Genomic DNA, 57,671 nt, shown 5'->3' with positions numbered 1-57,671 from the left:
GGCACCGGCCTTGCTGCAACGGGTAAGATCGAAATAGTTGATCAGTTCGTCCATACTCATGATTTCCTGATCGTTACCTGGATTCCATCCTAACAGGGCCAGGAAGTTAACAACCGCTTCCGGCAGGTAACCGCTTTCACGGTATCCTGAAGAGATATCACCGGTTTTAGGGTCATGCCATTCCAACGGGAATACAGGGAATCCCAGACGGTCACCGTCACGCTTGCTCAGTTTACCGTTTCCTTCCGGTTTCAATAACAAAGCCAGGTGGGCAAACTGCGGCATCGTATCTGCCCAACCCAGATAACGGTACAGCAATACATGAAGGGGAGCGCTCGGCAACCACTCTTCGCCACGGATCACATGAGTGACTTCCATCAAGTGGTCATCGACAATGTTTGCCAGGTGGTATGTAGGCAACTGGTCAGCCGATTTATATAATACCTTATCATCCAGGATAGAAGAGTTGATTACCACTTCACCACGGATAATATCATTCACATGAATATCTTCGTTCGGCTCGATCTTGATACGGACAACATACTGGTTTCCGGCATCGATCAACGCCTTTGTCTCTTCAGCAGAAAGTGTCAGGGAGTTACGCATCTGCAAACGGGTGGAAGCATCATACTGGAAATTGGCAATTTCCTGACGTTTGGCATCCAGTTCAGCCGGTGTATCAAATGCAATATAAGCCAGACCGTCATTCAGCAACTGGTCGACATATTGCCTGTAAATAGCTTTTCGCTCGCTCTGACGGTACGGACCGTATTCGCCACCAAAGTTCACACCTTCGTCGAATTTGATACCCAACCAGGTAAGCGCTTCAATAATATAAGCCTCCGCTCCCGGAACAAACCGTTGAGAGTCGGTATCTTCAATACGTAAGATCAAATCTCCGCCATTCTGTTTGGCAAATAAATAGTTGTATAAAGCTGTACGAACACCTCCGATATGCAGCGCCCCTGTCGGGCTGGGTGCAAAACGGACTCTAACTTTCCTTTGAGTCATAATTATTTCATTCTATAATAATGCGGCAAAAGTAGTCCTTTTTTTTCTCTTACTAAACTTTTTTATGTACATTTCGCCCTCAAATGAGAATCTTATGAAACTAAAAAACTATAGCATACACCCAGCCGTATATTTCATCGTGGCATCTTTGCTGATCGCCTACTTTTTTCCTCGCGAGGGAAAGTTCCGTTACCAGTTCTATGAAGGTAAACCCTGGAGGTACGGATTACTGACGGCTCCAAGCGATTTTCCTATCTACAAGACTGATGCAGAAGTCGATGCCGAGAAAGACAGCGTTTTGAAAAACTTCGAACCGTATTTCCGTATGGATGCGACTGTCGAGAACACGGAAGTCGACAAATTACGGGCCGCCTATACCGATGGCCTGAACCGGAAAGCGACACCTGCCTATATGCATTATATCGAAAATAGTTTGATCAGCCTATATAAAAACGGGATTATCTCATCACAGGAACAGGAAAAACTGAAAAAGGATAACTATGAGCGTGTCAATCTGTTGGAGAACAACATCGCCCACTCCCGGTATGCCAGTGACTTTTTCACCATAAAAACAGCTTATGAGTTTATCATAAACAATTGTCCGCCGCGGCTAGACAAATCGGTCCTGCAATCCTGCGATATAAATAACTATCTGAAGGAAAATATATCGTATGATGAAGCGATGTCAGAGAAAGTGAAAGACGATATGCTCCGGAGCGTATCCCTGGCGAACGGTATGGTACAGGCCGGAGAACGTATTGTAGACAGGGGGGAGATTATTGATAACCATACCTATAATGTACTGCGTTCGTTGAAGATTGTGCACGAGACCAAGTCGGGCGGTGCACAACGCCAAAGCATTATTCTCGGAGGGCAGTTTGTATTGGTCTGCGGCATCATCTTCTGTTTCTGGTTATACCTGTGGTCTTTCCGGTTAAAGATATTGCACAACAGGCGGAATGCGCTTTTCCTTATTCTATGCATATTTGTCAGTTGCATATTAACGGAGTTATGCGTCACTTATGCGCTGTTCAATGTTTATATCCTGCCTTATGCGATCGTGCCTATTGTTGTCCGGACCTTCTTCGATTCGCGTACAGCCCTATTTACGCATCTGGTCATCGTGCTGATCTGTTCGCTGATGGTACCTTTCCCGCATGAGTTCCTGCTGTTACAGATCATTGCCGGAATGGTGGTTACATTCAGTTTGAGAGACCTCTCGGAACGTTCGCAACTGATTCGCTGCGCATTCCTGATCTTTATGTCCTATACGTTATGTTATATAAGCCTTGCCCTGTATCAGGAGGCGGACTTCAACAAGATCAACTGGTTGATGCTTCTATACTTCGGTATCAATTTCATCCTGCTGATGTTTACTTACATCCTGGTTTATATGCTGGAAAAAACATTCGGATATGTATCGAGCATCACGCTGGTGGAACTATCCAATATCAATACGCCTATTCTTAAAAAGTTGTCGGAAACATCTCCCGGAACACTCCAGCATTCCTTGCAGGTCTCTATCCTGGCATCGGAAGCCGCTGCAAAAATCGGAGCAAATGCCCAACTGGTCCGTACAGGAGCCATGTATCATGATATTGGGAAGATGGCAAACCCGGCTTTCTTCACGGAAAACCAAAGCAGCGTGAATCCGCACGGCCAACTGACTTTCGACCAGAGTGCCAAAGTGATCATAAATCATGTCACCGATGGAGTCAGGATTGCAGAAAAGGCATTGTTACCCAAGGCTGTAGTCGATTTCATCCGTACACATCACGGATTAGGGAAGGCTAAATATTTCTATAATTCATTCAAAAACCAATATCCGGATAAAGAGATCGACGAAAAGGCGTTTACTTATCCGGGACCGAACCCGTTCTCGAAAGAGACTGCCGTGCTGATGATGGCAGACTCCGTTGAAGCCGCCTCCCGCAGCCTGAAAGAGCATACGGAAGAAAGCATCAGACAGTTGGTGGATAAAATTATTGACGGACAGATAGCAGACGGATTACTGAAAAGTGCCCCGCTGACGTTCCGGGATGTAGAGACGATCAAAAGCGTGTTTGTCGACAAGCTGAAAACAATGTTCCACACCCGTATCAGTTATCCCGACCTGAAGAAATAGTTTCGAGCAATCCTCCACAGGCGTCTTCCAACAAATCGAGTACCAACTCAAAACCGGAGGCGCCCCCATAATACGGGTCAGGGACATGATCATACAACTTATTACGGGAATATTCCGTCATCTGATGTATTTTAGCTACTGATTCCAGATCGGGAGCTTTCCGTTTCAGGTCATCTATATTCCGGTCGTCCATTCCGATGATCAGATCAAAATCATAAAAGTCAGTCGTACGAACCGGACGGGAAATAGAATCCAGCATATATCCCCGGCGGGAGGCATGCGCCCTCATCCGCTGGTCGGCACGTTCTCCCTCATGGTATCCCATGATACCTGCCGAATCGACTTCTATATAATTGTCAAGGCCGGCATCTTTTACCAGCTTCTTCATCACAGCCTCCGCCGACGGAGAACGGCAAATATTCCCCAGACAAACAAACAATATCTTATACTCTTTCTTCTCTCCCATAATTTTCAATTCTCAATTTTCAATATTCAATTATCAAGCCGGATCCACATCATAATGCACCAGCAATTGCCTGAATGGCAAATAGCGTTGCATCTCTGAATGGACAACCTCCAGTATTTCCCTGACAGGGGCAATGGCGGCGGCTATCTCTATTTTCAACACAATCTTCTTGATATGCAAAGTCTGCACACGTGTTACCGGAGGGGTGACAGGTCCCAGTACCCGCTCTCCGAGACGGGCATGCAGTTTCTCGGCATAGATCACCGACAGTTCCTGCAAAACCGACTCATTGCGGCTCCGGAGCACCAACACGATCAACCGGTAATAAGGAGGATACCGGAACATGCTACGCTCGCTCAACTGCAAACGAACCATTTCCTTATAAGCAAAATGCTGCACCATCCGTATCAGAGGATGTTCCGGCTGGGAAGTTTGCAAAACAACCGTACCACGTTTATCCCTTCTCCCTGCTCGTCCGCTTACCTGCACCATCAGTTGGAAAGCACGTTCGTGAGCCCGGAAATCGGGATAGTTCATCAGGTTATCGGCATTCAGGATTCCAACAACACTGACATTTCCGAAATCCAATCCTTTCGATAACATCTGCGTTCCGATAAGGATTTGCGTCTTTCCTTTCTCAAAGTCGGAAATGATGCGTTCGTAAGCCGTACGGGTACGTGCCGTATCGAAATCCAACCGCTCGACCTTCGCCGAAGGGAACAGGGAAGCTATTTCCTCCTCCACCTTCTCTGTCCCAAAACCCATCATCTTCAACTCCGTACTCTGGCATTCCGGACAATGAGGCGGTAACTGGATGGTATATCCGCAATAATGGCAAACCAATTGGTTATGATATTTATGATAGGTCAGGCTGACATCACAGTTCACACAATGAGGCACCCAGCCACAACTCTTACATTCGATCAGCGGGGCAAACCCACGCCTGTTCTGGAACAAGATAGCCTGTTCACCGCGTGCCAGGGACGCATTTACTTTCTCGACCAATAACGGGGAGAAAAGTGTATCCTTCATGATCTTTTTCCGCTTCAGTTCCTTTATATCGGCAGTTATAATCTCCGGCATCAGGCAGTCACCGTAACGGGTAACCAACTCTACCAGTCCATACTTACCAGTCGTTGCATTGAAATAAGAATCGATCGAAGGGGTAGCAGATCCCAGCAGCGTCTTTGCCCCATGCATTCCCGCCAACACGATTGCAGCATTGCGGGCATGGTAACGAGGGGCCGGATCTTGCTGCTTATACGTATTTTCATGTTCCTCATCCACAATGATCAGTCCCAGGTCCTTGAATGGCAGGAAGAGAGAAGAACGTACACCCAGCACTACCATCGGTTCGTTCCCATGCAGGAGTTTGTTCCATACTTCCACACGCTCGTTATCCGAGAATTTCGAATGATATACCAAGAGCTTATTACCGAACAGTTTAGCCAGCCGTTCGGTGATCTGCGTCGTAATAGCTATTTCAGGAAGCATATATAGAACCTGCCGTCCCAGCTTCAGAACCTCGTCTATCAGCCGTACATAAATTTCCGTCTTACCGCTGGAAGTAACTCCGTGAAGCAGGCAAACATCTTTAGAAGTAAAGGTATCATGTATCTCGCTATACGCTTTCTCCTGTGCCGGACTAAGCGAACTGAGAGGTTGCAAACGGCATACCGGAACCTGCAAACGCCCCACTTCTTTTTCATAGCTTTCAAGGACTCCCCGTTTCAGCAACCCGTCCAATATCGTTGATGAACAACCACTGCGTTCCAGTAATTCTTTTTTGGATACTTCCACGGTTAATGCCGGATTTAATGCGTGGCTCAGATCAAGGAAGCAAACCAGCAAAAGTTCCTGCTTCTTGGCCCGCTTAAAATCAGCAAAGGCTTCCTGCAAGCGTTCTTCGGTTGCATATTCCTGAGACAGACGGATAAATGTCTGCATCTTCGGAACAAACCCGCGTTTCATCTCTTCGCTGACCTCCACTGCCCCACGGGCCATCAGGGAAGCAACTACGGGAACGACATTGCGCAGGCCTGTTTTCTTTTCCAACTCCGAAACTGTTAACTTGAGCACTCCTTTAAAAGCATCCAGCACAGCCTGCTCATTAGGACGCAAAGGACCGTCCGCCTCAAAATCGGCATTATAGGTGACAGCCGTCTCGCTTTCCAGTTTCAGCCCGGAAGGTAAAGCCGCTTTATAGACATCTCCCAGTTTACACATATAATAAGAGGCGATCCATTTCCAAAAACGAAGTTGCGGCCTCCTTAGTACTGGGCTGGCATCCAGCAGGGCATAAATCTCCTTCGTCTCAAAGTCCGTATTCGGCCTGCGTTCATGTACTTCCATCACAATGGCAGTATAGTAACGTTTCTTGCCGAAATGAACAATGACCCGGCAACCGGGAGTTACGGCTGCCTCCAGATCCGTCGGAATACTATATGTATAGCTATTCTCCAACGGCAGGGGTAGTATGACATCTGCATATTTCATTTCCGAGGTCAAAAGTAACAAAAAAGGCCGGACTGTTAAAGCCCGGCCCCTCATATCTTCTGTCTGTTATCAGAACAGGATAGCGGCTGTCACCGACCATCCGCGGTTCTTGGCATTCAGATCATATTTTTCCGCACTGTAATTATCAGTCAGTCCCAGGCCATAGTTTATACCGACCTGCAAATGGCTGATCAGTTCCACACCTGCACCAAAATTAAGACCGGCACTAAAGTTTTTCGCTTTCACCTGTCCTACTACACTTCCGGGAATCTCCCAGAATTTATCGCCACCTACACGGAAACCGATATACGGACCGGCAGCCAGATATCCTTTAATGATAGGCAATCCGAATTTCCATTTCAAATTCACCGGGACATCGATATAATCTGTTTTCACATTCGTGGAAGTTCCTGTCTCCGATTTCACATCCATCCCTTTCTGTGAATAGAGGATAGCCGCATCCAACCCTACTCCAATCAGAGGAATCGTAGTCTCGATCATCGGACCGATCTGGAAACCAGTCACATTATCCGCTTTCAGAATATCTGAATTCAAATGAACGGACGATATATTCAAACCGCCTTTTACCCCAAACTTCAACTGGGATTTAGCGGGAACAGCAATAAATGCCATCAAAATAATCAAAACTAAACCTGTAACCTTTTTCATATTGCCTGTTTTTTATAAATACTATCTGCAAATAAACGCACTTTTCCAATAATAAACAAGAATAAACATGAAAGGGTTTACTTACATAATAAATAAAGAAAGCATAAACTCAATGTAATTTTCATTCACATCAGAGCTTATGCTTCCCTAAAAAATGATCTAATTTATTTTATCATTCACTTTCATTCCAGCCTGGATTCTGTATCAATGCAGGGTTCAAAGCGATCTCATCCGTGGGGACACAATATAAATAGTACTTATCTAACCAACCGTAACCGGAAGATACAGGATCCGGATAACGATAAATAAATCCGGCACCGGTGCGTGGCGCCGTTTCATTTTCACCGACAGTCTGATATTTAACGATATAATCTGCATTTCCGGATAAATCTGTACATGTTTCATCTATCCACATACCTTTCTGTTGACGGTTCACATACCATTTCGCACATTTCCAACGACGAACATCGTAGAAACCAAAGCCTTCACCCATCAATTCCACCATACGTTCACGACGGATTTCCCATAGTACCGGTTCTATTGATTTTCCGGAATCGTCGGTACCTCGCTTCGGATCGAAACTATCATTAATATCAGCTACTCTCATAACAGCCACTCCAACACGTTCGCGCAGCTTGTTAATCGTACGATCTGCAATTTGCTGATCAAATTCACCCAATTCATACTTACATTCTGCATAGTTCAACAAAATTTCCTCTATTTTAAAAATAGGCAAGTCTGTACTATTCAAATTTGCCGATTGGTTTCTATCCCAGTTATTATAACATTTCCAGAAATAATAACCACTGTTACAAGTCTGAAAAGCCCCATTCGTTCGGGTCGCATTGCTCAGGTGAGGAGCTTCATTCATAGGAGCATCTCCCCAGTTCTGTGTTGGCAAACGTTTCATACCACGATTCAGATCACCTCCGAAAGGCAATGTCGCAGTTGAAACAGATTGTCCGTGATTAGCACCAAAAATATCGATAAATTCACGATCTTCCGGATTATTCGTAAAGAACCAGTTTTTATCGGCAGGAATACCTTCCTCCTGATAACCTCCCAATTCCGGATGGGCCGTTGCCTCAGTTTTTGACAAGACTCTGAAAGGCGGCATTACAACGTGCCATAAACGCGGATCACGATTACGGAACACTGCATGGATATTTCTATTTTCCGGTCCGAACTGATATTGCGCAGAATTGGAAATAGTTTTCCCATCCTGACACAAATACATATCCACCGTATGCTGCGGCATCTCATAATTATGTGCAGCAATATGCTCATAATCACTAAAACGATGAGGATTGACTTCGCCAACAATACGCTTAAAGAAAATAACACCCGGTACACCTGCCAAATCGCGAGTTGTCCACAATTCTCCATAGCCCGCTCCAGGAACAGGTTCACCTTTGTCATTTTTAGCAACACCCTGATAAAGGGTCGGATAATCAGCCATCAACAATTCGGAATATTTGATACAAGCCTGTAAATACTTCTCAGCATCTCCCAAACCATGATATTTTCTCCATGTCCCTTCACGTAAACCAAAGCGGGAGAGCAGCACGCGGATACAATCACGAGTCACTGGATTATCCCCGTCTTTATCCGAACTGCCTATATTTTCCTCCGCCCATATCAATCGTTCCAGGATATTTGAAGCAACCTCATCCCTCGGAGTACGTGCCATAAAACGTTCTTCCGAACTATCTGTAATAATTTCATCGACCCAAGGCACATCTCCAAAACGACTTATCAGTTCCATATACCAATATGAATGAAAGAATAAACCTACTGATTTCCAATGACTGACTTCTTCTGTAGAAAGTACACCGTCTTCCAGATGTGAAAGCATAATATTGATACGGCGAATAAATTGAAAGTCCCAACCGTTACCGGATGCAGAAGGAGAAACACCCTGAAACGCATAACTATTATATCCGCCCTTCTGCCCCAGATAACCGGCCCAAAAATCTCCACGATAAATAGAATTCGCTCCATATCCATTCACTGCAGTCTGGATATTTGTATTATTAAACATCTCATAACAAGGATACATAAAGTACCGATAGTTATCATAAGATAGAAATGAGTTTTCCTCTGTCAGATCCGTCTGTGGATATTTTTCCAGGAAATCATCGTTGCACGCTGTAAAGACAATCCCAATTATTGTCAATAATCCTATAATCAGTTTTTTCATTGTATTCGTAGTTTTATTAATTAGAAAGTAACATTTAAACCAAACGATATTGTACGGTAAGCCGGATAACTCCAACTCAACGTTTCAGGATCGAAACCTTTAGGCAAAGAAGAAAATGTCAATAAATTCTCCACATTCGCGAATAACTTCAACTGCTGTACCAGAATCGGAGTAAGCCATTGTTTTGGGAACATATAGGATAAAGAAATATTCTTCACACGTAAATAAGCTCCACTCTGCATATATTTATCAGAGATACGTGAGTTAGATCCTACGGAATTGGCTACTGTATAATCATAAATACGCGGCAGTTTAGCATCCGGATTTACAGGATTATAATTTCCGTTAGCGGCATCAATCGGCGACCAATAATCAGTCTGATTATAATAAACAGGTTGATAAATAGCATCTGTAGGACCTTGTGCTCCAAATGGGAAGATGGCAGAACCACCTAACCAAACATCACGTTTACCAACACCTTGCAGCATAATATTCAAGTCAAATCCGGCATAATTTACACCGATATTCGCACCTAACTGATAACGCGCACTACTATTTCCCAGAATCTTACGGTCACCCGGATCTTCTATAGTTCCGGCACCGGCAGTAATCATATTCTCCGTACCGTCTGCATCACTCAGGTTTTTATACTTGATATCCCCCGGGCGCAAACGACTAGTATATCCGTCGATACCCGTCACGCCTTCTTTCAATTTCCAGCTAACAGCATCCTGAAAATCGTCAATTGTATAAAATCCATCGGACTCATATCCCCATATCTCACCGATATACATGCCTTCACGATAACGTTTCCCATCCTGAGCATCGTTTCTGTCATAGAACAATCCGGACGTATTCTTATATTTTGTCACTTTTGTACGGGCATCAGCAATATTAAACCCAACAGAGTAACCAACTTTACCGATCCGATCTCTCCAGGAAATAGCTAATTCCCAACCATTTGTGCGAATATCAGCTGTGTTCTGATAAGGAGCGCTCGCCCCTACTATTGCCGGTAGCTGTTCACCCGGAGCCAACATTCCGGTTGTATTACGCTGGTACCAATCAAACGATCCCCGCAGACGGCTGCTCAAAAATGCCCAGTCAAGACCAATATCTGTTGTCGCTACGTCCTCCCACGTAAAATTAGTACGTACCAGAGACGGAACGCCAATTATATTCACAGCGACATCGTTATCCAGCCATATATTCTTAGTTTCCAATGTCATTGACGGGGTATACAGATAAGGCTTAATATTTTGATTGCCTATTACCCCCCATGATGCACGGACCTTTAGTTCATCTAGCCAATTCTGTGTAGCTTCCATAAAAGATTCACGCCCTAACTGCCATCCTAAAGAAACCGAAGGGAAGAAACCGAAGCGGGATTCTTTCGGAAATTTGGAAGAGCCATCATAACGCCCGTTCACTTCCACCAGATATTTATTATCATAATTGTAATTCAGACGAAAGAATGCACCCCGAATCGTATATTCCGAATATTTATCAATCAGTTTTGTCAATGTTTTATCAGTCGTCCCCCCTAATGAAGGGACTTCCGGTACAGCCTGATTATAAACAATGGCTTGTACTTCTTCATAATAACTTGACTCCTGATTAAAACCCGCCATCACTTTAAAGTTATGCTTCTTAAATGATTTCGAATAATTTGCATATATATTAAAGGCGTTGTAGTCAGTGAAGTAATGCTTCTTTTCGTTACTATCCTGATTGACATTCCAACGTGGTGTTTCCTGAAGATCAATAAACATCGTTTTTGCATCATAGAAATCATACAAGACATCGTTCTTATCAAAAGTATATTCAAAAACGGCTTCCAGATCTGCAATCGGCTTGAAAATAGATTTCAGGAAAATACGTGGATTAGTAGTAACTGTATTCTTGTTATTATTATATAATATACTATTCAAAGGAGTATTAAAAGGCAGGTTCTCTTTATCCGGAACTCCATAAATATCACCCGATGTTCCATTCGGGTGATAAGAAATTAAACGGGTTGTATATAAATTACCGCCCGAAGGCATAGATTTCGTTCCTTTTGAATACTTAATATCAACAACTTGTGTAAACCAGTTTGTCACATCAGCCGACATAAAGGCTCCCACGTTCAGACGCTCGTATTTATCGGCAGAAGTAACAAGCGGCCCATCCTGCGACGTATATCCTCCAGAGAAACGATAACGAACTTTATCCGTACCGCCGGAAGCCGATAAGTTATGATTCATAACAAAACTTGATTCCATAAAAGCTTTATACGGATCCTTTTCGTTCAGATAATACACATTTCCGTCATCACCTTTATACAGACCATCGTTCACGATATTGAAAGCACCCGGATTAGCTTTATATTCCTGAAGATATTGTTTCCACTTGGCTACATTCTGTTTTCCAGCCCAATAAGAGTCACTGAAACCTGCTTCCAAATACATCTTAAAATAATCATCTAGAGAAGCCTGTTGCGGCAAGTTTATCGCTGTTTCAAAACCTATATTATTATTATAATTCAAACTAAACTTCTCACCTTTCTTGGGTTGCTTAGTTGTAATAATAATAACACCACCTGCGGCACGCGCTCCGTAAATAGCAGTTGAAGCAGCATCTTTCAATACAGAGATAGCGTCGATATCATTCGGATTAATCATATTTAGATCACCTTCTACGTTATCAATCAGTACCAAAGGACGAATCACTTCACCGGATCCTAAAGAAAAAGCGTCTCGGATCTGCATTTTCTTGTCCGTTCCACCAGGTTCGTGATTTCCTGAAATAAAAAGTCCCGGGACTGCTCCTTGTAAAGCCTGTGTAGTATTAGCAAGTGGACGGTCACCCAGCACTTCATTCATTTTTACCTGTGAAATAGCTCCTGTCAGATTTTCTTTTTTCTGCACACCAAAACCAACTACCACAACTTCATCCAAAGCTTGTGCATCCTCTTTCAGTTCGATATTGACAGAAGATGATGCGACCTTAATCGTTTGCTTTTCATACCCGACATAGGAAACTTCAATCACTCTGGACGTTCCTTGAAATTCGAGTGTCAGTTTACCTTCCATATCGGTAATACCTCCATTTGTTGTTCCTTTTTCAACAACACTGGCGCCAATAACCGGCCCCAAAGCATCGAAAACAGTTACCGTTACCCGCTTATCCTGATGTTGTTGGGATACACCGGATGTTCCAGGTTTCATAGTGTTTGCTTTGTAAATGATAATTCGCTTATCATTTACAACAAAATCAGCATGCTGATTTTTCAAAGCTGCTTTCAAAATAGTTTCTACTGAGTTTTTCTCTAGATCGACAACGACACGTTCATTCAAATTCAGATCTTTATCACGAATCAAAAAAGAATAATCAAACTTCTTTTCGATCAGATCAAACAAATCCTGTAATGTCGTACTTTGTTTCTGCACGGATAAATAACAGGATTCTAACTCCGTAGCAGAAATTGATTCTGCGACTATCGGCAAGCCCGTAAACATACAGATAGCCACAAAATACTTTCCACTTCTTTTCAAATTGGTTAATTTCATGAATTTCAGATTTAATAAATTACTATTCAGTCTAACAAATTATATTCTTCATTGTATCAATCATTTATCACAGATCACAAACACATTTCCATTCTGATCCCATCTATATTGTTTTTCCACATCTATTTCACGCAAAACATCATATATCGTATGCTCGGAAGTAAAGCTTCCTGTAAAGGCTTCCTCACGCAAAGACTTACTTTCTATTACAATCTTTACATTATATCTTCTCTCCAAATCTTTCGCCAATATACCAAACGGTACTTTTGTAAATTTCATTTTCCCATTTACCCATTCACAAACATCATCTGCATTTACAGGTATCTTCTCCAGTTCTTCATTAACCTTATTATAGCTTAATTTCTCATTCGGTTGTAACTCAATAACTTTCTGATTCGAACCATTTAACGAAACGTCTACTCTACCTGTTCGTAATACAACATTTACCAGATTTTCATCCTCGTATGTTCTAACATTAAATGTAGTCCCCAATACTTTTACATTGAGGCTCTCCGATTTTACAACAAACGGTTTCAAAGAATCCGGCGTTACTTCAAAATAAGCTTCTCCTTTCAAATAAACTTCGCGGAACTTATCTGAAAAATCTTTATTATAGGAAAGAGATGATCCGGCATTCAACCATATTACAGATCCATCGGACAGAGACACTTTAGATCGTGCCCCCAACGGAGCAGATGTTTCAAAACAAATATTCTCCTGATTTTGCTCATGTATTGATATACCCGCATAATAAGATAAGCCACCTATGGCTAACATCACAATAACAGTAGCAACTATTTGTAACCAGGAATGAGCAAAAGAAATTCTTTTTGAAGAAATACGAGGTTCTTTATCCATTAATTCTCCAAAATGTTTTTGAAAGTTAGCCTCAACCCGGGAAGAGAAATAGGGTACATAAGAAATGGCCCACCAGTCTGACATTTCCGAAAAAAGCCGCCGGTTCTTTTTATCAGTCTGCAACCAATGATAAAGTTCTTTTTCTTCAAAATCTGTCAGATCACCCAAAAAATGACCCAATATAATTTTTTCTATATGTTCTGTATTCATCATATTTTCTAAATAAATCCATATCTACATAAATATATACGCAGTTTTTTTATAAACCGTTTATGTAAAAGTGAATTATTTTTGAAAAATATCGAACAATAAACAAACAACTGGGTATAAATCGCCTAATAGCACTCTTAATTTTGATAATCCTTGTTTAATCTGTACACGGACTGTACTGGAAGAAATATTTTTCATTCGGGCTATTTCCTCATATGTTTTATTATAATACAGATGCTGGATAAAAATCTCCCGGCATTTCTCAGGGAGCTGATCAATAGCCTTACTGATTTGATTCGCTAACTCTTTATTTTCCAAACATGCCAAAGGAGAAGAATCCAAATAGACTAATTGTTCATAAATCTCAACTGTATAATCTTTTATATCAGAAACAGCAATTTCGTCCAAACGCTTCTTTCTGTAATAACTTAAACACTGATTTTGAACGGCACGTACCAAATAAGCTTTGATCGGATAAAATAATGACGAACGGTTATTCCATACATTCAAAAATACGTCATTTACAATTTCTTCTGCCATTTCCGGTTTATATACATATTTAACGGCTACAGCACATAAATAGACATAATAAGTTGAATACAATAATTCAAAAGCTTTTGTATCCCCATTATTTACACGTTGTATGACCTCTTTTTCTATATTCACGGACCTCTTCTTAATCGAATCAGACAACAAACATAAATATTTTATCTCTATATTTTATTTTTTGATTAACTTTTTATCCGGACAAAAGAAAGCATGGACCACCGACGGAGCTCATCCCGTCAACCGAACCATGCTTCTTTTCCTAATTATTATGGCAAAATAATTAAAAACAGACCTTAAAAGGACAGCAAACAGGAAATGGAATAAGAATAGAAAGACATCGGATGTCTTGTTTTTCTCTTCCGGCCTTTCCTCGAAGCCGTCGAAATAATATGCCTTGCAGGTCTTCTGACTTACTTCCGGAGTGAACGCCTTCCCAACTTTTCAATTAAAAAGTCAGTGGCAAAGTTTGCTCACCCGTTATGAAGCTCACAGCAGCGGGACTGTCCGGGATTCACACCCGGTTCCCTTTTAATCCTTACCCGCGGATACAGGCTCGGAACAATGCATAGCGCAAATATAGAGATATTTTTACATCTTATGGTAGCAGATCCTATAAATTTTATTTATTATGTTTACGATATTCATCTATTGCGTCTTTCGCCGGAGCTTTAATCAATTTTTGTTCACGAACTGCACGGGATTGATTGAAATAATCATCCAATAACTGAATATCAAATTCATCTATCATCCGGTCTGCTGAAATCGAATCATGTTCACTGGTGATCATCACTGCCCCTATACGTCCGGGATCAGAGATAGAAACAAGATCACCGTACTTTCTTTTCAAAGCGGTCAATTTCTCCCAGTTATTATCGAGATGTACCAATTTACGGTCAAGGTTGACTGTAGCCACAGCATAATTATAATAGTTCGTACTTGAGGCGACCATCTCTCCCAATGGGTTACGTATCTCCGACGGAGCATTCAGAAAACCATAGGCACAAACAAAATAAGCCTGACAGGAATAAGCCCATTTGCTTTGTTCCAAACCTCCGTGATACATTGATGGAAACAAAATTATGTCCGGTTTTTGCTGAGCATACCGTTCCCTCAACTCATCAAAATTAAGATCGAAACAAACAGCACAAGCAACAGTCCCGAAATCACATAGCAGGAGTTCTGCTTCATCAGAAGGCATGATCTCATTCATTTCCTGGATAGTAGGAAAATTCTTATTATATATACCGGCTACTTTTCCACGTCGGTCAAGCAGTATACATGAATTCCACCAGCTTCCGTTTTCTTCCCTTTTGGTTCCAAAAGCAATATAACAGTGATTATCTTTTGCTACCGAAGCCAGGTAATCCTTTACCTGATCTTTCCTTACTTTATAATATTCAAACTGCTCTGCCGTAGTTAATCCGGAAGGACGATCGCATGCTTCCGTTAATAATATCAGATCCGGCTTATGTAATAACACTTTTGACAACTGCCTTTGCCAGTAATCGATCATCTGATCGACCATTTGCTGATAACTCATCTGATTATTTACGGAAACCGCAACCCCTCCACCTCCGATAGTGACTATTTTCACCGGATTCTTTGCCCGGGCTGCCAACACGACTGTAAAAACAGTTATAAAAATCAGGTAAACAGAATGTTTCATCTTCTTTCAGGTTATTTATGTTCCTCAATCACTGCAGGTGTACCATCTAAGGAAAACAGAATTTTCCAACCGGCAACGGACGCCCCCAGTCTGCCATTTTCTTTAATCAATAGTGCCTCATCGGGTGTTATTTCCGGAGAACCGGCATCATCGACAAACAACACATGCAGGAAATAATCTTTCATCTGCTTGACAGCCGGTGAAACTTCCAACCGCCAGGCACCAGTTTGTATCTGGGGTTTCGGCCAGCAATTCTTATTTAAAGGGTAATTGATGCCATTCACCCAGGCCTCTTTACCTTCTCCACCTATCAGTTCCAACCGGGCATTTTCAGGATAAAGGGTAAAACTTGTCAATCGCCCTCCTCCGTTCTCTGCTACCATTCGATTCTCAACTACTTCCGGTTCATGAACCGTATGAAGCAAGAAACGTTTTTCAAAATCCTTCCTGGTACTTTCTACGCGATCGAAAACGACTATTACAGGACGGAATGTTGTATTTCTCCGCAGGTAAATAATCTCCCGCTGTGCAAGGCTGACCCTTTCCCGGTCATAGGCTTTAGTTGCATCTCCAACAGCATAAGTATATTCATCTGTCTCCCGGCACAATGTGATTCCATCCAAATGAGCATGGCCGCCGGGCAGGATATCAGTCAGCTTCGTCGGTTCCTCTTCCCGGTAAGGTTGTCCCCCGTCATTGGATACCGAACGGCCATATACCTTATATTCCTGTTCTGGATCAAATACAATAATCCCGTTATGGGCAATTGTACGGGTAAAATAATTACACCAGTGCGTACTTCCGTATCCGCCGTTTTCACAACCTTCATCATACATTCCGGAATCAATTGCCAGGGGTGACTTATAGTGGATCGTGAACGTATTTTCATCCCGGTGATGATGATTCGCCGAATAGAAAGGGACAGAACGGAACTGAAGCAAAGTTGTCTCTTCATCCCAACGATCCCGTGCTATAACAACTCCGGCATTTCCAAAATCCCGACTCAAAGGTAACGGTATTGTTTTATCATCCGGTGCAACCGGCCTAACGCTCTTATCGGCATACAAGATTCGGGCGAACGGATCTTTTGTCGGTTTGGCCAGCCAAGCTGCATAGGGATTTTTATAGATTCCGGCAGAAATATACAATAGTTCCTGTTCATCCTGCAAGTCGGTATCAACCGAGTAAGCGTCCCCCGTATTCGCGAACAAACCGTCTCCCTGCCGTCCGTATATCCAGAAAAGAGGTATTTCTGCCTGCCAGGGGAAATACACACATTCATTCGTAGCACTTGACATGACACTGTGCGTTCGTCCCGATAAATAAGGAGCACTGTAATTCCATCCCATATGATAGCCGCCTTTCTCTGTGATCCATCCTTGTACAGGAAAATACCCCCGAACCCAATGTTCACGTATCTCCAGTAATTTTTCTCTCAGCTCCGGTTTATCCGTAACCAAAGCCAGCAATCCGGTCAGCAAAGAAAAATTACCCCAGCGTGAATGTCCGCCAACATAATCCGCATAAGCCGAGAAATGCCAGTTCGTGTCCAAATGATCCAGTATTGCCTTTTCAATAGCCAGTTTCTCCCGGACAGTCAGAAAATGGTACAACCAATCATAGGCTACAGCCAGCGACATTAATCGTCCGCGGTATTCATCGTCATTTCCGACAGGACCGTCGTCCACCATCACCTGTACCCATTCTTTTACCCATCGGATATAGTTTTCATCTTCCGTCACCACAGCTACAAACGCCATATTACGCCCGATATCCCAATGTTTGAGATACCTTCCCCTACCCAACACCTCCGGAGAGAATTGTAAGGTCTGTTCTTTAAGATAAGACAATAATTCACTCCACTCCTGCCTGAACTCACCACGAACACGTTCACGGATAACCGGTAAATCCGTATCACGAAAATATAACCTGGGATGTCCCGGGTAAACTTTCACCCGGGAGGTATCCGAATGGATTATTACCGACGGTATTTCTTTTTGCCCGATCGTATACCCCCATTGTCCATACGCATCCGTAAAAGGGAAAACGGAAAATATTCCTATCATCCCCTTTATTCCGGTCCTTATATATCGATGTACCTTGCTCTTCATTCTTGTTTGAATTTAGAATTATTACAACCTCCTTGCCTCCTGTTTGAATCTGAACCGCCGGACAAAATAATCAAGTCCTGTGATATGGCTGGAAGGGAACCAGCAAAGCAGAAACAAAGCAGCCATTTCGATCAGATTCTTATTTACGACCCAATAACTTCCCTCTACATGAACATTTACTCCCAAGCTTGCAAACGGGGGATAAGCCAGATAATAGAATAACAGTAGTACGATCCCGAATATCTTACAATATCTGGAACATATTCCCAGAAACAATCCCAACCCCAGCAGAATCAGCCCCCATTCATTCATCAAATCCACACAACGCAGTACGGTTTCCGACTCAGTCATGCTTTTAAACAAGGGAGCAAACGGACCTGTCGTATTTTGTAAATAGGCTTTGGCAGTCCAGCCCGGAGTATAAAATTTGATCAATCCTTCATACAAAAAATGCCAGCCGATCAATACACGTAACAACGTAAGAGCCCATAACTGGCCTGTTGAATATTTTATTTCTTTTTCCATGATATATCGATTGATAATAAGTTTATTCGATTATGACTTTCTCATTCACTTTATCCCAATGAACAGGTCGCCGGTGTTCATAAGCCAGATTTGCCAGATTAAAAGTGACCGCCTCTTCGAACCCGACATCGATCCCACAACTGGTAGTTCCGAATCCTCGAATAGCATCGATCCATTCTTTCAGATGCAGGAAAGTGGCGTCAATGACTTTCCCGTCGATATAGGTCGGACCATAACCACTTTTCAGGTAAGTCTTGGCCGTGGCCGAAGATATTGCGTCCACATCAGCACACGGTTCGTAATAATACATGGGATCGTCTGAGCTTATCGCATGTTCTTTGTATCGCTCCGAGTAAGTATCCTTATACATCATAATCGCATTATCTATATCCATTGTCACCTCCGAGCCCAAAATATGGGACTGACGATAAATTCCACTTTTCAGCGTACTGTCATATGTCATGGTGAGTCCCCTTTCCGGATAGGTAAAGATTGCACTGAACAAATCCGGCATATCTCCGTGTCCTTTATAATAATATTGTCCGCCTAAAGCTACGACAGTATCCGGTATCCCTAGTTCCAACACCTGATTAACACAATCATATTTATGGGTAAAATCATTTCCGGTAACTCCGGTCCCGTAATCACTATATCGCTGCCAGTTAAAATATCGCTTCGGGTCAAACTCAACCCAGGGAGCTTTACCCAGAAATTCTTCCCAATTAATTGTATCCGGATTACCCAAATGGTCAAATTCCCTTGTCCGTATCCAGGCACCATTCAGATCATTCTTGTTGGTATATGTCTGCACCAATGAAACGACTCCTAATGCACCTTTTCTATACAGTTCATTAGCTATCTTGAAACTCATTTGCTGACGATTTTCGTGTCCTAACTGGAAAATAACACCTGTCGATTTAATCACTTCCCTTAACTCCAAAGCCTCCTCAATGGTGTGTGTCATCGGTTTTTCCAGATAGACATGCTTTCCCGCTTTTGCAGCATCTATAGCAATCCGGGCATGCGTATGGTCAGGAGTAGCAATAATTACAGCATCTATTTCATCACTGGCTATCATCTCCCGGTAAGTAGGAAATACTTTAGCCGGCCTATGTTCTCTTTTATCACCTCCCCGCCGTACTTTATTCAATGATATCTCATATCCTCTTTTCGCATGAGCATCGAAAGTATCACAAACTCCGGCAAAATCGACGTACAAGTCCTCCTCATCCAACAGATCCTGAAGCCTTTTGGTATACTTACCATTAATCGTATTATCTTCCACATACTTCGAAGAGACAAAACCCAGAGAATTCAACAGCTGATCACCACGCCAACCATTACCGATCACACCAAACCGAACAACATTACTGTTATTTCCCGTAGGAGGTCTTAACTTATCTTCCGGAGCAGACAGATGGTCTATTTTCAAGGTAGAGAGATAATCGTTCTGTATCCTTTCCAGTTCTGTTGTAATATTACCTTTTGCTCCAACTGCAAAATAACCCAAAAAGGGAACCGCAGCCATACCTTTCAAAAAATCTCTTCGATTAGTTTTCATGGTCTCATTCTATTTTCTAAATTAGATAATCTTTATTATTTTCCGGCCATAGTGATTCCGGATAAACTATGTTCCGGTCCCCTCACAACGGGACCGGCGACATAGCTTCCCCAATATATCAGCGTATCACCCTAATAGATTTATTATAAGCCTCAGTTAGTCTGCCAGCCCGGATTCTGCTTCAAATTCGGATTTAATACGATCTGAGATTCCGGGATCGGATTCAGATAATCTCTCTTCAGATCAAACCTGTATCCGTCAGGAAGCGACCCTTTGAACGGATCGAGATATCCCTTTTCATCAACCGGATAAAAATCCGTGAACTGATTAGCCTTAGCACCTTTTGGTCTTTTACCAACAATCAGCTCCTCCGCGGCAGCCCAACGGGCTATATCATCCCACCGGAAACCTTCGGAAGCCAGTTCCACACGCCGTTCTCTCCTGATTTCATTGATAACAGGAGAAAGGGAAGGAAAGTCCCATTCCGGGTCAGATACAATTTCCGATATAATTAAATTAGGCATCCCTACCCGGTCACGGAGTTTTTTAACGGATATATCAATGTCATTCTGTGTAAGTTCACCAAGTTCTGCTTTGGCTTCCGCATAGTTCAGTAACACTTCCGCATAACGATATACGACAGAAGGAGTTTCTTCATAATTCAAACTATGATATTCCATTCTCGGATCATATCCTTTACGCAATACATAACCGGAAGGTGCATTAAACTTCGTATTCGTATTGACCTGGTCATATACGTCTTTCCAGTAAGTCGTACTTGTCTCGTCAATCATCCAGGGAGCCTCCGGCGTAAATATAGTCTGTTTAAACCGGGGGTCACGATCCTGCATTTCATCCATCAATGTATTATCTCCTTGATACAAAGGACTTACTTTGATCGGTTTCCCATCTTTACACAGATAAGCATCCGCCAGATCTTTCGTTATCGATTTATCATTAGGATATTCCAACTGATAGTTCTTATTGTTATTGATATTTAAAGCCGTCGAGAACTTTTTCCACAACAGAACCTCCGGATTGGACGAATAATCCCGTTGAGCGAACAAATCATTATAATCCTTCTCCGGGTTCCCTGTCGAATAGATTTCAAATAATCCTGAATTCATAACCAGGGTAGCTGCTTCAACCGCTTTTCTCAGATATTTCTCCGGATTGGATTCCTGTGCCTTGAAGTCGTCATTCGCATGATATTTCTCCCAGGTTCCTTCATACAGGGCTACTCTGGATTGAACTGCCAACGCCATCCATTTATTGATGCGTGACACACCATCGGTTTTCAGGTCAGACATCAGGAAAGCCGCAGAATCAAGATCCTGAATAATACGGTCGGCAACCTGATTGCGAGGTGTACGGGGTTCATACAATTCCGGGGAATCCGTATTCAACGTCTTTGTTATTACCGGCACATCCCCGAATGTCTGTAACAACTGGAAATAAATCAACGCACGGAAGAAATAAGCCTCTCCCACATACTGTTTGTAGCTATTGAAATCGCTTTCACATTTATGGTAATTATCAAAAAAGTAATTTACAGATCTTACTTCCGAAAAATCCCAACGGACACGCCCTTCATAACCGACCGTACGACTTCCCATCAAACGGGGATCTATCAGGCTGCCGATGATCATATTATCACTATTGAAATCATCACCTCCACCCCGATATTTGGTTCCCAGTACCGGTCCATAATACACAGGCAATAATGCATTCGTATAAAACTGGTTCACATAAATCTCCATATCAGACGGTTGCTTGAAAAAATCGGCAGAAGAGACCTCGTCCAAAGGACGTTTCTCCAACAAATCATCATTACATGCCGTAAAAGCCAAAGCAACCAGCAAAGAGAAAAATATAATTGTCAATTTATTCTGTTTCATAACTCTGTAGATTTAAAAGGTTAGATTAATTCCGAATGAATAGTTTCTCGATATCGGATAGATGGCACCTGCATTTTCTTTATTTCCTCCTCCCAAAGTCGGATCGGATGCAACCGTTGTCTCCGGCTCCAGAGAATCGGGTAACTTTGTTATTGTCAGCAGATTTTCTCCGGATACATAGATACGTATTCGCTGCAAGAACAATTTTCTGGAAATATGTTTCGGAACCGTATAACCTAATTGAAGATTCTTCAGACGTAAATAACTGGCATTAAGCACATATCTTGACTGAGGCAAACGGTTTTTCTCCAACTCATATGTAAAATAAGGCTTCGGAAAATAAGCATCGGTATTAGGTCCCAATGCACTTTGCTCATCAGCCGGACGCCAATAGTCCAAAGCCGGACTGTTACTGAACAATGCAGATTCTGATCCGGGCGTTCCGCCTATCACAACTCCGTAAAACCGGTTCAAGCTTACATTTGCCAGATAATCCCGTTTACCGATGCCTTGCCAAAACATATTGAAATCAAAATCTTTCCATGTCAAACCGGCCGTAATACCATAATTGAAACGGGGGGTATGGTTACCGATCACTTTCAGGTCGCCATGATCATTCAATGTCCTTGCACCGTCATCCAGAATATTATTACCGTCCAGGTCTTTATATTTCATATCACCAGGCCCCCAGGTATTGTAATATTTGGACTGGTCGGGCATCGGTTCACCTTCCGATTGTATGATACCGTCTGTTACAAATCCCCATATCTCTCCTACTTTTTTACCTTCATACCAGTCATCGATACGTCCGCTGTCATTTTTGTATTTAAGGATCGTAGAACGGCTGTCTCCCAAGCTGAAAGCGACATTATAAGACAAGTCCGAAGTGATATGGTCACGCCAACTTACTGTCAGTTCAAAACCTTTGGTAGACAACTTGGCATTATTACTGTAAGGAATACTTGTTCCCAATACGGCAGGAACACTTTCAGCCGGTCCGAACATATCGCTGGTCACCCTGTTATACCAATCAAAAACAACTCCAAGACGATTATTGAGGAAACCCATATCTGCACCAATGTTCAATGTAGTCACAGTCTCCCAGGTCAAGTCATTTGGAACAATACCGGGAACTGTTGCATATATAGGCAACGAGTTTCCGATTATATGCGGTAAATCCCTATTAACAGGAACTGTGGAAAGATACAGATAGTTAGCGACATTCTGGTTGCCCAATGAACCGTATGAAGCACGTAACTTCAAAGAATTCATATAAGGTTCCACCGGATTCCAGAAATCTTCTTTCGAAATATTATATCCGACTGAAACGGAAGGGAAAAAGCCCCATCTCGAATTCTTTGCAAAACGGGAAGAGCCATTATAACGTGCACTGAATTCAAACAGATATTTCTCTTTATAATTATAATTAACACGTCCGAAATAACCTTCTGTCGCCCAATGCGTGATTTCATCCGACAAGGTCACATTACCTAATGCCGTATTGATCGAAGGTACTTCTTCCGTGATCAATTGCATCTTTGAACCGTACAAACCACGGAAATAACTCGTTTCCCTTTCGTATCCGAATAATACTTTGAAATAATGGTCTTTCCATGTCTTCTCATACGAAGTGATCCCGTTGGCAAGCGTATAATAGGAATAAGCCAGTTGTTCCACAGAACCACTTTCCGGAGCACCGATATTTCCGATCGAACCATTCGGGTTCTGAACCTGAACCGGCTTGGGGTTCTGTATATTGGAACTGCCACCATAATTATAGTTATATGAAATACTGGTCTTCCATCCTGCTATCGGTTCGATCTCACCACGAAGCGTCAATCCCAAATCATGATTTTCCTTACGTTCACGTCCGTTACTCTGCAAAGCACGGACCAACGGGTTACTGATCGTACCATCTTCATTATACATAGGCATCAGTGGTCCGAAAGACAGGAAAGAACGTAAAATATACCCCTGAGACTGTCCTACAATACCTAACGGACGATCTATCTCTGAACGGGAATATTTGGAACTGAAATCAAAACGCAGCCATTTCTTGATTTCCGAAGATATATTGGCCATCACATTATAACGCTGGTATTTATCATCCCCCCATTTATATAGACCACCCTGATCCAGATATCCGGCAGAAACATAATATTGCGTTTTCTCCCCTCCGCCTTCTATATTGATATTGTGCTTTTGCGAAAAAGCCGATTTCTTATAATACATCGAAGGCCAGTCATAATTCGCATTACCTTCCCATCTACCTCTCCAGATACTTGCAGGCGGACTCTCCAGATTATATTCCGGCTTATACGTCCCAGCCATATAATCTTTCACACGCTGCACCTGCGCATCCGGATAGATCGGAGCCAATCCGGAGTTTGCCTGTATCTGGTTATATGCCGTAACCCAAGTCAAAGCATCCACAAAATGCGGAATATTCAACGGAGAAGCAAAAGACAGGTTATTATTATACTGTATATGCATTTCCTGATTCTTTTTCCCTCTCTTAGTCGTTACCAATATAACCCCGAAAGGCGCACGAGAACCATATATCGCTGAAGCCGAAGCATCTTTCAGAACAGATATACTTTCAATAGACTCCGGATCCACAGTGTCAATATTAGTTTCCACTCCATCGACCAGAACCAACGGAGACTGGTTACCTGCCAATGAACCGGTACCACGGATATTCCATGTCCGTGCAGCACCTGGTTCACCACCCAGACTATTCATACTGATATTCAGGTTAGGAGAAGCTCCCTGGATCAACTGGGACATGGTTGGAGCCGAACGGTTTGCCAATACCTCTTCCGTGATTACATCGACAGAGCCGGTTAAATTCACTTTTTTCTGCGTGCCATATCCGACAACCACGACTTCATCCAGACTTTTAGAATCTTCCTGTAGCGTAATATTAAGCTGGCGGTTGCCTTTTACCGGGATTTCCTGCGTAATATAACCGATATAAGAGACCAGCAAAACAGCATTGTCCTGTACTGCCAAAGTAAATTTTCCATCCAGATCGGTAACAGTCCCATTTGTCGTACCTTTTTCCACCACATTAGCACCGATAACCGGCAATTTATGTTCATCCAATACAAGTCCTGTTATCTGCTTTTTTTCCACAACAGCCTGAGGCAGCCGGACTTCAGGATCCTGTTTCTTCTTATAAAAAATGACTTGACGATCTACAATTTTATAATCAGCCCCGGATCCTTCCAGCAGGTTATCCAGAATCTCATTTATAGAACCGTGAGACTTTTCCACATGGACTTTTTTAGACAAGTCAATCGCATTGTCATTATAAAAGAAAATAAATTCGGTTTTTCCTTCAATTTCGCTGAATACTTCTTGCAGGGTTTTATTTCCTGAAGACAGATGGATTTCCGTAACCTGGGCATACGTTGCTTCGTTCGCCCAACCATATGTTACAAACAGCAAGAGTAACAAAGTAATTCTCATAATATGAAGTACTTTCCGAAATTCTTTACAAGAATTCCGGGGATTTGTGATTAATTTCATACCTTTGTATATGTTTTTAGATTAAAAAATGTTTTTAGTAAAGCTTTTTTAATTTGAACTTAACCGGAAAGTAGGACCAGTACTTTCCGGTTTTCTTTTTTATGTCTTTTCTATCCCATGGTATTCCGTTTTTTATTGTTTAACACTAATCTTTATTACATCACCTTCTTTATCATATTCTATCGGCGCCGTGATAGATATAATCCGGAAAGTTTCCCTGATATCCGACTTTAAATCCAGTTTTCCGCTTACCGTCACTTTACTGATTTCCGCAGGATCAAAAGTCAGGACTACATTATAATATCTTTCTATTTTCTTCAGGACATCAGCCAACGATTCATTATGAAAAATAAGGAAACCGTCTTTCCAACAGATATATTCATATATATCCGCATCCTCTATCCGAGTCGCAAAAGTACTCTTCTCCAAAGTATAGAGTTGATTAGGCTTAATGGTTGTCGTATTCTTTTTATTAGCCACTTTAACCGCAACAGAACCTGTCGCCAAAGCGACGAACTGTTGTTTGTCATTTTTATAGGCAGATACATTAAATGATGTTCCCAGAACATTCACTTCCATCATATCCGTTTTTACCACAAACGGATGCTTTTCATTACGTGCTACCTCCAGATAAATTTCACCTTCCACATATATCTCCCGTCTGTCGGACGCAAATACTGCCGGATAAACCAGTTTCGTTCCGGAATTTGCCCAAATAGCGGAACCATCGCTCAATGTCACACGGGTTGTTTTTCCATGCGGAACGATCAGTTGGTTGTATTCACGCCTCGATGGTTCCGGCAAATCTATCTGCTTCTGATTCACACGCATATTCCCATCCTCATCATGGGATACTTGTACATCTTTGTCTTCAAACTCTATTTTATCTTTATCGCCTAAAATCACCATCACATTATTCGAGGCATCATCCGGTAATTGAGTATTGGAAAGAATGCTGTTATAATCGATCTCTTCCCGGGGAGATAAACCGGTATATATATAATAGGTAGCAATACACAATATTGCTACAACAGCAACATAACGCAGGAACATAGAGAAAGAGACAGACATACGTTTCGGACGACGGATAGCAGATTCTATTTTTGTCCACAATTCAGCTTTAGCTTCTGAAGAAAGTCCTTCATCAACCACTCTGATCTTCCGTTTCAATAACCGAAGATCTTCTTCCGAACTTTTTTTATTTTCTTCCGAGTTGTTCATCCTATTATAGTCTGTTATGTATTCATTAGGGAAACGAAAATGAGGCGCGTTTTGTACTCACTCAAAAGAGAAAAAATCAGAAATAAATTAAGCAATCAATTTAACGAGCTCAAAAACAAGATGATAAGAGTATCCATATTCAGACAACTTCTAATTTTTTCCATTGCACGGTGAACAATGTTACGGGCTGACTGATTATTAATTCCCAGCAACTGGGATATTTCATCATACGACATTTCCGCCTGAAAACGCAAATAAATCGCTTCTTTCTGACGATCAGACAAAAGACTGAGGACTTCTTCAAACCGGGCTTTTATACTTTCATCCGGTTCTTCATCCTCCTCCTGTCCAAATGCAAATTGTACATGGAAAGGTAATTCTTCCGGCGAAATATAGACCATCCGCTGGTTATGACGGATCATGTCTATCAATAAATTTTTCAATGAACTGAACAAGTAAAACAGAGGATTGGATAAAGCCGGAAGTTGTTGTCGGTTCTCATACAGTTTAATGAATAACTCCTGAATGCAGTCCTTCACTGACTCTTCATCGCTGACAAACTTTGTCCCATATCTGTATAATTTATCCGATGTCAATTCAAAGAGCGCAGAAAAGGCACTCTCCTCTCCATTACGGAAAAGTTCCCAAAGTGTAGTTTCATTTTTGAGGTCTTGCGAGTTTCGGACCATATGATATTTCTATTAATACGAACTATAAACACATAATAATGAAAGAAAAAATACAGTCAAACCTTCCATCTTTATCTCATATCTCTAAGACAAAGATAAGAAAAGTATCGATAAATCCATTTTCTCTTGCTTTTGTTTCGCACCCTCATACTATCATATCACAATTTCCCTGCACGATAAGCATCTATCGCTTCCTTTACGGATCCATGCATAAGCAGCAGATGGTAAGACTCAATGTAGCCAAGGTTTAGTTCGTTCATCAACATCCGTGTCCCACGGTCGATCAGTTTCTGGTTGGTAAGTTGCATATTTACCATCCGGTTGCCTTTTACACGTCCCAGTTGGATCATTACCGAAGTAGAGATCATGTTCAGGATCATCTTTTGCCCTGTTCCGGATTTCATTCGCGAACTACCGGTAACAAACTCCGGACCTACGATCATTTCAATGGCTACATCTGCCTCCGCTGCCATCGGAGAATCCGGATTACTGGAAATGGAAGCTGTCAGGATTCCTTGCTCACGTGCCTTGCGCAAAGCTCCTATTACATAGGGAGTCGTTCCGGATGCGGCAATACCGATTACTGTATCTTTTGTTGTGATATGGTGCTCCTGCAATTCCTCCCAACCGCGATTCAGATCATCTTCCGCATTTTCTACCGGATTACGAAGCGCTTTGTCTCCACCCGCAATCAGTCCGATCACCAGGGTTGGCGGCATTCCGAAAGTAGGGGGGATCTCCGAAGCATCGAGTACGCCCAGACGTCCACTTGTGCCGGCACCCAGATAAAAGATACGTCCCCCTTGTTTCATCCGGGGGACGATCTGTAATACAAGTTCTTCAACCTTAGGTATCGTTTTCCGGACTGCTGACGCAACTTTCTGGTCTTCCGTATTTATATCGTCCAGTAATTCGCGGACCGACTTGCTTTCCAGATTATTATATAATGAGTCTTGCTCTGTTATCTTAGTAAACGACATATTAATATGTATTATGTATGTTGCTAAACAGATACAAAACTAACAAAATTTATGTCTGCGAACCTCTTCTTACTTATACATTTCTTTCAACCATTGGAACCGTGCCATATTTTGTTCCGGATAAGTCCAGTGACCGGTTTCCAGATAAAGATGCAGTTCTTTTGCTCCCGGAATGACATTATAAGCGGAATACATGGAAGTTGGAGGACAAGTCACATCATTATATCCCCAGCTATACCACCCCGGTGCATTTACACGACGGGCAAAATTAACCACATCAAAATAAGCTAATGTCTCCACCTCATTCGGACCAGGTTTTGCATTCCGGTAATAATGAGGCCAGCCACCGGCACGCTGGTGTAAATAACCGGCATAATCACATAAGGCCGGATAGAATGCTGCCAGAAACTTAATACGCGGATCCAATCCTGCCGTAACGATAGAAAGCGCTCCTCCCTGACTACCACCGGTTACACCGACAGTCGAACCGTCAAATTCAGGTAAAGAGAAAATAAAATCCACCGCTCTCACACAACCGAGATACACCCGTTTGTAATAATGGGTGTCACGATCATTCTTATTGATCCCGGGATAGCCGTTCAAAGCACCGGATGCCAGATTGTTATATACTTCTTGTGGCATATTTACCGGAATCCCATGAATACCGATCTCTAATGTGATAACATCATCCCCTAAATTCATGCCGTTATACGGACGGATACCGGCACCCGGAACCTGGAGGATAGCCGGATATACCCCTTCCTTTTTGGGGACAACCAGAATACCATACATACGGGAACCCGGACGCTCATTCTGAAAACTGACATGATAAACGTTTTGCGTAGACGTACATCTTTCCGGCATCAACACCATTTTAGGGTCCAGAGACGTTTTACGGGCATCTTCAATCGCCTGCTTCCAGAAACTGTCGAAATCTTTCGGATCAGCGGTTGTCGGCCGGATTCTTTCTTCGTCTACGGCAACCGTGGCCATTCCTTCATAATTGCGACCATCTACTTTTGCTATGACCTTACAACGCAAAAAACCAGGTTCATTCATGGAGCCTTTTAATGTTGTTTTACCATTTTTCAAAAGTACATCCGCTTCCTTCTTTACGGGGAAATACTCCGGTCCCACTTCATAATCAACCACCACGTCTTTCAGGAGATTTTCATTCCTAAAGACCTGAACGGTAAAAGTAACTTCCTCCTTTTGTTTATATTTCCAGTCTGTCCGATCCGGAGATACCACCACATTGACCAATTTCTGAGCCGGCTGAGCCTCCAGCCTTAACGAACTTCCTACCAGCAATACCAGAAGGAAGCAGAATGAGAATAACACTTTTTTCATCTTGAGAATTTATTAAATATAAGATTACAAACACAACAAAGATAAATACGATCTATCAGATATCAAAACGTTGATTGACCATGATATGCAATCAGTCCTTCCATCGGACTTCGGGCGATCGTCCCCAAACGGATTCCCAAATCAAACGCGATCTCCTTCAATATATCCTGATAATACCAGGCTACCGAACCTACCAGGTGGACAGGCAGTTCAAAATAATCGTACTGTTTCACATTCCGGGTAAAAAAAGCCAGAAAACTACGGGTAACCAACTCCCAGATAGCCGGTTCATCCAGATGCTCCCGTATAAAAGGAGAAAATCCTGCCAGAAAACGGTTAGGGAAAGGCTGCCGGTAAACCTTGTCCATAATCAGGGCCGGGGTCAACTCATATTGTGTCAGAAACTGATCTTTCAGGGCCGGAGACAACTGGTCTTTCAAGACATCACCAATCAATAATTTCCCCAATACCGCACCACTCCCCTCATCGCCCAGGATAAATCCCAGAGGAGAGACATTCTTTACAATCTCCCTGCCATCATAATAACAAGAGTTGGAACCGGTTCCCATAATGCAGGCAATCCCCGGCTGATCTCCGCACAGGGCACGGGCAGCCGCAAGCAAGTCGCTCCCTACCTCAACCGGAACAGACAGATACCGGTTGACGGCCCGCCTGATCATATTATTCTTCTCCGGGAAAGCACATCCTGCTCCGTAAAAATAAATAGCTGAAGGTTCGAAATCTTTTAGAGAAGGTAACAGGCCGGCTTCTATCTCCTTCCCGATTTCCTCTTCTGTCTGAAAAAAAGGATTCATGCCCCGTGTTTTGAAACGGAGGATAAATTCACCATTCTCCACTACACACCAATCAGTCTTCGTGGACCCACTATCAGCTATCAATATCATATTTCACTTTATTATAAAATCAATCAATACGTCTGTCTTTTTTGCCAAATGCAGGATCTATCTTCAGGAAAGCCGTCACTGCCAAAGTGATCAGGCAGCATCCCATCACCCACCAGAAAAAGTGCTCATATCCCAACTGCTCCTGCAACCATCCGGCAATCATTCCCGGCAGCATCATACCTAAAGCCATAAATGCCGTACAGATGGCATAATGAGCCGTCTTATGTTCACCCTCTGAGAAATAAATAAGGAACAGCATATAAGCCGTAAAGCCGAATCCATACCCAAACTGCTCAATAAAGACACATACATTTATGATAAGCAGATTCTCCGGCAGGGCACTGCTCAGGTAAATAAAGACCAGATCCGGCAAAGTAATTGCCAGCGCCATCGGCCAAAGCCATTTCTTCAGTCCGCCTTGTGCCGCAACAATTCCACCGATGATCCCGCCTAAGGTCAGTCCGATAATCCCGATCGTACCATAAACAAAACCGATCTCTGCCGTTGATAATCCGAGTCCTCCAACATCACGCGGATCAATCAGGAAAGGAGTGACCAGTTTTACCAGCTGTGCTTCCGGGAAACGGTATAACAGCATAAACAGGATCGCAATCAAGGCCTGTTTCTTCTTAAAAAACGAAACAAATGTAGCAAAGAATTCTTTAAACAGGGTAGAAGCCGTCACAGCAACAGCCGGTCTGTCCGATTCGGGTGTCGGCAATATATATTTATGATACAGGCATAGCCCGATAAACAAACCTGCCAGGATCAAAAATGTAACCGACCAGGCCAGCGGTATCTTTCCGGTACTTTCTTCCAAAGCACCAGCCAGCATCACCAACAGACCTTGTCCGGCAATAGTTGCGATACGGTAAAATGTACTTCGTATCCCGACATAAAAAGCCTGGTCATGCGAATCCAGCGCTAACATATAGAAACCGTCAGCCGCAATATCATGCGTTGCAGAACTAAACGCCACCAACCAGAATATAGCCAAAGTCAGCTGAAAAGAATAATCCATCGGAATAGTAAAAGCAATACCCGCCAGTCCTGCACCTATCAGGAACTGCATGGTAACCACCCACCAGCGCTTCGTCTTCAGTAAATCGACGAAAGGACTCCAGAAGGGTTTGATCACCCAGGGGAGATAAAGCCAACTGGTATAGAGGGCTATATCTGTATTACTGATCCCCAAACGTTTATACATGATGACAGAGATCGTCATCACTGCCACATAAGGGAGGGCCTCTGCAAAATAAAGCGTAGGTATCCAGCTCCATGGAGACGCTATTGTGGATTTTCCGGTTAATAGTTTCATTTTCGCGAGCTAGATTGTATCATTTTACGTACTATTTCATTCTTCTCTTCTTCCGAAATGCTTACTTCCCGCAAAATAGTTTCAAGATCTTCAGACGTCACCTTATCAAAATCCTTCTCTAAAGGAGTGATAAAAAGACCGGCCATCTCAACCGTTGCCGGACTGATCAGGATATTGGCATCCCCTTCTGCATAAAAACAGGACGGACGCAATTCCTTACGAGGGAATATACAGGATATCCAGTTATCCTCATCCTTCCAGTTATCCTCATCCTTCCAAGTAACCACATTCATCATCGGTTCAGAATCTCCTTCTTTTATTTCCAGTTGTGCGTATAATTGTTTAAAAGCATAGTCGGCTTCGCGCAAATCACTGGAGATCAGCAGAAATGCAGACGCCATAAAATCGTAAAGTACATAAAGAACCGTATTACGCCCCTCCCAGACTATACCCTTGGAAGCCTTTTTATAGTTCATTTCAATCGGCAAATTCCCCAGTTCCATTGCCTGGAAATGCATGTGATCCGGTGCAGAGGCTCCACATTTCGGACCATTGTAAAAGACGGCATAATCCTGAAGATCGTGTGCCAACCACAGCATATCCTCATAATAAGGAAGAATTTGCTGATCTTCATGCCATTTCAATGGTATCGTCAGATGTCCGCTGGAGATTGGATAAGGATTAACCAGTATATCGAAAGCATCATTGTAATCAATACCATATTGTTCTTCCGGCCGGTGACAGAAAAAACACGGTCGTGCTTGCAAAGAAGCAGTGTCTGTTTTAGCAGCAGAGGAACGGATACGCTCCGGATTGAACTGTAATATAACAGGGAAATCTCTTATGTAAAGATACCGGGTCTTAAGGCTTGCCAAAGCATAGGTATTCGTGCGAACCAACTCCCAATCTCTTATCTGGTTATCGAGAAGATCTTCTACGCGTTCTCTCAACTCATTCATTTCAGACTTATCAATCATATCATTTTTGATTTAACGTTCTTCGGGTACCCAATTCAATGGCTCGGATACTGTCTTTATAGGCATTATGTTCGTTGGTTTTCCGGATATCCAATGCGGCATCGGTATTGTCCTCCCAACGGCGGCAGAGATAAAGGACATCGTAAATACGCCCGATCCGGTAAATACGCGATATAGCCAATCCTATGGCATAATCTTCGCCATAACTCACATTCGGCATTTTCAACTCGCGAAGAATCGGGGTATAGAAAGCACGGGGTGCTCCCAGTCCATTGATACGCAAAGCATTATTACGTCCATTCTCTTCCGTCCATTCCCGGTGGTCGATAATGCCGGGCGCTATTTCATTCAGGTCGAAATCAGTCATTTTATAGGTTCCGATCACCATTGCACAACTTTCCGCATAAAAAGCATCCACAATCTTTTGCAAAGTATCGGGACCGCTATACACATCATCACTGTCAAGCTGTACACAAAACTTACCGCACGAAGGATGCCCAGCCGCCTCATTCCAACAACCGCCGATTCCGAGATCGTCACGTTCGGGGATCAGGTGTATCAGACGTTTATCTTCTGCATACTGCTGAATAACCTCTGTTGTCCCGTCGGTCGAATGATTGTCGACAATGATCAGGTTGAAGTCAAAATTGGTCTGCTGCCTAAAAACAGAACGGATCGCATCCTCGATCGTACGGACGCGGTTGCGGACAGGGATGATCACAGATGCTTCGCAAGGGAAACCTTCCTTCTTGAACTTTACCGTCAAAGGCTTCTTCTTCAGAAAAGCACCCAAATATTTCAGATAGACAGTACAGGCCGATTCCATTTCCTCCTGCACCTCACGATTCTTTGGATCCACATAATCAAACTGTTTCTCGCCGCTTTTCCGATTATCTTCTTCTGTAAAAGAATAAAGATACTCCCGGATATGAACAATAGTCTCCGGCATAAATGAGGCATTGAGCTGGTAAAAATAGAAACCTGCATAGACATACTCCGGAAACATTTTTTTACGAGATTCGAAATAATAGTTCAATTCATCGTAATTAAGCAGCAATAACGGACCGAAATCAAAATCATCCCGTATGCTTCCCTCCTGATAATCGTTCAACGGGTGTTCCTGCCGGATACCGTTACATATTTTATAATGATCGGCATAAACGATTTTACAACATCTGTTTTCAGCGACAAAAAGCATCCGTTCCAATCCGTTTTGTCCGAACTTCAAAGGAGTTGTACGGGTATAGAATAAAACATCCCGCCCGTCGGCATGTTCCCAAATAGTACGCAAAGTATTTGTACCGGTCAGCGTATCGACCTGCAGGATTTCGCAACCGTCACAAGCTTCCGCCTGCAATGAATCAGAAGCTAAAAGATATATTTTATTAACCAGCCCGGTACTCCTGAGTTCGTCTACAGTCAGTTTCACCATGGCTGGAGAAACATAAGGCAAAAAACAATTTACTGTTTGCATAATAGCACTTTTAAGATTGTCGGGTAAAGATAACAAAAAGATTAATCCTCCTCCCAGAAAAAGTCATCATAAAGCTCTTCTTCTCTTTGCTTTTTCCGGTATTTTTTCAAAAAAGCTCTCATTCCCGTAAGTGTAGAAACGCTTTGCATATACTCTTCCACTGTTTGCAGCAGGTTTTTCTGCTGAGACAAAAGAATATCCAGGTGAATATCTATCTCTTTCAAAGGAACAGTTCTCAATTGCGTATAAGCATTTTCCACACCAGATAAAGGAGCCTGACAAATCAGGTAAAATTCTTCTTCCAAGCGATTCAACTGTGCACGCAGAATCTTATTATAACGTTTCAAAACCTCATCCGTTTGCGATTGAGGTGTCTTTGCCGATTCTTCCTGCAACCAGTTAATCTGCATCATCAACAAGGAAGCCAAGTCTTTTTGTTTATATGCTTCCGTCAGTTGTTTCATCCGTTCTTCCTTCTGTGCACGCAATGTTTCATCAGTTTCCCGGTCCGGATGAAGTTCCTTCACCAGTTCCAGATATATTTCACGCATTGACTTTAAAGTTTGTTCCTCCTGCAATTTCTGATTCAATTCGGCTTTGGTCATTTTCCTTTCTCTGGACTGCGACGATTTCTGTTCCTCTCTGGCTGCACGCCTCTGTTGTTCTTTTTCTTCCGCCGCCTCCATTTTCTCCATCTCATTCTTCATTAAATCATTAAAAGCGTTGAGCAGTTCCTCTTCCGTCTTTGCGTTTTTCATTTTCTTATTGAGTTTAAAACCCATCATTTGGATAGCGAACAACGTATCCTGTACTGCTTCCATTTCCAGTTCTTCATGAGTCATTCCGGATAAGAGTTCCTCATATTTATGAACGAGGGGAACAATAACGGAGCGTTGCTCTTCATTCATATAGTCAGTCACTCCTTCGCTTTCAGCAGCAATAAGATCTATCAGCGTTTTCCGATCCGTTTTACTCAGTTTTCCTTCTTCATATATTCCATCCAGATAAATCAGATAATCATATTTCATTGCAGTCTCTTTCTCAAATAGAGATTTAGCATGCTCCTGATAGAAAGTTCTGATTTTTCGTTCCTTCTCAGGAATAAACGTGATTTCTGCCTTTAGTTCATTTATCTTCCTGTTCAGGCGATTGAACTCAGACTGGGCAGCGGTAAGTTTCGTTCTTCCTTTCTTTTTAATAACAGGAGTCAGGGACAAATCATCATTTGCCACATCCTGATCTTGAAATAGTTTTGCTTGTTTGTTCATATCAATACTTATATGGTAATAAAAAAACTGCGTAACTCTCCACCGAAAGCTACGCAGTCTCCTATTTATAATAAAAACTTTACAGCTATTATTCTTCTCCTAACAGGATTTCCAGGATTTGAACGGCAGCCTTAGCGACTGATGTACCCGGACCGAAGATAGCGGCAACACCTGCCTTGTACAGGAAGTCGTAGTCCTGTGCAGGAATAACACCACCGGCGATAACGATAATGTCTTCGCGGCCTAACTTCTTCAGTTCATCGATAACTTGCGGAACCAATGTCTTGTGTCCGGCAGCCAAAGAAGAAACACCCATTACGTGAACGTCGTTTTCAACAGCCTGGCGGGCAGCTTCAGCCGGAGTCTGGAACAACGGTCCCATATCCACGTCGAAACCACAGTCGGCATAACCGGTAGCTACAACCTTAGCACCACGGTCGTGTCCGTCCTGACCCATCTTAGCGATCATGATACGCGGCTGGCGACCTTCTTTCTTAGCAAACTTTTCTGTCAGCTCGCAAGCCTTCAGGAAGTCGGCATCTTTCTTTGTTTCTGATGAATACACGCCTGATATAGTTCTGATGATTGCTTTATAACGTCCTACAACAACTTCGCAGGCATCAGAGATTTCTCCCAGTGATGCACGCAAGCCGGCAGCCTTAACAGCCAGTTCCAGCAAGTTGCCTTTCTTAGTTTTCACACATTCGGTGATGTCAGCCAATGCTTTCTGAACAGCTTCTTCGTCGCGGTTTTCACGCAACACCTTCAAATTGGCAATCTGTTCGTTACGTACGGCAGTGTTGTCAATCTCAAGGATATCGATCGGATCTTCTTTCGGCAGACGGTATTTGTTAACACCAACGATTGTCTGAACGCCTGAGTCGATACGAGCCTGAGTACGAGCAGCCGCTTCTTCGATACGCATCTTCGGAAGACCTGTTTCGATCGCTTTTGCCATACCACCCATGCTTTCGATTTCCTGGATCAAAGCCCAACCTTTGTGTACCAGTTCGTTTGTCAAAGATTCTACATAGTAAGAACCGGCCCACGGGTCGATTTCCTTACAGATCTTTGTTTCTTCCTGGATATAAATCTGTGTATTACGAGCGATACGTGCAGAGAAGTCTGTCGGCAAGGCGATAGCTTCGTCCAACGCATTGGTGTGCAAAGACTGCGTGTGTCCCAGTGCAGCTGCCATCGCTTCGATACAAGTACGGCCTACGTTGTTGAACGGGTCCTGTTCGGTCAACGACCATCCTGAAGTCTGGCAGTGAGTACGCAGCGCCAAAGATTTCGGGTTCTTGGCACCGAAACTCTTTACAATCTTCGCCCACAACATACGTGCGGCACGCATCTTGGCGATTTCCATGAAGTGGTTCACACCGATTGCCCAGAAGAATGACAGACGCGGAGCAAATGCATCCACATCGATACCTGCGTTAACACCGGCACGAAGATATTCCATACCGTCACACAATGTATAAGCCATTTCGATATCTGCTGTAGCACCGGCTTCCTGCATGTGGTAACCGGAGATAGAGATAGAGTTGAACTTCGGCATCTTCTGTGATGTATATTCGAAGATATCAGCGATGATCTTCATAGAGAATTCGGGCGGATAGATATATGTATTACGCACCATGAATTCTTTCAGGATATCGTTCTGGATAGTACCGGCCATTTCTTCCAACTTAGCGCCTTGTTCCAGACCTGCGTTGATGTAGAATGCCAATACCGGAAGAACACCACCGTTCATGGTCATGGAAACAGACATCTTGTTCAAAGGAATACCAGCGAACAATACTTTCATGTTTTCCAAAGAACAGATGGATACACCGGCTTTACCAACGTCACCTACAACACGTTCGTTGTCAGCATCGTATCCGCGGTGAGTCGGAAGGTCGAATGCAACAGACAGACCTTTCTGACCGGAAGCCAGGTTACGGCGGTAGAATGCATTTGATTCTTCTGCGGTAGAGAAACCGGCATACTGACGGATCGTCCAGGGACGCATCGCGTACATACCGCTATACGGGCCACGCAGATAAGGAGGCAGACCGGATGCATAGTGCAGATGCTCCATACCTTCCAGATCTTCTTTTGTATATACTGGTTTCACCTCGATATGCTCGGGTGTTTTCCAATTGGCTTCGATACCATTGGCTTTTGCCCATTCGGCAGCATTGGTAGCTGCAAAACCGGCATTCTTTATATCTATATTCTTAAAATTTGGTCTCATAATTGTTTCTACTTAAGCGATTCCTAATTTTGCGTTGAAAGCCTTCAATGTTTCAAGTACGTTGCTCTTCACATTGATAAACTGATCGATACCCTGAGCTTTCAGGTCTTCCATGCATTCAGGAGCACCTGCTACAACGAATTCAGCACGTCCGGCCAACGCCTTATAAGCGGCAGGAGCATATTCTGCATATTCGTCATCACTAGAACAAAGAACAACGATTTGAGCACCGGCTTTCATCGCTGCCTCAACACCAGCTTCAACAGTTTCAAAACCTAAGTTATCAATTACCTTATATCCGGCGCAAGCAAAGAAGTTGCTTGAGAACTGTGAACGGGCAATACGCATAGACAAGTTACCGATAGTCAGCATAAAGACATTCGGTGTCTTGCCGCTGTTTTCAGTTGCCAGACGCAATGCTTCAAATTCAGATGCACCACGAGAGAAATCAAGAGGAGTAACCGTTGCTTCACCGCAAGAATGACCACCACCGCAACAGCAGGAAGCTGTTTCTTTAATCTTACCGGCAGCCACTTCTGTGAAGTTCGGGAACTGGTTAGAACCCAGCAGGATTTCGCGACGGGTAGCAACAGCTTTCTTACGAGCTACGTTAGAAGCATTTACTGCATTCTGTATGTTACCGTTAGCCACTTCAGCACCGAAACCGCCTTTGTCTTCTACTTCCAGGAACAGTTTCCAGGCAACGTCAGCCAACGAGTTAGTCAGTACTTCTACATAATAAGAACCGGCAGAAGGATCGACCACCTTATCCAGGTGACATTCTTCTTTCAGTAACAATTGCTGGTTGCGTGCGATACGTTCTGAGAAATCATCCGGAGTTTGATAAGTCTTATCGAACGGACGAACAGTGATAGAATCGACACCTGCCAAAGCAGCAGACATCGCTTCAGTCTGAGAACGCAACAAGTTTACATGAGCGTCGTAAACAGTCATATTCCATTCGGAAGTCTGAGCATGTGCGTTCATCTTGCATGCACATTTGCATTCAGGATTGTAAGCAGCAACAATTTCAGCCCACAACCAACGTGCTGCACGAAACTTAGCAATTTCCATGAAGTAGTTAGAGCTGATACCCAGATTAAATTTAATCTTTTTGGCAACTTCGTCTGCGCTGAATCCAGCTTCAGTCAGTTTAGCCATCAGTTCGTTACCCCAAGCCAGTGCATAACCCAGTTCCTGAGTAATATAAGCACCTGCATTATTGAAGTAGAAAGCGTTTACAGCTAAAACTTTATAACCCGGCAGCGCCTGACCAGCTTTGAGCACAGCAGATGCAGCTTCTACCCAGTTTTCATTTTCTTTCCCTTTTACCAACGGTTTCTTGAACGGGTCGTAGTTAACAGAACCGAAACATTTGTTCAGGTCTACGTCTTTTCCCTTCAGGATATATTCCAGAATACCGATCAGTTTTTCAGCCTTGCAGTTACAAGTGTTGAAGTTCAGTTCAGTAGCTTCCGGACAGATACCGTTTAATAATGTTGCAATATTTTCGGCATTCACTTCATCACCTTTGATGATGAAACCGAGAGAAGTAACACCTTTGGTTAGCAAATCAAGAGCCTTTTCGTTGGCTTCCTTGAAACAGGTTACTTCAATGTTCTGGCGTACCTTCCAGTCGTTATCCTTCTTTGTTCCGCGAACATAAGGGAATTCACCGGGAAGAGACTCGGTAGTCTTCAAACCTTCGATGTCTTCTGCACGATAGAAAGGATTTACATTAAATCCTTCGCCTGTCTTCCAGACAAGCTTTTTCTCAAACGGAGCACCTTTCAGGTCAGCCGTAATCTTCGCCATCCACTCTTCAGTAGTGACCGGAGCGAATTCTGAGAAAAGTTTTTCTTTTAGTTCTGCCATAATATTAGTTATTTTAATACCGGTATTAGTAATTGTTCAATAGTATATTGTTCAATAACAGGTGGCAAAGGTAGAATAAATAAACAGGAAGAACAATGAAAAATAAACGAAATTGCGCTCAGTTTTAACGCCTTTTAGTTGTATGGAGACAATTATAGTAGCATAATGACAGGAAGATACAAAATTCTTTACATTTTTTCCTGTTCCGGAGAACACCGAAACGAAATAATAACTATTTTTGTCCCGTCAAACAATGAAAACTATGATATGAAACGGTGCATTCGTCTAGTGGCCTAGGACGCCGCCCTCTCACGGCGGAAACTCGGGTTCGATCCCCGGACGCACTACAAAAGCCTGCTGAATGATTTCGGCAGGCTTTTTTATAGAGATCAACATACAGTTTGCAAATTTCTCATATATTATGATACTGCATTCTCACATATTATGCGACTCTAATATCATAATATATGAGAAAGCAGTATCATAATATATAAAATCTGCGTCCATAAGAAACAAAAAAGCGACCTGTTGCCAGATCGCTTTTCCATTTGCTATAATGCGAATTAATATCTTCTTCCGCCGCCGTTACCGTAGCCACCGCCACCGCGATTGCCACCACCGTAACCACCGCCACGATTACCACCGCCGTAACCACCACGATTACCGCCGAAACCACCGCCACGGTTTCCACCACGGTCTTCTCTCGGACGAGCCTCTGTTACGTTGATTACTTTTTCATCATAAGTAGCCTGGTTTAATTCTTCGATAGCCTTCTTGGCTAAATCGTCATCCTTCAATTCTACAAAACCAAAGCCTCTTGAACGGCCTGTTTCTCTGTCTGTGATAACTCTAGCTGAGAGGATTTCCCCATAGTCAGCAAACAACTCGTTTAAGTCAGCGTCTGTGACGTTATAACTTAAATTTGAAATGTAAAGATTCATTTATAAAAACTTATTTAGTTAATTGTTTATTGAGGGATGAATAGAATAATAGTTGAATGAATATACTTTACAAATCTAAGTTGCGAGCAAAACTTCAAATACAAGTTTAAATCAATCTCAATAGGCTACAAATGTAAGGTTTAATTCGACACCACCATACTTTATGACAATCTTTTTCAAACATTTTTTCTCAAAAAACGCTTATAAACAAACAATGATTTATTTTAAGTTCGTGAATCTCCATCCGCCTGTTTTACAAAAAAAATCTTTTGACGGAATCTCCTTTTTATAAAACACACTAAAAAAAACGTCGGAATATATCATTTCCGCTTTAATTTCTGTTTTAACTCAACATACCATAAACATAAAAGAGAATTTGTCATGACGAAAGGAACAATTGGATTAAATGCAGGTACCATCAGGAATCTGTTACTGGATGGTGGATGTTGGAGTTTGGAGGAGTTGAAAAAGGCAACCTCCTTATGTGAAGCTGATTTATGGTCTGCAATCGGATGGCTAGCCCGCGAAAACATGATTCAGATCACTAGTGCCAAAAGTCAGATAGCTTTTTGTCCGGGGATGAATTTCAATTATTAAATGAAAGATACCCTTTGATATTAAAAAAGCGACCTTCAACAGATCGCTTTTTTTATTTTTACCGGAATAAAGTATTTACAACCACACTATCACCGTCATTCGGAGCGGGTTCCAGATCCAATAACCGGGATATAATCAGATAAAGATTTACATTTGCCATGACAGGTAATTCGACATTCTCTTTAAATGAAGGGCCTGCCGCATAAAATATAGCTTCCATCTCCGGTGAAAAATTATCATAACCATGAGTTGCACCCGGATAAGGATAGGATTTATCACGGAAATGCAGGTAAGTTCCGATATTGGGAAGCACAACCAAATCACCTATACGGGGATTATTCCCATAAACATATTCAGCAGGAATTTCCTCTTTCTTCCAAACCGTCACATTCGGAACCTTTTTCAGGATATTGTATGCGGTCTCGGTATAACCATTCTTCGGATAAAGCAAAGTCGGGACACCGTCAAAAATATAATCAAAACTGTCACGTGGCAAATAGTCGTTCAGATTGACATATTTCTCAGGCGTATAAGTAGCCATTCCGTGATCGGACAGAACTATAAAATCTATTTTATCGAAAATATCCAGCTTGCGGGCCTCGTTAAAGAAATGGTTCAATACACGGTCCAGCTCCTCTACTTTCTCTAAAGTTGCCGAAGAGTCAGGCGTACAGATATGACCGATCGCATCCGGCTCTTCGATATACCACATAACCAGATGAGGACGTATATCCTCCGGTAGCTGCAACCAGGCTACTACAGAATCGGCGCGGTCCGAATAAGGGACCTTTTTATCAAAAGGTTTCCAGATGGAAGGCTGGCGGCCCTGGATCGGATACTCACTGCCCACCCAGAAGAAAGAGGCCGCATGCACTCCCTGTTTCTCTGCCGTATTCCAGATCGGTTCCCCTCTATAAAAGCCGGGAGTGGGGTCCGCCATACGGTAAATATTATCCAGGTCGGAGGCATAAAAGAAATTATTAACCAGGCCGTGATGATCCGGGTGCAAACCGGTTGCCATACTGTAATGGTTCGGAAATGTTACGCTGGGAAAAGAAGGACGGAAAGCGGCACGAATCCCGACTTTCGCCAAAGAATCCAATGTCGGGGTATAAGCACGATCGGGATAATCGGAACGGAATCCATCCATGGAAAGAACGACCACATAACGGTCATGGCGTTTCGATGACGAACAGCCGGAAAAAAGTATACCGGCCAGAACGATACATCCTATAAATAAACTTACATATCTTTTCATATACAATCACCTCAAAAAGAAAGAGGTCCACAAAGATAGTGAACCTCTCCCGATTATTTTATTCAAATTGTTAAATACACGGCTAGAAAATATATTTCAATCCAACCTGGGCATGCCAGCGGGAAGTGATATTTGTATTAGTATACATTTCTCCCGGATCATAGAACTGGTAAGTTGCCCCATTTGTCCCAATCTTAGTTGTAAGAGGAGTCAAATCATAACCTGAATTAGTTTGATAATACATACCCCACTTTTTATTCAATAAATTGCCAACATTGATAATATCAAAATTAAGCTGGATTGTATTTCTTTGTCCTGCGATATCAACAAAAAAGTCCTGAGCAAAATGGAAATCAAAATGATGCTCAAATGGCAAAGTCATTTGATTACGTTTAATATGTGTTCCTTTGGATTTGCGAAGTTCACCATTTCCTTCAATCCATTTTATTAAAGCATCCTTTTGTTCTGCAGCAGTAACAGTATTATTGTTAGAATGAATATCAGTAAATACCATCTTCTCTAGTTCTGCATCTGTAGGCACATACATCAAATCATTACGATATCCATCTTTATTCAGATCCGTATAATCCAAAAGGGAATATCTGCCACCTGTCTGCCCATTATAAAACAAGCTGACTGTTGTTGCAAAATGTTTTGCATATTCCTTACGGTAAGATACAGAACCGATCACACGGTTACGGACATCAAACATCGACCATGTCAATTCTGGATTCATATCACCGTAATATGTTGCATTATATTTCCAACCGGAATAGGCTTGTGAAGAATTTCCGTCATTCAATGATTTTGCTTGCCCATATGTATAAGCGATCATTGCATTCAAACCGAAGTCAAATGATTTTTCCAGTTTTGTCGTAATATTAAAAGTATAACCTTTGCTTGTGTTTTTCAACAGCATGACCTGAGTGAAATGATTGTCCTGCTTTTCATAAACAGGACGGTCATCTCCTCCGTTGTTCAAAGTCTCGCCTTTCCACTGATAATTAATATTTTCGTATAAAATATTATTCAGAGTCTTGGAGTAAAGTCCCTCCAATGTTCCTCTGATACCAAATGGAAGCATTTGTTCCACAGCTAAATTTGCACGGAAAACAGAAGGGAAACGGAAGTTTTTAGCCATTACATCGACTTCCGATGTAGGCACTTTTGCATTAGGATCTTTATATTGCTTGTTCGGATCAATATTAAACTTAAAATCTGAAGGATAGTTGCCCAAACTAGAAGAATAAGCGGTGCGAACCATCTCAACTCCTGCATTTCCAAAACTATTTGAAATCCAAACAAATGGAACACGGCCTGTAAATATACCAGCCCCACCACGCAATAAAGTTGTCCGGTCTTCATTTAAGCTCCAACGGAAACCAACACGGGGAGACCACAGTACTTTGGTTGTAGGCATTTGGTCTGTTGCCAACCCCATACTCGTCGCTACAGTCGAGCTATTAAACACCTCATTCGCTCTAGGCTTATCAAATAATAAAGGAATATCCAGACGTAACCCGTAAGTCATACTAAAACGATTCGTAACTTTCCATTCATCCTGAGCATAAAAACCAAGCTGGGCAGCGCCAAACACTGGTGCCCAACGATCTGTTCCTGTTATTTTTTCATTAGAGTAGGAGTATTCATATGAATTCGGTAATACCTCATTTGCTGTTCCTACAGTCAAAAAATCATCTAACGAATTATAAACATAAGAACCATAAATATTAGTGATATACAGATTTTTCATATGGAAGAACTCATTATGGGTTCCCAATGTTATCGTATGATTTCCTTTATTCCATATCAGGTTGTCCTCCAGTGTAAAAATATCCTGGTCCAAAGCATTGGCGGCTGAATTTCGTTCTGTACCTAATTCCAAGCTTGATTTCTTGGTAGGATCACCATTATTTATCAAATTATTAATCGTTATATTTGGAAGAGGTTGTCCGATTGGATCACGATAATCCCTAACATAAGTCCAACCAAACCTGAACTCATTCGACCAGGAAGGGGTAAACTGTGTATTCAATTCGGATACCAGCGAATGCGTTTTGTTATTCATAAAATAACCGTTATCATTCAGTTTTGCAGAAGAGACAGAATTTGAAAATACCATTTTTCGCCCGTCCAGAAAGCTATAACGAACAGTAAATTTATTCTGTTCATTGATGTTCCAATCCAAACGGGTAAGAATTTTATTAGAGTACGTATCAATATCCTGTGGTCCATATCCACCTGCATTATAACCTCCCGTCAACTGGGATATTTTATTAACGATTTGGTCTACTTCTTTCACATCCAGATTAGACTCAGTCGAACCGATATTATTAGAAGACGGGTATGTTTCCTTTACCCGTTCATAGTTTGCAAAGAAGAACAATTTATCCTTTACAATCGGCCCACCTAACGTAAAACCATACGTTGCGCTGCTCTGATCACCTAACTTCTTACGTTCTTTTGCATCCTTTCCCGGAGTCTTCCCATAAAAATTCTCATTATTATAATACCAATAAGCAGAACCATGGAATGTATTCGTACCGGATTTTGTAATTGCATTTATACCTCCCCCGGTAAAACCTCCCTGACGGACATCATACGGCGCTATTACTACTTGAATTTCTTCAATCGCTTCAAGAGAAATCGGGTTGGCACCAGCTTGTCCGCCATTCGTTCCACTAGACGAAAGACCAAACACATCATTGTTTGTAATACCATCAATTTGGAATGAATTATATTTGTTACTCGAACCTGCAAAAGACATGCCACTAGCGGTATTCACTCCTAATGGATTCATCTTTGTCACATCAAAAATACTACGGCTGACAGAAGGAGTCGCCTGAATTTGCGATTGATTGAAGTTTTGTGCCGCCCCGGTCTTCTGAGAATTAAACAAGGCTGCCTTCGATGCCGTGACAACCACTTCATCCAACGATAATGATTCTGTCAACTTTACATCCAACAAATAAGTTTCACCTAATTGAAGCGTAATATTTTTATATACCGCTTTCTGAAAGCCGACATAAGACACCTCGACCGTATAAGGACCGCCGGTACGCATCCCCTGCAGACTGTAACGTCCATCCGCATTAGTAACAGTTCCATACGTAGTACCGGAAGGCTCATGAACAGCCTGTACTGTTGCGCCGATCAGAAGTTCTCCTTCCGCCGTCACTTTTCCACTGATCCCGGAAGTAGTAACCTGGCCATTCAACGTGAATGTCAGACAAAAAAGAAAAAGAACAAACACAGATAAGTTCTTCATACTAGATAATATTAAAATTAAAACAATCGAAACACTTTTTATACAACGCCACAAAGATATATAATCTATGTTACCAACGCATTACGAATATGCTTGATTTTTATGGACTTTCTTAAATATTTCGATTTTTCCGCAAACTATCGGCTATATCCTGATGTTGTTGAGCGAGTTCCTCTTCACCGACAAAACGATAAGCTTCAGCCAGATACTCGTGTGCTGATGCGTGTTTGGGCTTAATGGAAACGGCTTTTTGGAGATCAGCGATCGCCTCCTCATAATATTTCATGCGTAGATAACATTTTCCACGATTATAACGGGCCTTAAATGAAAGGGGACTCAGTTTGACAGCTTCATTCAATGCCACTTGGGCATCGTATGTTTCGCCAATATCCAGTAGCGTGACACCTTTGCGCACCCATGCATCTACATATTCAGGATACAGTTTCAACGCTTTATCGAATGAGCGGAGAGCAGCATTCGGATCATTAGCTTTGGTTACACATTCATTTCCCATCAAATAATATTCATGGGCATATTCTTTCAGGATTTCACGTTGCGCGTAAAGTTCTTCTTTTAGTTTTTTGATTTCCTGGCGTTGCGTATTCATACGCTGAAGTTTGGAACGGAGCAGGCGCTGCACCAGCGGTTTGTCCATTTCGTTTCGTTTCCCTATTGCAAGAGCAAAAGACTCCACGGCATCCTTCATATTCCCACGGTTAAAATCATGGGCAGCACGGGCATATAAAAGTTCCGCCTCACTTTCCCGAAGGCTCTTTTCAATCAGTTCCTTACTATTGAAGATCTGGCTGAACTGAACAATTTCTTTACGTACAAAAATATCGTGAGGAGTCACTTTACTCTTCAGAACCAGTCCTTCGAGGGATGTGCAACGGCTTAGTGCCACGTATGTCTGACCGCCGGCAAAGACACCTCCGGTCAAATCCACGACAACCCGGTTAAACGTAAGTCCCTGGCTTTTATGCACGGTAATTGCCCAGGCAAGACGGATCGGCAATTGTTCGAAAGTACCGACAATCTCCTCCTCTATCCGTTTTTCCTTTTCGTTATACTTATATTTATAATTACGCCACGAAGTAGGTTCCACCAGATGTTCGATCCCGTTTTCCAACAGGACATATACATTCCCGTTCTCATCGATACCCGAAATCATACCGATAGTTCCGTTCACCCACCGACGTTCATAATCATTATCAATAAAAATCACCTGTGCCTGTTCCTTGATTGCCAGATTCAATTGTGTTGGCAAAGATGATTCGGGAAAATCACCATCTATACGCCCTGCGGAAATAAACTCTTCACCAGGCAATTCCGACAACTTCTTTTCATTGATGAAGTCTACCTGATCGCGCCGGGTAGCAAGTGTAATGTACATATCTTCGTTATTCGGCTCAAATTCAGGAAAATAACGGGTATTCAAAATTTCCAGCTCCTGTCTTCTTGCCGCATTGCTCCGTATTCGGTCCAATATATTAATAAATACGGGATCGGTCTGGCGATAAACTTTCTGCAACTCAATAGGCACCAGGTTGATCGACTTGAAAACCCTGGCTGAAAAAAAGAACGGACTGGCATAGAAAAGACTGAGTATCTCTTTCTGGTCAGACGGCACAACCGGCTCCAACTGAAACACGTCTCCGACAAACAATAACTGTTTTCCTCCAAACGGCAAACGCATATTTCCTGAAAAAACACGTAAAATACGATCTACACAGTCGATAATATCCGCCCGCACCATCGAAATTTCATCAATAATGATCAGCTCGACCTCCGATATTATTTTCCGGTGCTCTTTCCGGTATTTGAAAAATTCAAAGATCCGCCCGTCTTTCAGGCTTAAATCTGGATCATCCGGTAACATCGGACGGAACGGCAGTTTGAAGAAAGAATGCAAAGTCACCCCTTCAGCATTAATAGCCGCGATACCAGTCGGAGCCAATACGACATATTTCTTTTTGGTATGCGAACAAATATATTTGAGAAAAGTGGATTTGCCCGTCCCCGCTTTCCCTGTCAGGAAAACAGACTGGCGGGTATGGGTAATCAGTTGCAGGGCATCCTGAAATTCCTTGTTGTCCGTATCTAGTTGAAATTCCAATCGTGTAAATTTTGAGTAGACAAAGCTAAATAATATTTTAAATATCCCCTTATAAAAAGAGTATATTTTATTTGGTCATGTGCAGGAAATTGTTTTCATTTGTGATATCAAAATAATATCAAATACAAATTATTATGAAAGCAGAAGAACACAATTTTAAAGGACTAATAATCAATGGATTCATTGGTCTATTTATCAATCTCATTCTAATACCATTATTCATTGTATTAGTTCTCTATTTTTATGGAGAGACAAACTATATCTGTGCTCCACTGACAATAGTGTTGTTCATAGCATTCATCCTAATGCTTCCCGGATATATTTCCCAGGAGCCGAACGAAACCCGGGTCATGGTATTTTTTGGAAAATACGAAGGCACATTCACGCAAACAGGGTTTTATTGGGTAAATCCATTCATGAACAAAAAGAAACTTTCTTTGCGTGCCCGCAATCTGGATGTTGAGCCAATCAAAGTAAACGACAAAATCGGCAATCCGATCCTGATAGGACTTGTGCTGGTTTGGAAACTGAAAGATACTTACAAAGCGATGTTTGAAATCGATGCACAAACGATGGCTAATAATAAAAAGAATAGTCAGGCAGGTGTAACAGTAGCCGAACGGATGAATGCTTTCGAAGATTTTGTCCGTGTACAAAGCGATGCCGCTCTCCGGCAAGTAGCCGGGCAATATGCTTACGACAACAACGAACAGGAAACCAACAAGCTGACCCTTCGAAGCGGAGGTGAAGAAATAAACGAACAGCTGGAACATCAACTGAATGAACGTTTGGCGATGGCTGGCATGGAGATAGTGGAAGCTCGTATTAATTATTTGGCTTATGCCCCGGAAATTGCTGCTGTCATGCTACGGCGCCAACAAGCTGATGCCATTATCTCTGCCCGCGAAAAGATCGTTGAAGGAGCCGTCTCGATGGTAAAAATGGCATTAGACAAATTATCGGAAGAAGAAATCGTCGAACTCGATGACGAAAAAAGGGCGGCAATGGTAAGCAACTTATTAGTCGTACTATGCGCAGACGAGCCGGCCCAGCCGATTATCAACACAGGTACATTATACCAATGATTCTAAATTTTTAATATTAATATAAGTGATGGCCAAAAAAGAGAATGCAACCAAAAATTTTGTTCTGCGGATCGATGCGGAGATGATGGATGCTATCGAAACCTGGGCTGCGGATGAATTCCGCAGCACCAATGGCCAGATACAGTACATTCTGGATCAGGCACTACGAAAGGCAGGCCGGTTAAAAAAGAAAAAACAATCCAAGCAGGAAGATGAATAAAAGGAATTCGTATAAAATGAAATCAATACAAGAAGGGAGTTAATTATCGGCTGATAAACAACCAGGCATCTTTATATTTTTCATTCGTACGCAAAGTAGCCATATAGCTTTCAGCCTGCTCACGATTATCAAATCTATCGGCATAGATACGGTACTTACCATCACGAACAACTTTACTCACATGCTTGCAATCTTTACGATCTACCCCGGCAATATATTTATCAGCTTGTTCTTCCGTAGGGAAACTGGCTATCACGATATGATACATTTTCTGATTCGGCTTGCTGACCGCCGGTTGGGGAGCGACCTCCTGTTTTTTCACTTTCGGGGCTGGCGCAATAACTACCGCATCGTTTTTCACCTCCGGCGTCTTAGTTTCAGGAGCCACAGTTTCTACTGATGCGCTCACTTCTTCCGTTTTCATTTCTGGCGCATTTCTGGCAACCATTTCCGTCGGAACAAAACTGGCAGTATAAGCAGCCTGGTTCACATCTTCCACCGGAGTTGAAACCAATAAGAATAAAGTGACAGCAGCAGCCGAAGCAGCTACTACGCGGAGAAACTTCCGGCTAACCGGTATATATAATGTATCTTTTTTCTTCTTTCCGGTAAGCAATGCTACCTCTTCACGCGCAGCCAAAACAGGTTTAAGCTGTGGAAAATTAAAAGCCGCCAATCCATATGAACAGACACTGAATGCATCCGATTCTCCCGGATGGAAAATCATCTGGCCTTCCTGTCCCAGACTGAAAGAACCTAACAGACCAAAGGATAATCTCTTTTCTTCCTGCAAAGCTGCTTTCATATCGTCGACATCTTCCTCCAGCATCAATTGCGCCTTCCGGTAATTAACACCATACATTTGCATGTATGACTCTGAAAGTAACCCGTCGTTATGTTGCAGTGTGATATTAAAAACGATTTCTTTGCGTTGCGGACTGAACAAATGTTCCTCTCCGTTGCATACGGCAGAAACTGTTTGCAGTACAAAACCTCCAAATTTCGGTACAATCACACAGTCATGTACCAGTAATAATCGTTCTATATGTGTTATTATCCTAAGCATAAGACAAAGGTAGATATTTATTAGTGAATTTACAAAACAAAAAACGGTACAATTTTCTACCTTTGTCTCTCAAACAAATAATATGTACTGGTTAACTCAATCGATATATTCATTCAAGGTAATCCCCTTTCTGGGCGGATGGCTGGCAGACCGCCTGTTAGGTGATCCGGAAGGCTGGCCTCACCCCATCGTCTGGTTCGGCAAACTCATTTCTTTCGGAGAGAAAAAACTGAATCAGGGTGAGAACCGTTTCTATAAAGGAGGTCTGTTGACACTAATCCTTGTAGCAGGCATTTACTTTATAACCCGGCTAATCCTTTTCTGGGGAGCATTTATAAATACTTATTTATACGCAATTCTTGTCGGAGTAGGTGTATTCTATTGCCTTGCCGGAAAAACATTGATTACGGAAGTAAAAGCCGTTTTTGAAGCAGTAGACCGTAGTGTGGAAGAAGGACGGACACAAGTCGGACGCATCGTCGGACGTGACACCTCCGATCTATCCCCACAGGAAATCAGGGCCGCCGCCCTTGAAACTTTGGCGGAAAACCTGAGTGACGGAGTGATCGCCCCGATGTTCTGGTTTGGCTTTTTAGGATTGCCCGGAATGATGGCTTATAAAATGATTAATACACTCGACTCGATGATCGGCTATAAAAACGAGCGATACAAAGAATTCGGAGAAGCTGCCGCCCGGTTGGACGACGTTGCCAACTACATACCTGCCCGGCTGACAGCTTGCCTGATGTTACTGGTTTCCGGAAACTGGCACAAAAGAGATTTTCTGACACGTTTCGGCAGGGCACATCTCAGTCCCAATTCAGGTTATCCGGAAGCAGCATTGGCAGCCATCCTCGATTGTCGTTTCGGGGGTACACACGATTACTTCGGTCAAGCAGTGGAAAAGCCTTATATCGGAGTCAACGACAGGCCTTTTACAACAGAAGATATGTTAATAGCAACTAAAATAAACAGCAATACAGAACTAGCCATGGGATTGCTTGTTTGTCTTCTATCAATATTATTACAATAAAGAAAATTATACAGACATGGAAATAAGACTAAACAAATTGCTCAGTGACGCAGGACTTTGCTCGCGCCGGGAAGCAGACAAGTTCATCGAAATGGGGCGGGTTACCGTCAACGGAAAACAGCCGGAAGTCGGCCAGAAAGTTAGCAAAGCTGATATCGTCATGCTTGATGATATTAAAGTTAATTTCAGCCAGGCTCAGGAGCATGCACGCACCGGTTCCGGTAAAACTCAAAATCTGATCTTCGGCGACCCTGTTGCCAAAGTGGAGAAAAAAGAAAAGAAAGTGGAAGACAGTGCGCCTGTTGAAAAAAAGAAACCTTCCGGTTCCGGCAGTAAGCTGAGACCTGGTAAATATGTCAAATACAACAAATATGCTGCTGCCAGAAAAGCGGCTAAAAGTGGAGAAAAACCGAAAGACAAACTGACTCCGGAAGAAAAGGCACTCAAAGATGCCATGCGTCCGAAGTTCGGTAAATCTTTGGGAAAAGCAGCCGTTGCGCAACGCCTTGCCGCTTCTCCCAAATCTGCCAGTTTACGAAAAACGAGTAAAAACAATCCGATAAACAAAGGAAAACGAGTTGCTACCCGCAACAAGCCTAAAGGAGAATAATACGATGCCGCACAAACATATCGTACTTATTACAGGAGGTCAACGTTCCGGCAAAAGCGGATATGCACAAAAGTTAGCCTTATCATTGAGCACTAACCCGGTTTACCTGGCGACTTCGCGTGTATGGGATGAAGAATTCCGTCAACGGGTTCTCCGTCACCAGGCAGACCGTGGTCCGGAATGGACAAATATAGAAGAAGAAAAATACCTGAGCCATCATAATCTGAATGGCCGGGTAGTCGTTATAGATTGTGTCACGTTATGGGGCACAAACTTTTTTTTCGACAATGACAGTAATGTCGAAAAATCATTGACAGAACTGAAAGAAGAATTCAACCGACTGACCCAACAGGAGGCTTATTTTATATTCGTGACCAATGAAATTGGGCTAGGCGGAGTCTCGCCAGATCCGGTTCAACGCAAATTCACGGACCTGCAAGGGTGGCTGAACCAACATATAGCCTCCCGAGCCGACGAAGTCGTACTGATGGTAAGCGGAATACCCATGAAAATAAAAGGATAACAAAATAACAATACAATGATTACTTTTAATATTGAAAAACCAGATGCTGCTATCGCAGAAACATTACAGGAAAAAATAAACAATCTGACAAAACCTAAAGGTTCATTAGGTAGATTAGAAGAATTAGCTCTTCAGATCGGTTTGATCCAGCAGACACTTACCCCTTCCCTACATCATCCGGTCAATGTCATTTATGCCTCCGACCACGGTATTGCAGATGAAGGAGTAAGTAAATCACCCAAAGAAGTAACCCGCCAGGTAATTCACAATTTCCTGAACGGCGGAGCCGGTGTTTGTTTTCTTGCCCGCCAGCATGGCATCGAACTGAAGATTGTTGATGGTGGCGTAGATTTCGACTTTCCTTCCATTCCACAACTAATCGACCGGAAAATCAGGAAAGGGACCCGTAATTTCCTCCATGAAGCAGCAATGACACAGGAAGAAATGGAATTGGCACTACAATACGGAGCTGAAATTGTGAGTGATTGCCATAAGGAAGGATGCAACGTCATCAGCTTTGGCGAAATGGGAATAGGTAACACGGCAGCTTCCAGCATGTGGATGACCTGCCTGACAGGTATTCCATTGATAGAATGTGTCGGTGCCGGAAGCGGGTTGGACAGTCTTGGCGTACAACATAAATATAATGTGTTGAAAGCATCGCTCGAAAACTATAAAGGAGATAATAGCCCATTAGATGTGATCCGTTATTTCGGAGGATACGAAATGGTCATGGCTGTCGGTGGAATGCTCCGGGCAGCAGAACTCAAAATGATCATACTTGTCGACGGGTTTATCATGACCAACTGTGTTCTGGCAGCTTCCCGGTTATATCCTGAAATGTTACCTTATTGCATATTCGGTCATTGCGGAGACGAAGCCGGACACCGGAAAGTACTGGATGTATTGCAGGTAAACCCGATTCTAAACCTGGGACTGCGTTTGGGAGAAGGTTCCGGTTCCGTGTGTGCTTATCCGATCGTAGACTCGGCCGTACGCATGATCAACGAGATGCATACTTTCCAACAGGCGGCCGTGACAAAATATTTTTAACCGGATGGTATCCATTCCTAACATTTAAATATATGTTGCGTATACTGGCTGCATTCATATTCTTTACGCGTCTGCCTTTTTGGAAACTGGCTGAAGTACCTGCCGAATATTTCAAAAATATAGTGAGCCGATGGGCTTTAGTCGGTTGGTTTACTGCCGGGCTGATGGTGATTGTACTATATGCAGGCTCACTTGTTCTGCCTTCCGGAGTTGCTTTAGCCCTGGCTATGATCACCCGTTTATTAATCACAGGCTGTCTCCACGAAGACGGCCTGGCTGATTTTTTTGACGGATTCGGAGGAGGCACAAACCGGGAACGGATATTGGCTATTATGAAAGACTCGCATATAGGAAGTTATGGAGTCATTGGTTTGATCTGCTATTTTGGCCTGTATTATTTGTTGCTCAGCAATCTCCCGGTCGAACTGGCAGGTTGTGCCATCCTTGCAGGTGATCCTTATAGCAAAGGCATTGCAGGTATGATCATCAATCGCCTCCCATATGCCCGAAAAGAGGAAGAAGCAAAAAGTAAAACTGTTTATAGTCGGATGACAACCGGAGAATACCTGTTCAGTCTTATTTGTCTGTTACTGCCTCTGTGCTGGTTGCCTGAACCCGTATATTTTCTGGCAGGTCTCCTACCCGTTGCTACCTGGTACCTATTGACTACTTTTATGAAAAAGAAAATACAAGGATATACCGGTGACTGCTGCGGAGCTACATTTCTACTATGCGAATTAAGCTTTTATCTGGGTATAGCTGTTATATATACAACAACACTTTAGTTATTTACATATGAATATCTATTTAATCAGACATACGTCTGTCGACGTTCCCGCAGGTTATGCTTACGGACAAACCGACGTACTACTGCGCCCATCTTTTGAGGAAGAAGCCGAAAAAGTAAAAGAATCATTATCCGGACTTACTTTTGACAAAGTCTGGTGTAGTCCGTTAACCCGCTGTGTAAGGTTAGCCTCCTATTGTGGTTATCCGGATGCCATTCGGGAAGATCGCGTAAAAGAATTGAATTTTGGGGAATGGGAAATGAAATCCTGGGAAGACTTATCCTCCGACCCACGTTCCGAAGCCTGGTTTGCAGACTGGATCAATATCAGAACACCAAACGGAGAATCGTTAAAAGACCAATACGACCGCGTCAGTTCATTTCTTGATGAGATCAGAAAAAGCGGAATGCAAGATGTCTGTATATTTGCCCATGGAGGTGTTTTAACTTGTGCGCGTGTTTATGCCGGAGAATATGGAATAGAGGAAGCCTTTAAAAACGTGCCATCCTACGGAGAAATAATAAAGCTGAGTTTCGACTGAGCTTTATTATCTTATTTGACATTTATTATTTCTATTTGAACCGTCATTTACATAAAACAAAAAGGAGTCCACTCTATCGAATGAACTCCTTTTATCTAAAACGGCGGCTATCTACTCTCCCACTTTTACGCAGTACCATCGACGTGGTTGGGCTTAACTTCTCTGTTCGGAATGGGAAGAGGTGGATCCCCAACGCTATAACCACCTTAATACCTTTTAAGATGTTTGACCTGGACAACGCTACTTTATCAGTAACTTTCGCTATGTCAGTATCTCTACTAACCCTGCTGATATATCAATCCTTCCTCTCGGAAATAGAAAGTCTCGGGCTATTAGTACTACTCGGCTTCGACATTACTGCCCTTACACCTGTAGCCTATCAACGTCGTAGTCTACAACGACCCTCAGGGAGATCTTATCTTGAGGCTGGCTTCGTACTTAGATGCTTTCAGCACTTATCCAATCCAGACTTAGATACCCGGCGGTGCACCTGGCGGTACAACCGGTAAACCAGAGGTCTGTCCAACACGGTCCTCTCGTACTAGTGTCAGAGCCACTCAAATCTCCTACGCCCACGATAGATAGAGACCGAACTGTCTCACGACGTTCTGAACCCAGCTCGCGTGCCACTTTAATGGGCGAACAGCCCAACCCTTGGGACCTTCTCCAGCCCCAGGATGTGACGAGCCGACATCGAGGTGCCAAACCGCTCCGTCGATATGAGCTCTTGGGAGCGATCAGCCTGTTATCCCCGGAGTACCTTTTATCCTTTGAGCGATGGCCCTTCCATGCGGAACCACCGGATCACTATGCTCTAGTTTCCTACCTGATCGAGTTGTCTCTCTCCCAGTCAAGCACCCTTATGCCATTACACTCTACGACCGGTTACCAATCGGTCTGAGGGTACCTTTAGAAGCCTCCGTTACTCTTTTGGAGGCGACCACCCCAGTCAAACTACCCACCATACAGTGTCCTCGTTTCCACGAGTTAGAACTCAAACAACCAAAGGGCCGTATTTCAACGGCGACTCCACCGACACTGGCGTGCCTGCTTCGCAGTCTCCGGCCTATCCTACACATTAGTTGCCCAAATTCAATGTAAAGCTATAGTAAAGGTTCACGGGGTCTTTTCGTCCCATCGCGGGTAATCGGCATCTTCACCGATACTACAATTTCACCGAGCTCACGGTTGAGACAGTGTCCAGATCATTACACCATTCGTGCAGGTCGGAACTTACCCGACAAGGAATTTCGCTACCTTAGGACCGTTATAGTTACGGCCGCCGTTTACTGGGGCTTCAATTCAAACCTTCTCTTGCGATGAGCTCTCCTCTTAACCTTCCAGCACCGGGCAGGTGTCAGGCTGTATACTTCATATTTCTATTTCGCACAGCCATGTGTTTTTGTTAAACAGTTGCCTGGACCTATTCTCTGCGCCCCGCCATCGCTGACAGGGACCCTTTATCCCGAAGTTACAGGGTCAATTTGCCTAGTTCCTTAACCGTGAATCACTCGAGCGCCTCAGTATTCTCAACCCAACTACGTGTGTCCGTTTACGGTACGGGTACTCTATAGATATGCTTAGCGGATTTTCTAGGGAGCCTGTTTACATCCATATTGCCTTGTACAAGTACTCGGCATACTATCAGGTTCGACTCTCACGGCGGATTTGCCTACCGCGATCAACGTCTACACCCTTTAACCAACTATTCCGTCAGTTGGCAGGACTGTCACTTCTCCGTCTCCACATCGCTCTATAAAGTAGTATGGGAATATTAAACCATTCTTCCATCGGAATCGCCGTTCGGCTTATCCTTAGGTCCCGACTTACCCTGATCCGATTAACGTTGATCAGGAAACCTTAGTCTTTCGGCGAGGAAGTTTCTCACTTCCTTTATCGTTACTTATACCTACATTTGCTTTTCCAGCTACTCCAGCAAGGGTTATCCCTCACCTTCAACGCCACTGGAATGCTCCCCTACCATCCATTACTCTGGATCCATAGCTTCGGTAAACAGTTTATGCCCGAGTATTATCCACGCCAAACTCCTCGACTAGTGAGCTGTTACGCACTCTTTAAATGAATGGCTGCTTCCAAGCCAACATCCTAGCTGTCTCTGCAGTCTGACTTCGTTAGTTCAACTTAACTGTTATTTGGGGACCTTAGCTGATGGTCTGGATTCTTCTCCTCTCGGACGCGGACCTTAGCACCCGCGCCCTCACTCCTTATCAATATATAGCACGCATTCGGAGTTTATCTGGACTTGATAGGCGGTGAAGCCCTCGCATCCAATCAGTCGCTCTACCTCATGCTATACTAAATAAAGGCTGCACCTAAATGCATTTCGGGGAGTACGAGCTATCTCCAAGTTTGATTAGCCTTTCACCCCTACCCACAGTTCATCCGAAAGCTTTTCAACGCTTACCGGTTCGGTCCTCCAGTTAGTGTTACCTAACCTTCAACCTGACCATGGGTAGATCACTTGGTTTCGCGTCTACTCCCTCCGACTATACCGCCCTGTTCAGACTCGCTTTCGCTTCGGCTCCGTATCTGAAATACTTAACCTTGCCGGAGAAAGTAACTCGTAGGTTCATTATGCAAAAGGCACGCCGTCACAACTTACGTTGCTCCGACCGCTTGTAGGCAGACGGGTTCAGGGTCTATTTCACTCCTCTGTTCGAGGTTCTTTTCACCTTTCCCTCACGGTACTGGTTCGCTATCGGTCTCTCGGGAGTATTTAGCCTTACGGGATGGGCCCCGCTAATTCACACAGAATTTCTCGTGCTCCGCGCTACTCAGGATACCACTAGGCTTCGTTAGAAAGTCGTGTACGGGATTTTCACCCTCTA

At 42.9% G+C, this 57,671-nt stretch carries 40 protein-coding genes, 1 tRNA gene, 2 rRNA genes and 1 riboswitch (1 of these 44 running past the window's edge); of the genes, 11 read left to right on the top strand and 32 right to left on the bottom strand.

The window, feature by feature from the left end:
- Window positions 1–1,011, bottom strand: the 5' portion of a protein-coding gene (gene gltX, locus HMPREF1535_RS24345; protein ID WP_007654238.1) for a glutamate--tRNA ligase. Its footprint begins 507 nt before the window's first position; 1,011 of the gene's 1,518 nt are visible here — the first part of the coding sequence; its start codon is at window positions 1,009–1,011; its stop codon lies beyond the left edge, outside the window.
- 94 nt (window positions 1,012–1,105) lie between these two features.
- Between gltX and HMPREF1535_RS24340 the strand changes: the two genes are divergently transcribed.
- A complete protein-coding gene (locus HMPREF1535_RS24340; RefSeq protein WP_046147909.1) occupies window positions 1,106–3,136 on the top strand; it encodes an HD family phosphohydrolase in 2,031 nt (676 codons plus the stop codon).
- Here HMPREF1535_RS24340 and HMPREF1535_RS24335 read toward each other — a convergent pair.
- From HMPREF1535_RS24335 to mutA, 24 genes are all read right to left on the bottom strand, one after another.
- Entirely contained in the window at window positions 3,111–3,602 is a 492-nt protein-coding gene (locus HMPREF1535_RS24335) for a low molecular weight protein-tyrosine-phosphatase (protein ID WP_010800510.1), read from the bottom strand. The two genes, HMPREF1535_RS24340 and HMPREF1535_RS24335, sit on opposite strands and share 26 nt — an antisense overlap.
- 33 nt (window positions 3,603–3,635) lie before the next feature.
- The gene (gene priA, locus HMPREF1535_RS24330) at window positions 3,636–6,098 is read right to left on the bottom strand and encodes a replication restart helicase PriA (protein WP_046147973.1); all 2,463 of its coding nucleotides are present in this window, start codon (window positions 6,096–6,098) and stop codon (window positions 3,636–3,638) included.
- 69 nt (window positions 6,099–6,167) lie between these two features.
- Window positions 6,168–6,767, bottom strand: coding sequence for a porin family protein (locus HMPREF1535_RS24325; protein ID WP_007654242.1), 600 nt, complete (start codon window positions 6,765–6,767; stop codon window positions 6,168–6,170).
- Window positions 6,768–6,939: 172 nt separating this feature from the next.
- Complete coding sequence (locus HMPREF1535_RS24320) at window positions 6,940–8,967, bottom strand: RagB/SusD family nutrient uptake outer membrane protein (protein ID WP_046147908.1); 2,028 nt, start codon at window positions 8,965–8,967, stop codon at window positions 6,940–6,942.
- Between the two features lie 20 nt (window positions 8,968–8,987).
- A complete protein-coding gene (locus tag HMPREF1535_RS24315) occupies window positions 8,988–12,176 on the bottom strand; it encodes a SusC/RagA family TonB-linked outer membrane protein (protein WP_052716786.1) in 3,189 nt (1,062 codons plus the stop codon).
- A gap of 402 nt (window positions 12,177–12,578) precedes the next feature.
- On the bottom strand, window positions 12,579–13,589 hold the full coding sequence (locus HMPREF1535_RS24310) for a FecR family protein (RefSeq protein ID WP_052716785.1): 1,011 nt from the start codon (window positions 13,587–13,589) through the stop codon (window positions 12,579–12,581).
- A 72-nt stretch (window positions 13,590–13,661) separates the two neighbouring features.
- Complete coding sequence (locus HMPREF1535_RS24305; RefSeq protein ID WP_046147971.1) at window positions 13,662–14,252, bottom strand: RNA polymerase sigma-70 factor; 591 nt, start codon at window positions 14,250–14,252, stop codon at window positions 13,662–13,664.
- Window positions 14,253–14,513: 261 nt separating this feature from the next.
- A riboswitch (cobalamin riboswitch) is annotated at window positions 14,514–14,714 on the bottom strand.
- A 40-nt stretch (window positions 14,715–14,754) separates the two neighbouring features.
- Complete coding sequence (locus HMPREF1535_RS24300) at window positions 14,755–15,801, bottom strand: carbon-nitrogen hydrolase family protein (protein WP_046147906.1); 1,047 nt, start codon at window positions 15,799–15,801, stop codon at window positions 14,755–14,757.
- Between the two features lie 11 nt (window positions 15,802–15,812).
- Complete coding sequence (locus tag HMPREF1535_RS24295; protein WP_161799513.1) at window positions 15,813–17,867, bottom strand: heparinase II/III domain-containing protein; 2,055 nt, start codon at window positions 17,865–17,867, stop codon at window positions 15,813–15,815.
- Between the two features lie 66 nt (window positions 17,868–17,933).
- On the bottom strand, window positions 17,934–18,437 hold the full coding sequence (locus tag HMPREF1535_RS24290; RefSeq protein WP_046147904.1) for a DoxX family membrane protein: 504 nt from the start codon (window positions 18,435–18,437) through the stop codon (window positions 17,934–17,936).
- A gap of 22 nt (window positions 18,438–18,459) precedes the next feature.
- Complete coding sequence (locus HMPREF1535_RS24285; RefSeq protein WP_007654247.1) at window positions 18,460–19,998, bottom strand: Gfo/Idh/MocA family protein; 1,539 nt, start codon at window positions 19,996–19,998, stop codon at window positions 18,460–18,462.
- Between the two features lie 152 nt (window positions 19,999–20,150).
- A complete protein-coding gene (locus HMPREF1535_RS24280; protein ID WP_046147903.1) occupies window positions 20,151–21,896 on the bottom strand; it encodes a RagB/SusD family nutrient uptake outer membrane protein in 1,746 nt (581 codons plus the stop codon).
- A 12-nt stretch (window positions 21,897–21,908) separates the two neighbouring features.
- Window positions 21,909–25,367 carry a TonB-dependent receptor gene (locus HMPREF1535_RS24275; RefSeq protein WP_232312453.1) on the bottom strand — a complete coding sequence of 1,153 codons (3,459 nt, stop codon included), beginning with the start codon at window positions 25,365–25,367 and terminating at the stop codon, window positions 21,909–21,911.
- Between the two features lie 192 nt (window positions 25,368–25,559).
- Window positions 25,560–26,648: a FecR family protein gene (locus HMPREF1535_RS24270; protein WP_007654261.1), complete on the bottom strand. Its 1,089-nt coding sequence runs from the start codon at window positions 26,646–26,648 to the stop codon at window positions 25,560–25,562.
- Window positions 26,649–26,743: 95 nt separating this feature from the next.
- On the bottom strand, window positions 26,744–27,337 hold the full coding sequence (locus HMPREF1535_RS24265; protein WP_007654267.1) for an RNA polymerase sigma factor: 594 nt from the start codon (window positions 27,335–27,337) through the stop codon (window positions 26,744–26,746).
- A gap of 158 nt (window positions 27,338–27,495) precedes the next feature.
- Complete coding sequence (murQ, locus tag HMPREF1535_RS24260) at window positions 27,496–28,317, bottom strand: N-acetylmuramic acid 6-phosphate etherase (RefSeq protein ID WP_010800518.1); 822 nt, start codon at window positions 28,315–28,317, stop codon at window positions 27,496–27,498.
- Between the two features lie 69 nt (window positions 28,318–28,386).
- Entirely contained in the window at window positions 28,387–29,667 is a 1,281-nt protein-coding gene (locus HMPREF1535_RS24255; RefSeq protein ID WP_007654269.1) for an acetylxylan esterase, read from the bottom strand.
- A gap of 62 nt (window positions 29,668–29,729) precedes the next feature.
- On the bottom strand, window positions 29,730–30,572 hold the full coding sequence (locus HMPREF1535_RS24250; RefSeq protein WP_010800519.1) for a hypothetical protein: 843 nt from the start codon (window positions 30,570–30,572) through the stop codon (window positions 29,730–29,732).
- A gap of 19 nt (window positions 30,573–30,591) precedes the next feature.
- Window positions 30,592–31,890, bottom strand: coding sequence for an MFS transporter (locus tag HMPREF1535_RS24245; protein WP_007654276.1), 1,299 nt, complete (start codon window positions 31,888–31,890; stop codon window positions 30,592–30,594).
- Complete coding sequence (locus tag HMPREF1535_RS24240; RefSeq protein WP_010800520.1) at window positions 31,887–32,867, bottom strand: DUF4922 domain-containing protein; 981 nt, start codon at window positions 32,865–32,867, stop codon at window positions 31,887–31,889. The genes HMPREF1535_RS24245 and HMPREF1535_RS24240 overlap by 4 nt, the downstream gene beginning before the upstream one ends.
- Before the next feature lies 1 nt (window position 32,868).
- Entirely contained in the window at window positions 32,869–34,341 is a 1,473-nt protein-coding gene (locus tag HMPREF1535_RS24235) for a glycosyltransferase family 2 protein (RefSeq protein ID WP_046147902.1), read from the bottom strand.
- 41 nt (window positions 34,342–34,382) lie between these two features.
- Window positions 34,383–35,609 (bottom strand): J domain-containing protein, encoded by a 1,227-nt coding sequence (locus HMPREF1535_RS24230; protein WP_046147901.1) that lies wholly within the window; start codon window positions 35,607–35,609, stop codon window positions 34,383–34,385.
- A gap of 88 nt (window positions 35,610–35,697) precedes the next feature.
- Complete coding sequence (gene scpA, locus HMPREF1535_RS24225) at window positions 35,698–37,848, bottom strand: methylmalonyl-CoA mutase (RefSeq protein WP_010800522.1); 2,151 nt, start codon at window positions 37,846–37,848, stop codon at window positions 35,698–35,700.
- 12 nt (window positions 37,849–37,860) lie between these two features.
- Window positions 37,861–39,723: a methylmalonyl-CoA mutase small subunit gene (gene mutA / locus HMPREF1535_RS24220; RefSeq protein ID WP_010800523.1), complete on the bottom strand. Its 1,863-nt coding sequence runs from the start codon at window positions 39,721–39,723 to the stop codon at window positions 37,861–37,863.
- A 274-nt stretch (window positions 39,724–39,997) separates the two neighbouring features.
- Between mutA and HMPREF1535_RS24215 the strand changes: the two genes are divergently transcribed.
- A tRNA-Glu gene (locus HMPREF1535_RS24215) sits at window positions 39,998–40,070 on the top strand.
- Between the two features lie 216 nt (window positions 40,071–40,286).
- On the opposite strand, the gene HMPREF1535_RS24210 is transcribed toward HMPREF1535_RS24215, so the two are convergent.
- Window positions 40,287–40,664, bottom strand: a complete 378-nt coding sequence (locus HMPREF1535_RS24210) for an RNA-binding regulator (protein ID WP_010800524.1) — start codon at window positions 40,662–40,664, stop codon at window positions 40,287–40,289.
- Between the two features lie 381 nt (window positions 40,665–41,045).
- On the opposite strand from HMPREF1535_RS24210, the gene HMPREF1535_RS24205 reads away from it, so the two are divergent.
- Window positions 41,046–41,261 carry a winged helix-turn-helix domain-containing protein gene (locus HMPREF1535_RS24205; RefSeq protein WP_007654296.1) on the top strand — a complete coding sequence of 72 codons (216 nt, stop codon included), beginning with the start codon at window positions 41,046–41,048 and terminating at the stop codon, window positions 41,259–41,261.
- A 58-nt stretch (window positions 41,262–41,319) separates the two neighbouring features.
- Here the strand turns inward: HMPREF1535_RS24205 and HMPREF1535_RS24200 are convergent, their stop codons facing one another.
- The 3 genes from HMPREF1535_RS24200 to HMPREF1535_RS24190 form a co-directional block, all read right to left on the bottom strand.
- Entirely contained in the window at window positions 41,320–42,519 is a 1,200-nt protein-coding gene (locus tag HMPREF1535_RS24200; protein ID WP_046147900.1) for an alkaline phosphatase family protein, read from the bottom strand.
- An 82-nt stretch (window positions 42,520–42,601) separates the two neighbouring features.
- On the bottom strand, window positions 42,602–45,787 hold the full coding sequence (locus HMPREF1535_RS24195) for a TonB-dependent receptor (RefSeq protein WP_046147899.1): 3,186 nt from the start codon (window positions 45,785–45,787) through the stop codon (window positions 42,602–42,604).
- Window positions 45,788–45,899: 112 nt separating this feature from the next.
- On the bottom strand, window positions 45,900–47,903 hold the full coding sequence (locus tag HMPREF1535_RS24190) for a tetratricopeptide repeat protein (protein ID WP_046147898.1): 2,004 nt from the start codon (window positions 47,901–47,903) through the stop codon (window positions 45,900–45,902).
- A gap of 134 nt (window positions 47,904–48,037) precedes the next feature.
- On the opposite strand from HMPREF1535_RS24190, the gene HMPREF1535_RS24185 reads away from it, so the two are divergent.
- Complete coding sequence (locus HMPREF1535_RS24185) at window positions 48,038–48,988, top strand: SPFH domain-containing protein (RefSeq protein WP_046147897.1); 951 nt, start codon at window positions 48,038–48,040, stop codon at window positions 48,986–48,988.
- Window positions 48,989–49,016: 28 nt separating this feature from the next.
- Window positions 49,017–49,208, top strand: coding sequence for a type II toxin-antitoxin system antitoxin (locus HMPREF1535_RS24180; protein ID WP_007654302.1), 192 nt, complete (start codon window positions 49,017–49,019; stop codon window positions 49,206–49,208).
- A 43-nt stretch (window positions 49,209–49,251) separates the two neighbouring features.
- Here HMPREF1535_RS24180 and HMPREF1535_RS24175 read toward each other — a convergent pair whose 3' ends face one another.
- Window positions 49,252–50,274 carry an HU domain-containing protein gene (locus tag HMPREF1535_RS24175; RefSeq protein WP_046147896.1) on the bottom strand — a complete coding sequence of 341 codons (1,023 nt, stop codon included), beginning with the start codon at window positions 50,272–50,274 and terminating at the stop codon, window positions 49,252–49,254.
- Window positions 50,275–50,356: 82 nt separating this feature from the next.
- On the opposite strand from HMPREF1535_RS24175, the gene cbiB reads away from it, so the two are divergent.
- The 6 genes from cbiB to cobC are packed head-to-tail and all read left to right on the top strand — an operon-like array spanning window position 50,357 to window position 54,822.
- Window positions 50,357–51,307 carry an adenosylcobinamide-phosphate synthase CbiB gene (gene cbiB, locus HMPREF1535_RS24170; protein ID WP_046147895.1) on the top strand — a complete coding sequence of 317 codons (951 nt, stop codon included), beginning with the start codon at window positions 50,357–50,359 and terminating at the stop codon, window positions 51,305–51,307.
- 16 nt (window positions 51,308–51,323) lie between these two features.
- Window positions 51,324–51,917, top strand: a complete 594-nt coding sequence (locus HMPREF1535_RS24165) for a S4 domain-containing protein (RefSeq protein WP_007654307.1) — start codon at window positions 51,324–51,326, stop codon at window positions 51,915–51,917.
- A gap of 4 nt (window positions 51,918–51,921) precedes the next feature.
- Window positions 51,922–52,440, top strand: coding sequence for a bifunctional adenosylcobinamide kinase/adenosylcobinamide-phosphate guanylyltransferase (locus tag HMPREF1535_RS24160; RefSeq protein ID WP_010800527.1), 519 nt, complete (start codon window positions 51,922–51,924; stop codon window positions 52,438–52,440).
- Between the two features lie 15 nt (window positions 52,441–52,455).
- Window positions 52,456–53,493 (top strand): nicotinate-nucleotide--dimethylbenzimidazole phosphoribosyltransferase, encoded by a 1,038-nt coding sequence (gene cobT, locus HMPREF1535_RS24155; RefSeq protein WP_046147894.1) that lies wholly within the window; start codon window positions 52,456–52,458, stop codon window positions 53,491–53,493.
- A 32-nt stretch (window positions 53,494–53,525) separates the two neighbouring features.
- Window positions 53,526–54,278 carry an adenosylcobinamide-GDP ribazoletransferase gene (locus HMPREF1535_RS24150; RefSeq protein ID WP_007654313.1) on the top strand — a complete coding sequence of 251 codons (753 nt, stop codon included), beginning with the start codon at window positions 53,526–53,528 and terminating at the stop codon, window positions 54,276–54,278.
- 10 nt (window positions 54,279–54,288) lie between these two features.
- A complete protein-coding gene (cobC, locus tag HMPREF1535_RS24145) occupies window positions 54,289–54,822 on the top strand; it encodes an alpha-ribazole phosphatase (RefSeq protein ID WP_046147893.1) in 534 nt (177 codons plus the stop codon).
- Between the two features lie 98 nt (window positions 54,823–54,920).
- Here the strand turns inward: cobC and rrf are convergent.
- Together rrf and HMPREF1535_RS24135 are read right to left on the bottom strand one after the other, a co-directional pair.
- Window positions 54,921–55,031 (bottom strand): 5S ribosomal RNA (gene rrf, locus HMPREF1535_RS24140).
- 102 nt (window positions 55,032–55,133) lie between these two features.
- A 23S ribosomal RNA gene (locus HMPREF1535_RS24135) occupies window positions 55,134–57,671 on the bottom strand; the annotation flags it as partial.

The organism is Parabacteroides goldsteinii DSM 19448 = WAL 12034, from assembly GCF_000969835.1.
Classification (GTDB): domain Bacteria; phylum Bacteroidota; class Bacteroidia; order Bacteroidales; family Tannerellaceae; genus Parabacteroides; species Parabacteroides goldsteinii.
The sequence above is the reverse complement of the archived record's forward strand: the minus strand, read 5'-3'. Positions and strand labels throughout refer to the sequence as shown.

Bases quoted from the DNA above. Each gene is read 5' to 3' on its own strand.
- HMPREF1535_RS24340 (WP_046147909.1), top strand. From the start codon at position 1,106: ATGAAACTAAAAAACTATAGCATACACCCAGCCGTATATTTCATCGTG.
- HMPREF1535_RS24335 (WP_010800510.1), bottom strand. From the start codon at position 3,602: ATGGGAGAGAAGAAAGAGTATAAGATATTGTTTGTTTGTCTGGGGAAT.
- priA (WP_046147973.1), bottom strand. From the start codon at position 6,098: ATGAAATATGCAGATGTCATACTACCCCTGCCGTTGGAGAATAGCTAT.
- HMPREF1535_RS24325 (WP_007654242.1), bottom strand. From the start codon at position 6,767: ATGAAAAAGGTTACAGGTTTAGTTTTGATTATTTTGATGGCATTTATT.
- HMPREF1535_RS24320 (WP_046147908.1), bottom strand. From the start codon at position 8,967: ATGAAAAAACTGATTATAGGATTATTGACAATAATTGGGATTGTCTTT.
- HMPREF1535_RS24315 (WP_052716786.1), bottom strand. From the start codon at position 12,176: ATGAAACCTGGAACATCCGGTGTATCCCAACAACATCAGGATAAGCGG.
- HMPREF1535_RS24310 (WP_052716785.1), bottom strand. From the start codon at position 13,589: ATGATGAATACAGAACATATAGAAAAAATTATATTGGGTCATTTTTTG.
- HMPREF1535_RS24300 (WP_046147906.1), bottom strand. From the start codon at position 15,801: ATGAAACATTCTGTTTACCTGATTTTTATAACTGTTTTTACAGTCGTG.
- HMPREF1535_RS24295 (WP_161799513.1), bottom strand. From the start codon at position 17,867: ATGATAGGAATATTTTCCGTTTTCCCTTTTACGGATGCGTATGGACAA.
- HMPREF1535_RS24290 (WP_046147904.1), bottom strand. From the start codon at position 18,437: ATGGAAAAAGAAATAAAATATTCAACAGGCCAGTTATGGGCTCTTACG.
- HMPREF1535_RS24285 (WP_007654247.1), bottom strand. From the start codon at position 19,998: ATGAAAACTAATCGAAGAGATTTTTTGAAAGGTATGGCTGCGGTTCCC.
- HMPREF1535_RS24280 (WP_046147903.1), bottom strand. From the start codon at position 21,896: ATGAAACAGAATAAATTGACAATTATATTTTTCTCTTTGCTGGTTGCT.
- HMPREF1535_RS24275 (WP_232312453.1), bottom strand. From the start codon at position 25,367: ATGAGAATTACTTTGTTACTCTTGCTGTTTGTAACATATGGTTGGGCG.
- HMPREF1535_RS24270 (WP_007654261.1), bottom strand. From the start codon at position 26,648: ATGAACAACTCGGAAGAAAATAAAAAAAGTTCGGAAGAAGATCTTCGG.
- HMPREF1535_RS24265 (WP_007654267.1), bottom strand. From the start codon at position 27,337: ATGGTCCGAAACTCGCAAGACCTCAAAAATGAAACTACACTTTGGGAA.
- murQ (WP_010800518.1), bottom strand. From the start codon at position 28,317: ATGTCGTTTACTAAGATAACAGAGCAAGACTCATTATATAATAATCTG.
- HMPREF1535_RS24255 (WP_007654269.1), bottom strand. From the start codon at position 29,667: ATGAAAAAAGTGTTATTCTCATTCTGCTTCCTTCTGGTATTGCTGGTA.
- HMPREF1535_RS24250 (WP_010800519.1), bottom strand. From the start codon at position 30,572: ATGATATTGATAGCTGATAGTGGGTCCACGAAGACTGATTGGTGTGTA.
- HMPREF1535_RS24245 (WP_007654276.1), bottom strand. From the start codon at position 31,890: ATGAAACTATTAACCGGAAAATCCACAATAGCGTCTCCATGGAGCTGG.
- HMPREF1535_RS24240 (WP_010800520.1), bottom strand. From the start codon at position 32,867: ATGATTGATAAGTCTGAAATGAATGAGTTGAGAGAACGCGTAGAAGAT.
- HMPREF1535_RS24235 (WP_046147902.1), bottom strand. From the start codon at position 34,341: ATGCAAACAGTAAATTGTTTTTTGCCTTATGTTTCTCCAGCCATGGTG.
- HMPREF1535_RS24230 (WP_046147901.1), bottom strand. From the start codon at position 35,609: ATGAACAAACAAGCAAAACTATTTCAAGATCAGGATGTGGCAAATGAT.
- scpA (WP_010800522.1), bottom strand. From the start codon at position 37,848: ATGAGACCAAATTTTAAGAATATAGATATAAAGAATGCCGGTTTTGCA.
- mutA (WP_010800523.1), bottom strand. From the start codon at position 39,723: ATGGCAGAACTAAAAGAAAAACTTTTCTCAGAATTCGCTCCGGTCACT.
- HMPREF1535_RS24210 (WP_010800524.1), bottom strand. From the start codon at position 40,664: ATGAATCTTTACATTTCAAATTTAAGTTATAACGTCACAGACGCTGAC.
- HMPREF1535_RS24205 (WP_007654296.1), top strand. From the start codon at position 41,046: ATGACGAAAGGAACAATTGGATTAAATGCAGGTACCATCAGGAATCTG.
- HMPREF1535_RS24200 (WP_046147900.1), bottom strand. From the start codon at position 42,519: ATGAAAAGATATGTAAGTTTATTTATAGGATGTATCGTTCTGGCCGGT.
- HMPREF1535_RS24195 (WP_046147899.1), bottom strand. From the start codon at position 45,787: ATGAAGAACTTATCTGTGTTTGTTCTTTTTCTTTTTTGTCTGACATTC.
- HMPREF1535_RS24185 (WP_046147897.1), top strand. From the start codon at position 48,038: ATGAAAGCAGAAGAACACAATTTTAAAGGACTAATAATCAATGGATTC.
- HMPREF1535_RS24180 (WP_007654302.1), top strand. From the start codon at position 49,017: ATGGCCAAAAAAGAGAATGCAACCAAAAATTTTGTTCTGCGGATCGAT.
- HMPREF1535_RS24175 (WP_046147896.1), bottom strand. From the start codon at position 50,274: ATGCTTAGGATAATAACACATATAGAACGATTATTACTGGTACATGAC.
- cbiB (WP_046147895.1), top strand. From the start codon at position 50,357: ATGTACTGGTTAACTCAATCGATATATTCATTCAAGGTAATCCCCTTT.
- HMPREF1535_RS24165 (WP_007654307.1), top strand. From the start codon at position 51,324: ATGGAAATAAGACTAAACAAATTGCTCAGTGACGCAGGACTTTGCTCG.
- HMPREF1535_RS24160 (WP_010800527.1), top strand. From the start codon at position 51,922: ATGCCGCACAAACATATCGTACTTATTACAGGAGGTCAACGTTCCGGC.
- cobT (WP_046147894.1), top strand. From the start codon at position 52,456: ATGATTACTTTTAATATTGAAAAACCAGATGCTGCTATCGCAGAAACA.
- HMPREF1535_RS24150 (WP_007654313.1), top strand. From the start codon at position 53,526: ATGTTGCGTATACTGGCTGCATTCATATTCTTTACGCGTCTGCCTTTT.
- cobC (WP_046147893.1), top strand. From the start codon at position 54,289: ATGAATATCTATTTAATCAGACATACGTCTGTCGACGTTCCCGCAGGT.